Source organism: Candidatus Accumulibacter phosphatis (assembly GCF_000024165.1).
In the GTDB taxonomy this organism is placed as follows: Bacteria; Pseudomonadota; Gammaproteobacteria; order Burkholderiales; family Rhodocyclaceae; genus Accumulibacter; species Accumulibacter phosphatis.
In genome coordinates this window covers 1,433,698-1,487,935 of record NC_013194.1, presented here as the reverse complement: position 1 = coordinate 1,487,935, position 54,238 = coordinate 1,433,698, and the positions used below count along the sequence as shown (strand labels likewise).

Below are 54,238 nucleotides of genomic sequence, written 5' to 3'. Positions count from 1 at the left end.
GGTGAGCATGAGCGAAGCGCTCCCAGTGGTCCACGTCATTGACGACGACGCGTCGTTTCTCGTGGCGCTCGCCCGTTTGTTGAAGGCGTCAGGCTACACGGTCCAGACCCATGCATCGGCAGCCGATTTTCTCGCAGAGCTGGGTGATGGCGCGGGTTGCGTCGTCACCGATCTCCGGATGCCGGGAATGGATGGGCTTGACCTCCAGCAAGCGCTGAAGCGCGGCGCGAACGTGCTGCCGGTGGTCTTCCTCACCGGGGAGGGTGACATCCCTTCAACGGTACAGGCAATGCGCCAGGGAGCCGAGGATTTCCTCACCAAGCGAGCGCCGAAAGAGGACCTTCTCGCCGCCGTGGATCGGGCTATTGCCCGAAATGCCCGAAGCCGTGCAGAAAGCGCCCGTTTGCACGCGTTACGAGCCAGATTCGCTGCCCTCACGCGTCGCGAGCTAGGTGTCTTGCGGCACGTCGTCACGGGCAGGCTCAACAAGCAGATCGCGGCCGACCTGGGTATCAGCGAGCGGACGGTAAAGCTCCATCGCACGGCCATTACGACCAAACTCCAGGCGCACTCCGTGGCCGAACTCACACGACTCGCGCAGGCCTCAGGTTTGTTCGAAGGGACCCCGTCCGACCTGCCCTAAAGGGAAGTGTTCAACCAGCCACGATGGCGGTAAGCTGCCAAGACCCGTAGGGCATCGCGGCGAGGCTGCTGTTCGGTCTTGTGAGCAATGACATAGGCACTAGAGATCGTTTTGACGTTCGTGAATCAATCACAGGGGGATTCCATATGAAAATCTCAGGTCGTATCCTGCGAGCGCTGGGCTTGGCGCTTGTGGCAATGGTCATGGCATCGGGGGCCGCGCTGGCACAGGCGCCGGGCAAGAGGCCCAACATCCTGTTCATCATGGGCGACGACATAGGCTGGATGCAGCCGAGCATCTATCATCAAGGACTGATGGTTGGCGAGACGCCCAACATCGACCGCATCGGGCAAGAGGGTGCGAAGTTCATGACCTACTACGCCGAGCAAAGCTGCACCGCCGGGCGCACTGCCTTCTTCACCGGCATGACGCCGCTGCGCGCCGGCATGATCCCACCGCAATTGCCCGGCAGCCCGTCCTTCCTGCAGCCCGGCACGCCTTCGCTGGCCAAGTTCCTGCTCGATCTCGGCTACACCACCGGCGAGTTCGGCAAGAACCATCTCGGCGACCACTCGGCGGCGCTGCCCACGGCGCATGGCTTCCAGGAATTCTGGGGTTACCTCTATCACCTGGACGCGATGCAGGGCGTAAGCTTCCCCGACATCAACAGCTCGCCGACGGTGCAGGCCATTGTCCCGCCGTGCAAGAACACGCCGGTGCGCGGCCTCGCCGAGGTGCCGGGTGCGGTGGATCCGAAGACCACGCTGTGCATGACGCCGCCGCGGCCGGTGCTCGCCTGCACGTCATCCGACGGCACCGAGAAGAACCAGACCTGCAAGGACGAGGGGCCGCTGACGCTAAAGCGCTCCGAGACCGTGGATGAGGAAATCTCGGCCAAGGTGATCGACTTCCTCGACCGCAACGACCCGAAGAAGACCAACAAGCCGTTCTTCGTCTGGTACAACCCGGCGCGCATGCACATCACGACCATGCTGTCGGACAAGTACATGGCCATGGTCGGCACCAAGGGTGGCAAGGACTGGGGCACCAACGAAGCCGCCATGAAGCAGATGGACGACAACATCGGCTATGTGCTGAAGAAACTGGAGGACATGGGCCAGCTCGACAACACCATCGTCGTCTTCACCACCGACAATGGCGCCGAAGTGATCACCTACCCCGACGGCGGCAACACGCCGTTCAAGGGTGGCAAGCTCACCACCTGGGAAGGCGGCATGCGCGCTCCGGCGGTGATCCGCTGGCCAGGTCACATCAAGCCAGGCACCGTCCTCAACGACATCTTCGCGTCGTACGACTGGATGCCGACCTTCGTCGAGATCGCCGGCGGAGCTAAGGGCAACGACCTCAACAAGCAGATCATGGCGGGCAAGTATCCCGGCATCGTCAAGACCAAACTCAACGGTGTGAACCAGCTTGACTACCTGACCGGAAAATCGGCGACATCGGCACGCGATGCGTTCTTCTACTACGGTGGCCCGGTGCCGTCGGCAGTGCGCTACAAGAACTGGAAGATCTACTTCGCGATGGCGTCCGAGGCCAACACCGGTGGCCTGATGGGGGTACATACCTTCCATTGGCCTTTGGTCGCCAACATCCGGCGCGATCCGTTCGAGGGGTCCGTCGGTTTCGAACCGAAAACCCTCCTCGGCCAGGGTGGCGCACTTGGCGGACCCGTTACCGCCTACATCTACGACTGGAACATCATTCCCATCGGCCAGGCGCTTTGGCTGCAGGAACTTGAGTCCTACGGCCCGTACCCGGCGCTGCAGTCCCCGGCCTCCTACAGCCTGGCGCAGGTCCTCGTGGAGGTCAAGCAACAAATGGCGAGGGCTCGCGCCAAAGGAGACTAGGACGTAGGGATTCAGATAGCCTGGTAAGGCGTTTGTGATACTGCCAAGCGGGCGGCTCGAAAGGGCCGTCCGTTTCCATTCAATAACGGATAGTCAACCATTGACGAAGGAACTGGAATCATGAAGACCATGTACTCTGTTTCAACGCTTGCCCGCACCTTTGCGCTGAGCGTGCTGCTGACGCTGGGTCTGGCAGCGCAAGCGCAGACCGACCCGCTACCTTCCTGGAACGAGGGTGCGGCCAAGAAGGCCATCGTCGAGTTCGTCCAGGTGACGACCACGCCAGGCAGTACGAAGTTCGTGCCGCCCGCCGAGCGCATCGCCACCTTCGACCAGGACGGCACGCTGTGGGTCGAACACCCGATATATTCGCAGGTGATGTACATCCTTGAAAGCGTTCCGGCGCTGGTCAAGGCCAAGCCCGAACTGGCCAAGGTCGCCCCGTTCTCGACGGTGCTGGAGATCCTGAAGGGCGATCGTGCGGCGATGGCCAAGCTGACCCTGCCCGACCTCGAAAAGCTGGCTGCCGCAACGCTGACCGGCATGCCGGTCCAGACCTTCGAGGCGGAAGCGAGGAAGTGGCTCGCCGAAGCGAAGGATCCGCGCTGGAAGAAGCCTTATACCGAACTCACCTACCTGCCGATGCAGGAAGTGCTGAAGTACCTGCGCGCCAGCGGCTACAAGACCTATATCGTCACCGGCGGTGGCCAGGATTTCGTGCGTACGTACGCTGAAGCAGTTTATGGCATCCCGCCCGAGCAGGTGATCGGCACCGCCGGCGGCACCACTTACGGTTACGCCAAGGACGGCAAGCCCTTCCTGACCAAGGAACCGAAGCTGGTGCTCAACGATAACAACGCCGGCAAGCCCGAAGCGATCCACTTGATGATCGGTCGGCGCCCGGTGATGGCCGTCGGCAACTCGACGGGCGACCAGCAGATGCTCGAATACACCCACGCCGGCGACGGCGCACGGCTTTCGATGCTGGTGCTGCACGACGACGCCAAGCGCGAATACGCTTACGGCCCGGCGCAGGGCTTGCCCGCCACCAAGGTCGGCACCTTCACGCAGGCGCTCTACGACGAGGCAAAGAAACAGGGCTGGACGGTCATCAGCATGAAGAACGACTGGAAGAAGATCTTCGCCTTCGAGTGATGCAAGCGCACCGCCCGATTCAGTAACGGCACAACTCCTGGGAGCAAGGAAATGATCCTGCAACGATTCGTCCTCGTGATCACCGCCGCAATCGGGCTGGTGCTGGCTGCGGCCGTACCTGCCTTCGCGCAGGCGCCGGCAAGGAAACCCAACATCCTGGTCATCTGGGGCGACGACATTGGCATCTCGAACGTCAGCGCCTACAACCTGGGCGTAATGGGTTACCAGACGCCGAACATCGACCGCATCGCCCGGGAAGGCGCGATCTTCACCGACGCCTACGCGCAGCAGAGCTGCACCGCCGGGCGCGCGTCGTTCATTCTCGGCCAGCATCCGTTCCGTACCGGCCTGCTGACCATCGGCATGCCCGGCTCGCCGCAGGGCATCCCGACCTGGGCGCCGACCATCGCCGACCTGCTCAAACAGCAGGGATATGTCGCCGGCCAGTTCGGCAAGAACCATCTCGGCGATCAGGACTCTCATCTGCCCACGGTGCACGGCTTCGACGAATTCCTCGGCAACCTCTACCACCTGAACGCCGAGGAAGAACCCGAGACCTACTACTACCCGAAGGACCCTGCCTTCCGCAAGAAATTCGGCCCGCGCGGCGTGCTGCACACCTGGAGCGACGGCAAGGGCGGGCAGAAGATCGAGGACACCGGCGCGCTGACCAAACAGCGCATGGAAACTGTCGACGAAGAAATCTTCGCCGCCGAGCAGAAGTTCGTCGCCGACGCGGCGAGAAAGGGCAAGCCCTTCTTCGTGTGGTTCAACACCACGCGCATGCATGTGTGGACGCGCCTGAAGAAGTCCGCCGAGGGCCGCACCGGCATCGGCATCTACCCTGACGGCATGGTGGAGCACGACGACATGGTCGGCGCGGTATTGAAGCAGATCGACGACCTGGGGCTGACCGACAACACCATCGTCGTCTACGGCACCGACAACGGTGCCGAGACCGGCACCTGGCCCGATGGAGGCACGACGCCGTTCCACGGCGAGAAGGGCACCACCTGGGAGGGAGGCTTCCGTGTGCCGATGCTCGTGCGCTGGCCGGGAACGATCAAGCCGGGAACAATCGTCAACGACATCTTCTCGCAGGAAGACTGGCTGCCGACCTTCCTGGCGGCAGCGGGCGTACCGGACATCGTCGACAAGGTCAAGCAGGGATACACCGCCAACGGCAAGACCTGGAAGGCGCACCTCGACGGCTACAACTTCCTGCCCTACTTCCGGGGCGAGACCAGGAAGGGCCCGCGCGAGGAGATCTTCTATTTTGGCCAGGGCGGTGAGTTGAATGCCGTTCGCTGGAACGACTGGAAGGTGCACTTCGCGGTCACCAACGGCAACATCGCCACGGCGGTGCGCGACGTGCCTGGCTGGCCGGTGATCGTCAATCTGCGCGCCGACCCCTACGAGAAAGCGCCGCATGAATCGGGGCTGTACCTGCGCTGGTACGCGGACAACATCTGGCTGTTCGTGCCGGTGCAGCAGAAACTCGGCGCGTTCCTGAAGACCCTGCCCGAGTATCCGTTCCAGCAGGGCAGCAGCCTCAACGCCGCGGGAATCAACTACGACTCGCTGAAGGCGATGCAGGCGATGAAGCGCCTGAAGGAGCTTGAGACCCTGGCGCCGCCGCACAACTAGACGAGGATGAATACCGTGGAACTGAGCCTCTATCATTGGCTGATCATCGCCGCGTTCATCGGCGTCGTGATCTGGGCCTTCGGTCGCAAGCGCAAGGCGCGCTTCGAGGAAGACGCACGTATTCCTTTCGAAGACGGCAAGGATTGAGCCGGGAGCGAAGCGATGGAAGCGCTGCTCGGATTTGATCTCGATCTCTGGGATTACCTGACCTTCCTGACCCTGGCGATGTGTGTCGTCGCCTTGATCATGAGCTGGCTCTTCCTGGCGGGCCTGCCGGGACGCATCGCCATCGCACGCAAGCATCCGGAAGCCGAGGCGGTCAAGTACCTCGGCTATGCCGGCCTGCTGCCGACCGTCTACCCCTGGATGCAGGCCCTGATCTGGGCCTTCAAGCCGACCGACATCGTCGATATCCGGCGTTTCCCGCGTGAAGAGGCCATCGAAACGGACAGGGAGATTGCCCGTTTGCGCGGCCTGCCTTCAACGATGCACGCGGCTGTAGTGGAGTCCTCGGCAGCGTCCGAAGCGGACCAGCAGGCCATGCGAGCAGGGAGGACCGCGACCGATGTTGAAAAGGGCAAGCCATGATCGCCGGACTTGTCATGGTCTTTGGCTATGCCCTCATCGTCTGGGCGGTTTTTGTCAAGTTCAAGTGGCTCAAGTTCACTATTCCCTGGGGTGTCATTTCCGCCTTTGTCGGGGTGCACCTGCTGATCATCTTCCTGATCGGCCTGCGCTTCATGACCCCGCTGGCCACCGAAGCCAAGGTCATCCAGCACACCATCCAGCTCACCCCCCGCCTGCCGCAGCCGACGCTGCTGATGGCCGTGCTGGCCGAGCCCAATGTGCCGGTCAGGAAGGGTCAGCCGCTGTTTCAGTTCGACCGCCGGATGTTCGAGTACCAGGTCAGGCAGTTGGAAGCCCAACTCGCCAAGGCGAAGCAGAACGTGCTGGTGATGAAGGCCGATACCGGCATCGCGGCACAGAAGGTGATCAAGCTCAAGAGCCATCTGGAGTTCGCCAGGTACCAGCAGGCGCTGTCGGCGAAGCTGGCCAAGCAGGGTGCCGGACCGGAAGAAGACGCTCAGAAATGGGCCGCGCAGGTGGCGGCAGATGTCGCCGCGATCAAGGAGGCGCAGGCCGAAGAGCAACGCGCCATCCTGAATTACACCTCCGAGATCAACGGCGTCAACACCAGCGTGGCTGCCGTTCAGGCCGAACTCGACCAGGCGCGCTTTTACCTTGACAACACCTTGATGGTCGCCCCCGAAGACGGCTACCTCATCAACCTGCAGGCGCGCCCCGGCATGGTGGCTGGCGATGTGCGCATCGGCGCCGTCGCCTCCTTCGTCTGCGACGCCGACCGCTATCTGCTGGCGAACTTCTTCCAGGAAAACCTGAAATACGTGAAGCCTGGAAATGAAGTGGAAGCGGCGATCGACCTCTACCCGGGACAGATCTTCAAGGGCAAGGTGCTGGCGATCTGGCAGGGCAGTGGCGCCGGGCAAATGCTGCCGAGCGGCGTGCTGCCGAACTTCCAGGCCGTACCGACCGATCGCCCGCAGGGTCAGTTCGCGGTGGCGATCAGGCTCGATGACCCGGATCAGGCGAAGTTCCCGATCGGCACCCAGGGGCGGGCGGCCATCTATGCCAATCCCGATAGCTGGTTCGTCCCCTTGCGCAAGATCATGCTGCGCGCCTACTCGTGGTTCAACTGGATTTATCCGTTCTCGGGCTGATGCGCACCTCAATTCTCGCGGCTGCGGCTGCGGCATTGCTCAGCGGCTGCGCGCTGGCCCCCGCGCCCTCGCATGACGAGGTCGTCAGCCGCGCACTGCCCGTGGACACCCGCATCCCGCCGGCCTGGAAAGCAGCGCCGGAGAGCGGCCCGGTGATCAACGACTGGCTGAAGTCGCTGAATGACCCGCAGCTCAGCGCGATCGTGGCCGAGGCGATCGCCAACAACCCTGACCTGCGCGTCGTGGCAGAGAGCGTCCGGGTGGCGCAGGAAACGGTGCTGGTGGTCGGCGCGCAACTACTGCCGCAGGTCGGGGTCGGGCTCGGCGAACGCGTCCTCCATGACCAGGACCACAGCGGCCATACCGACTCCGCCAGGGCGCTGGCCAGCGTTTCCTGGGAACTCGACGTCTGGGGCAGGCTGCGCGCGCAGCGCGCCTCTGCCGAGGCCGCCTACGAGGCGACCGCGCTCGACTACGAATGGGCGCGTCAGTCCCTCGCGGCCACGGTGGCGAAGACCTGGTACCTGGCGACCGAGACACGGCAGTTGCTCGCGCTTGCCGAGCAGGCGGTCACCGTCTACAGCGAATTGCTCAGGCTGGTCAAGGCGCGGCGTGCCGCCGGCAAGGACACCGATCTCAACGTGGTCGACATGCAGGCCAATGTCGATTCCGCGCTCGCCTCGGTCGAGGCCGCGCGGCAGTCGTATGGTGACGTCCGGCGTAGCCTCGAAGTGCTGCTGGGGCGTTACCCGGCCACCGAGATCGAGGCCGCCATCAGCTACGCGCCCGACCCGCCGCCGATCACGACCGGCATCCCCGCTTCCTTGCTGCAGCGCCGACCTGACCTGATCGCGACGGAGCGGCTGGTGCTGGCCGCCTTTCGCAAGACCGAGGCGGCCGAGCTGGCGCTGCTGCCCGACTTCTCGATCGCGCTTGCGGGCGGGCGCCTGGCCGACCCCCTGCTGACCTTGCTGCGCTTGAATCCGTGGCTGGTGACGGCGGCCATCGGCGCGGCCATCCCGATCTACGAAGGCGGCGCCCTCGAGGCGCAGGTCCGGATTGCCACGGCCCAGCAGGCACAGGCCGTCGCCCGCTATGGCAGCGTGGTACTGACGGCATTCCGCGAGGTGGAGACCGCACTCGCCAACGAGCCCTTGCTGGCCAGACGCGCGGTGCTCGATGAAAGCTCGCTGAGCAACCGGACCGGCGCCGTGCGCATCGCCACCCAGCAGTACCTGGCTGGCGCCAAGGATCTGTTGTGGGTCGCGAACCTGCAGACGAACCAGATCCGATCCGAAGGGGATCTGATCAAGCTGCGCGCGCTCCGTCACATCAACCGCATCGCCCTGCTGCTGGCGCTGGGTGGCACCTACGACAGCGCGTCGGCGACGAATGTGGGAACGCTCGACTGAGATCCTGATTCTGAATCTGCCTGGCACGCGTGTTCGCAGAACGGACAGGACATCGGCTCACATGGTCTATAATTAAAGCTCATATGATCCTTCAAGGAGTGTGATCATGGCGAAGGCGACGCCTGGGCGCGGTCAAATCGGCAAGCCGGATATCCAGGCGGCGGCCGAATCGCCTGCCAGGTCCGCATCTCGGGTCGAGCAGGTGCGAACAGAATATGTCGTTTCGGCGGGTCGTCCGGCGGCTTCGCTCGCCGCCCAGGGCGCCGCGGGTGCATGGGTGCTTTATCGCAACCAGTTCCTGAGCAGTTCGGCTCAGACTCAGATCAGCGAGATTCGCAAGGGGGCGTCGGCCAGCAACCTGATCGGCATGGCAGAGGCGCTGCGTGTACCACGCGAACGGATTTATCAACTGATCGGCCTCTCGGCCTCGACAGCCAAGCGCAAGCTGGCCCGCAACGAAACGCTGGACCCGCCGATGACCGAACGCCTCAACCGCATTGGCGCCATCGAGAAACTGGCCGAGGATACTTTCGGCGACCCGGTCATGGCCAGTGCATGGTTGCAGACCAGCAATCTGGGACTGGGCAACGTGGCGCCACTGTCACTGCTCGATACCGAAATCGGTTGCCGCGAAGTGTCGCGGATTTTGAATGCCATCGCCTACGGCGGCGCGGCCTGATGCGCGTCTGGCGCATCGCCAAGGCGAGGCATGCCCTCGACCGTAGCGGTGCTGGCGGACTGGTCGATGGCGGACGTTGGCACGCGCAGGGCACGCCGGTGATCTACGCTGGCGTGAGCGTCGAAATCTGTGCAATGGAAAAGCTCGCTCATGCGGGCACTTTCCTGCCGGTCGATCTGTTGTTGGTCTCACTGACGTTGCCGGACGATGCCACGCTCTACGAAACGGCCGATATCGAGGCGCTGGCCGGCTGGGAGGCGACGCCGCCCGGTCCAGCGTCCGTCGATTTCGGTACGGATTTCTTGCGATCAGCGCGGGCGCTCGGGCTGATCGTCCCGTCGGTCATCGTGCCGGAGGCGCGCAACCTGATCCTGAACCCCTTGCATCCCCGGTTTGCCGAAGTTCAACTCGCGGTGGAGCGGCCTTTCTTTTTTTGACCAACGGCTACGGCCGCTCGCTTCTTGACTGCGGACCGGCAAACGCCTGTGATACGTCGTCCCAACCGCGGCGCCGGCTGTATAGCGCCTCCAATGGGCTCACCGGCTGTGAAGAGCGAGAATGAGAAGCTGGCCATGATGGCGTTGAGACGCGCGGCGACCGAACGCAGGTCGTCGCTGATCGCGGTGGTGACCTCGACCTTGTTGCTCGATTCGCCCAATGTCCGGAACAGCGTATCGAGCGTCTGCTGCAGGAGCCTTCGACGTCAGCGAAATCCTCATGCGTACCGCAGCCAGGACGACCCGAGATGCGACGGTCATGGCACTGAGCTGCCCTCACTCGCTGCACGACCCATCGCCTTCTTGCGGGCAGATGGCGCAGCGCCTTACCAGCGCGGCAAGCGTTCTGTCAGGAGCCGCTCGGATAGGTCCTCGTAATGCGAGATGTCGTTGAACAAGCGCAAGCGGGCGCGAACCTCGCTCATGAAGTCGAGAAGGCTCAGCGCTGCGGGACTTTGCTCGAGGCGATCGCGATAGCCCCGCATGTCGAAGCCCAGGAGGCTACTGACCAGCAGTCGGTTGGTTCCCTTGTGGGATACCAGCAGCACCGTGCCGTGGCGATGCCGCTCGACTATCGCGCGCAGCGCGGGCAATGCCCGGTTGAGCACATTGACACCCGATTCTCCACCCAGGGGAGCGATAGCGAATGGATCCTCCTGCCAGACGGCGTACTCGGCCGGGAACGTGCTCTCGACCTCCGATCGACGCAGCCCTTCCCAGTGGCCATAATCGATTTCGCGCAGCCCAGCCTCGGCTATCGGCTCCAGACCGTGGGGAAGCGCCAAGGTGCGCGCGGTTTCCATGGTGCGTCCCAACGGACTGGCGTAGACGGCGTCCAGCTTCTCTCGTTTCAGCCGCGCCGCCAAACATGCCACCTGTCTGCGGCCTTCGTCGGAGAGGGGCACATCAGAGGAACCGGCGAAGCGGTCTTCGGCGGTGAGGTCGGTGGCACCGTGGCGCACCAGATGGATTCGGGTCGGCATCGAGTTGCCCAGTGTTCGTCAGCCCGCGTTTACTTGCCGCCGAGTGCGCTACGCGCGGACCGTGTAACGCGCATGGGCCGCCACCACCGCCTGGGCGATGACTGAATCGACTTCGCCTTCCTCGTTGAAGGAAGCTTGCAGGTCTTGCAGACGACCATCTTCCAGACCATAGATCCAGGCATGCAACATCAGGGGTTGGTGACGCCTCCAGGCGTCGCCGACCAGCGTCGTGCGGGCAACATTGCGCACCTGATCGATCACATTCAGTTCGCACAGGGCGCGCCAGCGGGCCGTGTTGTCCGGCAGCGCCGCGAGGAAATCCATGTGCCGATCGCGCACATCCTGAATGTGGCGCAACCAGTTGTCGATCAATCCCAGGGAGGGCCCTTCCAGAGCCGCCCGCACACCGCCGCAGCCGTAGTGACCGCAAACGATGATGTGGCGGACTTTGAGCACATCGATGGCGTACTGCATTACCGACAGGCAGTTGAGGTCCGTATGCACCACGACGTTGGCGATATTTCGATGCACGAACACTTCGCCCGGCTTCAGGCCGGTGATCTGATTCGCCGGCACCCGGCTGTCCGAACACCCTATCCACAGGTAGTCCGGGTCCTGCAAGCCGGCCAGACCGGCAAAGAAATTGGGGTCAGCTGCTCGCATGTCCTCAGCCCAGCGGGTATTGGCGGCAAACAGTTCAGGCAGATATTTCATACTGGAGTCTTTCCATGAGTGGACGCATGCCGGACACCGAACGCCGAGCCACGATACGGCGAACGAAGAATAAGCGCACCGGCCTGTCGGCAATCCGACCGGCTGCTGAACGCCGGACGCTGGTCCGGGCAGCCGATCGGAGTCGGTCAGCCCAGCGCCCAGCCAATGCGACAGTACCTACAAGAACTGCCTGGTGATCTCGACCAGTTCCTTGACCGACTTGACCGAGTGATCAAACATCGCCTGCTCCTCGGCATCCAGCTCGATTTCAACGATCCTCTCGACGCCGCCCGCTCCCAGGATGACCGGGACGCCGACATAGATGCCCTTGACGCCGTATTCCCCGCTCAAGCAGGCGGCGCACGGCAACAAGCGCTTCTTGTCCTTCAGATACGCATCGGCCATGACGATGGCAGCGGCCGCCGGGGCATAGAACGCCGAACCGGTCTTCAACAGGGCGACGATTTCCCCACCGCCATTGCGGGTGCGCTTGACGATCGCATCCAGCCGTTCCTGGGTCGTCCAACCCATCTTGACCAAATCGGGTAACGGAATGCCGGCGACGGTCGAGTAGCGCACCAAGGGCACCATGGTGTCGCCGTGGCCGCCCAGCACCAAGGCGGTGACGTCCTCGACGGAGACCTTGAACTCGTCGGCCAGGAAATGGCGGAAGCGCGCACTGTCCAGCACGCCGGCCATGCCGACGACTCTTGCCGGTGGCAGGCCCGAGACCTGCTGCAGTACCCCGACCATGGCGTCCAGCGGATTGGTGATGACGATGACAAAGGCCTCGGGGCAGCGCTGCCTGATGTTTTCGCCGACTGAGACCATTACCTTGGTATTGACGCTGATCAAATCGTCGCGGCTCATGCCCGGCTTGCGCGGCACGCCGGCCGTGACGATAACCACGTCGGCACCGTCGATGGCAGCGTAATCGCTGCCGCCGGCCAGGGCGCTGTCGAAGCCCTCGACCGGCCCGGCCTGGGCGAGGTCGAGCGCCTTGCCCTGGGGGACGCCGTCGGCGATATCGAACAGAGAAATGTCGCCCAACTCCTTGATGCCGGCGAGCAGGGCGAGCGTACCGCCAATCTGACCGGCGCCGACAAGTGCAATCTTCTTGCGTGACATGCTGAACTTTTCCTCAATGAATGTGCTTCAGACTTGATCGATCGGGCAGCCCCCGCGGCAGCAGATTGCCCCGGGGGCGCGACCGGCAGAGTCAACGACGAGCGTTCAATGGGCCTCGTGCGCCAGTTCCCATTTCTCGGGCGAACGCCAGAGTCGCGAGCGCAGCAATTCGCGTTCGAAGATGAACTCCTTGGGCAGGCGGTCAAAGAACATGTCGAACTGCTCTTCGTGCGCATGCGCCTCGGCCGAGCCTGCTTTGCGGCCGACCGACATCAGGTCATAGAAGGTGTCGCTCGGATAGTCGAGGCCGTTCCATTCAAGGTCTTCGTGGCGCGGCATCCAGCCCATCGGGCTTTCGATGCCGAAGCCGCGGCCGTGCACCCGATCGACGATCCATTTCAATACGCGCATGTTTTCACCGAAGCCCGGCCAAAGGAATTTGCCGTCGTCGCCCTTGCGGAACCAGTTGACGCGGAAGATGCGCGGCGGATTGGGCACCTGGCGACCGACGTTCAGCCAGTGGCTGAAATAGTCCGCCATGTTGTAGCCGCAGAACGGCAGCATCGCCATGGGGTCTCGACGCATCGCCGCCTGGCCGATCGCCGCGGCTGTCGCTTCGGAACCCATGGTGGCGGCCAGATAGACGCCGTGACTCCAGTTGAAGGCCTGGAACACCAACGGCATGTCCTTGCTCATTCTGCCACCGAAGACGAAAGCGCTGATCGCTACGCCAGCCGGGTTCTCCCAATCCGCGTCAATACTCGGACACTGGCTGGCCGGCGCCGTGAAGCGCGCGTTGGGATGCGCCGCCACGCGGCCGCAGCCGGGCGTCCAGTCCTCGCCCTTCCAGTCGATGGTATGCGCCGGCGGCGGGCCGTCCATGCCTTCCCACCAGACATCACCGTCGTCGGTCAGAGCGGCGTTGGTGACGATACAGTTCTTCTGTATGGTCAACATGGCGTTGGGGTTGGAACTCATGTTGGTGCCGGGAGCAACGCCGAAGAAGCCGGCTTCGGGATTGATCGCGCGCAGCCTCCCGTCCGGCGCCTTCTTGATCCACGCGATGTCGTCACCCACCGTGGTGACCTTCCAGCCCTCGAAGCCCGTGGGCGGAACCAGCATGGCCAGATTGGTCTTGCCGCAGGCACTGGGGAAAGCGGCGCCGAGGTAGGTCTTTTCTCCCTGCGGCGATTCGAGGCCCATGATCAGCATGTGTTCGGCGAGCCAGCCCTCATCGCGGGCCATTACGGAGGCGATGCGCAGTGCCAGGCACTTCTTGCCGAGGAGCGCATTGCCGCCATAGCCCGAACCGTAGGACCAGATCTCGTAGGTCTCCGGGTAATGCACGATGTACTTGCGCTTGATGTCCGCCTCGCACGGCCACGGGACGTCCTGCTGCCCCGGCGCGAGCGGCGCGCCCACGGAGTGAACGCAGGGGATGAAGAAGCCGTCGCTGCCGAGTACGTCGAGCACGGCACGGCCCATCCGGGTCATGATTCCCATGTTCACCACGACATAGGGGCTGTCGGTGATTTCGATGCCGATCTTGGCGATCGGTGAGCCCAGCGGACCCATGCTGAACGGGATCACGTACATCGTTCGTCCGCGCATGCAGCCGTCGAACAGCCCGTTCAAAGTGGCACGCATTTCCGCCGGCGGGGCCCAATTGTTCGTTGGGCCTGCATCCTCCTTGTTGATGGAGCAAATAAAGGTTCGGTCCTCGACCCTTCCGACGTCGGAAGGGTGTGAGCGTGCGAGGTAGGAATCTGCCCGCTTTTCCGGATGGCGGATGAAGGTCCCGCCTTCGACCATCAGGTTGCACAAGCGGTCGTATTCGGCTTTCGAGCCATCACACCAGACGACCTGCTCCGGTTTGCACAGCGCCCGCACCTCCTCGACCCAGGCAATCAGTTTCGGGTTGTTGGTCGGAACACTGACGGAGTTCGTTGCGTTGCTCATGTTTCTCCTCTTTCCTCGGTAGTGGTAATCAGCCTGCAGCACCCGTCGCATGTAGCTCGCCAAGCTCGATCACGAGACGGAACCTAGCGACGGCCTAAAGACCTTGTTGACGAGAGGATATTACTATGCTCGCCTACCAACAGTCAACTTATAATAAGCATGCTTACTATTTTCTGGTATTGGCTGCGGTCAGGCAGGTGCGTTGTGCAAGCGGCATCCACAGACTCCCCCATGTTCTCGGCGGTTCCCCGCTCGCTCGTCGCATGCCGGGGAAACTGGGATAATCTGCGGCTAACGCCTGCGCTGCGCACAGCACCGTCGTGCCGGCAGCCAAGGGCCATTCCCTAGATCGTCACTGAGGCCGCATCCATGTTCATCGATGATTCCCAACGAGGCCCGGGCTTCCTCTTGACCGAGTCCGCGCGACTGCTGCGCAAACTGATCGATCGACGATTGCAGCCACTCGGCTTGACGCGTGCCCAATGGTCGATATTGGCGATCCTGTCGAATCAGGAGGGGCTTTCCCAGTCGCAGATATCGGCCAAGCTCGAGATCGAAAAATCCACGGCCGGCCGCCTGATCGATCAGGTCGAGAAGAGCGGCTGGATCGAACGGCGTCCAATTGCCGGCGATCGGCGCGTATGGGGAATCCATTTGACCGACCGAGCGCGACAATTGCTCGTGCAGGTCGAGACCGTCATTCTCCGTAGTCGTACGGAAATGCTGCAAGGCCTGTCAGCAGCACAACAAGACTACTTGTCCGAGATCCTGCAAACCGTAAAGGCGAGTCTCTCCGGGGCCCTTGAACTTGACCGGTCAGAACCTCACGCGCGGAGATCCGAAGACACTATCGGCTGAATTCTTGCTGCCGGCGCCGATAACCGGCCGCTGCAGGGGGAACGCGGCCTGAAGTGGCCGCGTTCCTCATGTCTGTCGACGTATCCCACCGGTGTTGGACTAAACTAACCGGACCTGACCCACCGGAGATATTCATGCAGACGTCCAAAATTCACGAACCCAAGACCCAGCTGTCGCGGTTGGTCGAACACGCCGCCAAAGGCGAGTCGTTCGTGATCGCCAAAGCCGGCCAGGTCACGGTCCCGGAAGCCGGCATATTCAATTCGCTGGGCCGCGACAAAATGGTGGCGGCGTACACCACAAGTCCGGTTCGTCTGGTCTGAAAGGCCGCGAATACTTCGGTCACGTCCGCCTTACCCGCCGCCCTTCCCGCATCAGCGGCAGTCTGTCCAGCAACCGGCTGGACCAAGGCGATTTCCCCGCAATGCAACTCCAACTGCAATTCTTCACACCACAAGGAACCGTATGAAATTGCTCAACTCCAGAATCCTGCTGGCCAGCGCTGCGTCGCTGCTGGTCCTCGGCGCCTGCAACTCCGACCAGAATGCCAAGCCCGCTGCCGTTGCCCCGGCAGCGAAAGAAGCCGCCGAGGCAACCGTAAACGGCGTTGTCATCAGCAAGAAACGTGTGGACATGATCGTCAAGCAAGCTGGCGGCAACGGCCAGGCGGACAGCCCGGAGGCCAGACAAGGCATCGTCGACAAGCTGATCATGCAGACGCTGGTTGCCGAGGAAGCCGTCAAGAAGGGCCTGGACAAGTCGCCTGAAGTGATCGAACAAATTGACCTGATGCGTCAATCCGTTCTGGCCAGCGCCTACGTTCAGGACTTGATCAAGAACGGTGCGGCCAGCGACGAAGTCCTGAAAGCCGAGTACGAGAGGATCAAGGCCACGATCACCGGCTCCGAATACAAGGCACGCCACATTCTCGTCGAGAAGGAAGCCGAAGCCACGGCCATCATCGCCAAGCTCAAGAAGGATCCCGGAGCGTTCGCGAAGCTGGCCATGGAGAAATCGAAAGATGCCGGCTCCAAGGCAAGTGGTGGCGAGTTGGGCTGGTTCGACCTGAGCAGAATGGTTCCGGAATTTGCCGCTGCTGTCAGCAAGCTTGAAAAAGGAGCCATCACACAGGAGCCCGTCAAGACCCCGTATGGCTATCATGTCATTCAGCTGGAGGATTCCAAGCCCATCGAGGCACCTCCTTTTGAGGAAGTCAAACCCCATCTGGCGCAGCAGGTTCAGCAGCAAAACCTGAAGAAACACCTTGACGATCTCAAGGCGAAGGCCAAGATCGAGTCAGCGACCACACCGGCAGCCGCGCCGGCACCGGCGCCAGCCGCCGCACCCACAGCACCCCGCCGCACCCACAGCTGCCAAGTAAGCCCGGCCAAACTGCTCATTCGTCGCGGCACGCCTGGCGCGGCGAATGAGCCGGGTGCCGGATGTCAGTTCCCAAGCGATGGAAATCACTCTTGACGTTCATGGGAGACATGAAATGAAAGCGCAAATGCACAGACGCAAGCAAGTCATCGGGGATCGCTTGTCGATCCTGGTGCTCGCCGCGACGAGCCTCCTGCCGCCAGCACCGGTTCTAGCGGCTACCGGCCTCAACGGCCAAGTGCTCGCCGCCGGGGGGCTACGTCGGAGGTTGGCTGCAGTTGCAGACCGAGATTGCCGTCGGCCCGGCGGGAGACGTCTGGGCCATCAACAACTGGCAGGACATCGACAGCTGCTACGCCGGTGCAGCCGAGGCGCTGTCGACGCGCTGCTGTGGACAGGGCGTGGTGATCTTTTTCGGCATGGCCAAGCCGGTGCGCGCGCCGCAGATCGGCCCGGCACGGCCGCTGTAATCGTCACTTCCCCGGCCTTACAGCGGCCGGGAATTCATTCAACGCTGGAGGAATGCATGATCAAGCCCACCACGATCCCCGGGTGCGCCGCCACTGCGCTTGCCACACTGCTGGCGGCCAGCCCCGCCCTCGCCGAACTGACCGCCGAGGAACTGGCCAAGCTGGCTCAGAACCCGGTCGGCAATCTGGTCAGCGTGCCGTTCCAGAACAACACCAACCTCAACTTCGGGCCGGAGAAGAAGACCCAGAACGTCCTCAACATCCAGCCGGTGATTCCGATCTCGGTGAGCGACGAGTGGAATATCATCACCCGCACCATCGTGCCGGTGATCTCGATGCCTTCGCTCTACCCCGGCGACGACCGAACCAACGGTGTCGGCGATACGGTGCTGACGGCCTTCCTCTCGCCGGCCAAGCCCGGACACTTCATCTGGGGAGCCGGGCCGGTGGTGCAGATTCCGACCAACAACCATTCCGAACTCGGCAACAAGAACTGGGGTCTCGGCCCGTCGGTGGTGGCGCTGCATCTCGAAAAGGGCGATCCCTGGTGTTACGTCCGCCCCTAAACGGGATTGAAGGGCTTTGAATATCGCGCGTACTTTGAGCAGGAAGATCGAAGGATCTCCTGAGCGAAGGCGGAATGAAGAAGGACGGAGAAGGGCTGGAACACCTCTGCTATCGTGGGAAGTTATCGAGACGACCGAGATAGAAAAGAGCCCAGCCCATGCAACGAATTGTAGCCGGCATCACCACGCTTGAGCAGCACGTTGAGACGACTCAAAAGGCCGCTGAAGTGTATCGACCGAAGTCGTGCCCGCACTGCGGGCTGGGAGTGGTCCATCAGCATGGTCACTATGAGCGAAAGGCCGACCGCCGAGCCGTGCCGCCACGGCTCAACCCGATCCCCATCCTTCGCTACCGTTGTGCCGGATGCCGACGCACGTGTTCGCGCCTGCCGGAATGTATCGCACCGCGACGCTGGTATGACTGGTCGGTGCAACAGCAAGTCCTGCAGCAGCGGCTGAACGGCGCGGCAGAGCACCCCGGCGGTCCACCTGACCGGCACACGGGCGCGCGCTGGTGGAACTGGTTGCAGGAGCGGGGAAAGGACTTTGTGTTTCACCTGCGCGTGCGCTTTGCCGAACTCGGCCGGGCCGTTGACACGCACGGCTTTTGGCACCAGGTGTTCAACAGCCTGGGTCTGCCGCGGGCCATGTTCTGGCTCGATCAAGAGATGAGCGTCCCATGATTTCCTGACACCGAGCGAGTGGCGGACGGTGGGGACCCCGCCCGGGCGGGGTCCCCACACAGTTTGCTCGTGGCATTATTTCGGCCCTTTTGTTTTGATGACGACTCCCATTCACCCCGAGGAGTCGTCATGAATCGAATCAATCCGATCGCCTTGTTTCGCCTGTCCGTCCTGGGTTCGCTGACCAGCCGGGAACGGCTGGATCACGGCGAATTGCAGCAGACCATCCGCGCCCTGGCCGAGCGCGAATACACCATTCCCGGCACGCGTCGGCGCCATGTTGCCGAGAAGACGATTCAGGGCTGGTATTACACTTACCTTGCCCAGGGCATCGATGGCCTGACACCCAAGACCCGTATCGACCGCGGGCAATCGAAGCTATCGCAAGCCATTCAGACCGCGATCCTTGCCGCGAAGCGCGACAACCCGCGCCGCTCGATCCGTCAGATTCGCCAGTTGCTCGAAGCCACCGGAACGGTGGCTCGCGGCAGCCTGTCGCGCTCGACGGTCCACCGGCTGCTGCAACAGCACGGCCTGTCGCGGATCAGCGGCTCGGCCAGCCTGCCCGAGGAGAAGCGCAGCTTCGTCGCCGCTTCCGCGGGCGCCATCTGGTATGGCGATGTGATGCACGGTCCCCGCGTGCCTCACGAGGGCAAGCTCGTCAAGGGGTATCTCGTCTCGCTGTTCGACGATGCCTCACGTCTGGTGGCTCACAGCGCTTTCTGCCCCGGCGAAACGGCGCTCGACATCGAAGGGGTGCTCAAGCAGGCGCTGCTGAAGCGAGGCATCCCGATCAAGCTCGTCGTCGATAACGGCGCGGCCTACCGCGCTGAGACCCTGCAGGGGATCTGCGCCCGCCTGGGCATTCACCTGATCTATTGCCGGCCCTATGCGCCCGAGGGCAAGGGCAAGTTGGAGCGCTGGCACCGGACCTGCCGCGACCAGTTCCTGTCGGAACTCGACGAGCGCCACATCAACAGTTTCGAGGACCTCAATGCGCGTCTCTGGGCCTGGCTGGAGCGGGTCTATCACCATACGCCGCATGCCGGCCTCGACGGGATGACGCCGCTCGCGCGCTACCAGCAGGATTTGTCGAAGATTCGTTCGCTGGGAGCGCTGGCCGCGCAGCTCGATGCCTTGTTCCGGTATCGCGTCAGCCGTCGAGTCAGGAAGGATGGCACGGTGTCGTATCAGGGGGCGCGCTTCGAAGTGCCTTTCGAACTCTCCGGCAAGACGGTGTGTCTGGTCGTCGATCCGCATAGCGGGGCGGTCATCGAGGTCGAGGACGAGCACGGCAAGGGGATCGGCGCCGCGACCCCGCTCGATGCCCTGGGCAATCTCGATCGCCAACGAAATAAATCCGACCCGACAGACGCCGCTCCCGCCTCGCCGTCTGGCCCGAATCTGATCGAACTCACCTATCGTCAGTATTACGACCGCAAAGGAGACTGAAGATGTATCTGCAACACTTTGGTCTGCGCCATCCGCCTCTGGGCAAGGACGCCGCCGAGCTGTGGGATGACGGTGCGCTGGCGCAACTCGCCGAGCGCTTCCAGTGGCTTCTGCAATCGCCGGGCCTCGGCCTGCTGACCGGCGAGGCCGGCGTGGGCAAGACGGCCGCCTTGCGCCTCGTGACCGCCAAGCTCAATCCGCATCGCTACCAAGTCATCTACCATGCCGAGACCGATTTCGGACGGGCAGACCTTTACCGGTGCCTGGCCCAATCCCTCGGCCTTCAGCCGAGTTATCGTCGCGCCCAACTGTGGCGCGACATCAAGGCGCATATCCATCATCTGGCCGACGCCAAGCAACTTCTGCCGGTCTGGATCCTCGACGAGGCGCAGAATCTGCCACCCGAATTCTTCCGCGATTTCCCCGCTTTTCTCAACTTCGCCTTCGATTCGCGCGATCTCATCACTGTCTGGCTGGTCGGTCACCCGATCCTCGCCCAAACCCTCGAACGGGCGTCTTACGCCGCACTCGCCGGCCGCATCCAGGCACGCGTGCATCTGCGACCGGTGCTCGAACGCGAGCGCTTTGCGCAACTCGTCGGCCATGCCCTCAAGAGCGCCGGGTGTGCGCATACCCTGCTCACCGATTCCGGCCTGGAACTCCTGCGCCAAGCCAGCAAGGGCCTGCCGCGCCACGCCGGGCGCATCCTGCGCACCGCCATGCGTCTGGCGGTGCCGCGCGCACTCAATCATTTGCCCGACGATCTGCTGCAAGCGGCTATCGAGGAGTTGCGATGAAACGCCGCCCTCACTCCCTCTTCCCCGACGGCCTCTCCGACGAAAGTGCGGCGGCGATCAGCGAGTTCCTTCACCAACTCGCCGCTGCTTGTGAGGCCCGCTACCTCGTCCAGCTTCGCCGCCACCGCAGCCGTCAGATGAACCTCTACGATCCCGAAGCCCCTTGGAGAATACCTCCAGGCGAGCCCTTCTAGCCCTCTCGTCCCACGCTGACGCCGGAACCTCTTCTTCCGGCGTCAGCGTGGGACTTTGCCATCATCTCAACCTCGAATGGCTCGGGTTGAAGAGTTCCAGATATCGCGGGACGTAACACCTGGGTCTACGGCGTGCTGGTCAACAACATCTGGTCGCTCTCCAGCAACAAGCAGGGCGGGTCGTACAACAACGGCCTGATCCAGCCCTTCGTCAATTACAACTTCGACGGCGGTTTCTACCTGACCAGCGCGCCGATCATCACCGCCGACTGGAAGGCCGAGAGCAGCCAGCGCTGGACGGTTCCGGTCGGCGGCGGGGTTGGGAAAATCTTCCACCTCGGCAGACTGCCGGTGAACACACAACTGTCGGCGTACTACAACGTGGTGACGCCGGATAACGGCGCCAACTGGCAGATTCGCGCCCAGGTGCAGTTCATGTTCCCGAAGTAAGCCTTCCTCGAAGGCCGGCATGTAGCTCCTCGACTACCTGCGGAAGGCGGTCGCCGTTCTGCCAACCTTGGCCAGCTTCGCGGTATGCATGATGCTGATTGTCAGCATTCCACGCCTCTCGCGCCGCGTCCATTTTCCGGAGGCGGTGGGCTTGCTGGTCGCTGGCATGCTGTTCGGGCCGCATGTGCTCGACATCTTTTCCCACGAGCATCCGGTTCTGAAATTCTTCGCTGAAGTGGGCGCGCTGCTGTTGATGTTCTTCGCCGGTTTGGAACTCGACCTGACGTTGTTCCGGCAAAAGATCTTGCGCGCGCTCAGCTTTGGAGTGATCACGACTTCGCTTCCGCTGCTGCTGGGAACGCTGGCCACCCTGTGGCTTGGCTACGAGTGTCTGCCGGCAATCGTCGTCGGGTCGCTGATCGCCTCGCACACGATGCTCGGATCGACCATCATCGCCAGGCTGGGGGCGAGGAATCGCGAACCCATGGTGGTGACGTTCGGCGCGACGATGGTTTCCGACACCCTCTCCCTGCTCGTTTTCGCTGCCTGCCTCCCCTTGTACACCAGCGGCCAGTCCGCTGGTCGACAACCGCATGCTCAACGCGGTTCTCATCGTGGTGCTCGTGACGGCCATCCTCGGGCCGATCCTCACACAACACTACGCGCCGCGCCTGCTCGACGAACTGCCGCCGCCACGCGGCGGCGGCTAGCGGGCGCCTACACGAAGCATTCGCGATACGCTTGAGAAGGCCTCGCCAATCCACACGGCGCTACTGTCCGTCGCGCAGTCGGTCGGCGAAGTGCCGATCGCGCGTGTCGATGTGACCGCGGACGAAACCAAGAATCTCTGCCGCCTGTGCTGCCAGCAGCGGAGAATTGCCCGCCGCATGATCGGCGGCGATCTGCCGCAGCCGATCGAGCATCTGGCCGTGATCGTCGACGTGATCCGCGTAGTCGTCATGGCTGTTCAACCGCATCAGCAGTTCCTCGGACATGAAGTGCGCCTCGCTGTAGGCGATCAACTGATCCAGGATCTCGCTGACCGAAGCGGCATCGCGATTGTCGGCGACGGCGCGGCACAGCGCCTGCAACAGGCCAAGCTGAACGTCGTGCTCGCGATCGGTAGCGGCACCTGACGCGCTGTTGAAGTCGGAGATGTTCGGCACGGGTAATCCTTTCCAGTAGTCAGTGGCGGCCTAGATCGAGCCGGCGCTGCCTGGCCGGCAAGAGGCGAGATCACCGGGCTTCGAGTTCCGCCACCAGTCGCTTCAGATTGGCGTTGTCCGGCAGGATTCCGGCGAGCTGTTTCGCATAGCCAAGCGCCGCCTGCCGGTCACCCGCCTCCCGACTCATCGACAGCAGCGCCGCAAGGATGTCGAGATCGTTGGGATGACGCTTGTCGGCGGCGCGCAGCAGCGTCAATGCTTCCTTGAGCTTGCCGGCAGAATGCACGGCTATCGCGTGAACGTAAACATAGCGCGCGTTGTCTGGCGCCAGTCTGGCCGCCTCGACGAACGCCTTCAGCGCCGCGACTTTCTCGCCCTGGCGTGTCAGCGAGAGACCCAGCGCATGCTGCAGGTGCGCATCGCGCGGCATGACGGCCAAGCCCCGGCGCAGTACGTTTCCCGCTTCGGACTCCCGCCCCTGCTGACGCCAGGCATCCGCGAGATTGATATAGGCGCCATCGAAAGCCGGGTCAAGCGCGATGGCGCGCTCAAAAGCAGCCACCGCCTCGTCCATGCGCCCCTGGCGCAGGCGCAGGTTGCCAAGGTTGACGTTGCCCGAAGGCCAGTCTGCCTCCAGTTGCAGTGAGGCCACATACTCCTGCAAGGCGGCCACGCGAGCCGCCCGCCTGCCCTCCGGGATCTGCGCGTCGGGCACGTCAGCGAGGACCCGCGCGGCCTCGACGCGCACGCCACGAACCGGGTCGGAGAGTAGCGGTGCAGCGCTAAGCACGCGGTTCAGTGGGTCGATCGGCGCGATCATGCCGAGACCGGCAATGCGTACCGACGGGTCGGCATCCTGCAGCAAGGCGCGCGCTGCCGGCAGTGTGCCGGGATGGACATGCGGCTCGGCAAGTGTCGCCGCAGTCGCCCGGATGATCGCCGGTGCGGCAGGGTTGCCGGCCAGGTCGAGCAGGCCGGGCAAGGCCGCCGCTCCCTGCGTCTGGCCGGCGTGCAGGGTCGTGCCGTACTGCGGTCGCTCGCGCCAGGTCTTGCCATACCACCTGTCCATGGCACTGGCCGCCCATTGAGCCTTCTTGTCCGTGTGGCACTGAGTACAAGCGTTCGGGCTGCCAAGCGCAATCGACACGTCTGGGCGGGGTACACGCATGCTGTGATCCTGCCGGGCATGGATCACCATGTAGTTCTGGGTCGGCATGTGGCAGGTGACACACTGCGCGCCCTTGCCGTTGGCCTGATGCTGGTGGTGCTGCGGGGCGTCGAACTGGGCGGCGCTGTGGCAGCGCGTGCATAGCGCGTTGCCCTCGGCGCGCAACTTCTGGGTGTGCGGGTCGTGGCAGTCCATGCAGGTCACGCCGCGTTGATACATCTTGCTCTGCAGGAAGGATCCCCAGACATAGACCTCTTCGCGCTGCTGACCATCGGCATGATAGTTCGGGGCGGTGAGCATCGCCAGGCGATGCGTGTCCTCGAGCGGCGCGCCGGCCTTGCCGCCTTCGCTCAAGGTCGAGCGGCGAGCGTGGCAGGCAGCGCAGGTGTTCATCCCGGCAGGGTCGGCAAGGTGGTTGCGGACGGCAAACCTGGCGCCCGCCGACGGGAACTTCCACGCTTCGTTCCAGTGGCTCTTCAGCGATGGCAAGCCCTTGTCTTCCCGGCCGTCGTACGGCGCCCTGGCGTTCCGGGCCCAGTCCACATGGGTAGACGCCGGACCGTGGCAGGATTCGCAGGCGACGTTGATTTCGCTGAAAGTGGTCTTGTAGGTATCGCTGGCCGCGTCATAGCCCTTGCGCAGATTGGTCGAGTGGCACTCGGCGCACTGCAGCGCCCAGTTCTGGTACAGGCGCGTCCAGTGCAGGGGGTCCCGGTGATCGACCTTCTGGTTGGGGTAGAGGTGGAACCAGCGCTGGCCGCCCTCGCCCCGGGATCGCGAATCCCAGGCAATCGGCAGCGTCTGGTAGCGCCCACCGGGGAAGGGAATCAGATACTGCTGCAACGGGTAGAGGCCGAAGGTGTAGGCGATCTCGTAGTCCGCAAGCTCGCCATCGGGGCCGTCGGTGCGGACCATGAACTTGTCGCCACGCTTGAAGAAGGTGGACTCGACGCCGTGTTGCCGGAACTTGACGTTGGCGAAGTCACCGAGCACGCTCGCGGCGTTGGCCTCCTGCATCGCCAGCTGGTGATGGGAACCCGACCAGGCCTTGAATTCCGGCGCGTGGCAGGTCTTGCACGTCTCGGCGCCGACATAGGTAGCGGGCGTGCCGGCAGGCGCCGCCTCGGCCGCGGCAACGGGCACCGGCGACGCCGGCGCTACTGGAGGTGGTGGCGTCGACCGGGTGGCAAGGAACACCACGCCGGCGACCACCAGTGCCAGGAGCAACCCGGCGACAAACCGCCAGTGGCGGCTTGGCCGTCGATCGACAACACTTGCCGACACAGCAGTTGTCTGCGGGGGGGGCTCGCTTCTCGATCGTCTGGTCATGTCGCGTGGCGCATTTCCGGCGGTGTGCAGCCTACGTCGGCGAAGGTCGTCAGGGTGACGCCAAGCAAGCTCCGCGTCACCCTGCCTGGAAACCCTGGGCGGCGTGCCTCACCCCAGGCTACCGCAAGTGCCTAAGGCTGGGCGCCGCGCAGTAGAGCGATACGCTTGGCCACCAGCTGAGACCACTTGTCGAAGGCGTCCTTGGCGTAGGTCCAGGCCTGGAAGGAACTCAGATAGCCATTGGCCCAGGTCTGCGCCGCGCCGACGGCGCTGGTATTGACGTCGACCGCGTACTTGCGGCCAATCTCGGTGTCTCGGCATTCTGCGAGAACCTTGCCCGACCCACCATCGCGAAACTGCATCTCCATGCCGGTTTCGCCCATGTACGGCGTCGAGCCTGCGGGCCTGCCGGTGGCCACGCCCGACCCCGCCTCGGCGACGAAGGCGTAGGGAATCAGCGTCCCGGCCAGGCTGTCGGTGACCGTCGTCGGCACGAGGTCGGTCAGAGCCACCCGCATCACCACCACGCCGGGTCCGGCCTTATCGACGACCCGCATCTGCGGCTGCAGCGCCTTCACCAGGTCGTGGTGGAAATAGTCGGTGAGTGTGTTGAGATCCTTCGGATCGATGGTCTGCGGCGCCTTGCTGGCCTTGAGCGAAACCAGGATGCGCGAGACGAGAATCTTGTCATAACGTGCGGCATCGAGATTGGGGTCACGCCAGCACTCGACGCCTTCGCCCCAGGCGGTCGGTTTCAGGCGCGCGTAGTCGGACAGGAAGCCGCTCTGTGTCAGGTGCGACGTGTCGGAGACGACGGTGGTGGTGCCGCTGCCCAGGATGGCGCTTTCGGTGGCACAACCGGCGAGGACGCTGCAGCCGGCCAGGACGACCATCCGAATGGTCGTCCTGGCGCCCGCGCGTGCAAGGATTGAGATTTTTCTCATCAGGGTTTCCGCAAAAGGTTAAGCATCATTCGTTGCGCCGGTTCGCTCACGCCGGCGGCGGCTGGGTTACTGCTACGGGACGACAGGCCGGTCGCGACTCGCCAACGCCATGGTGTTGATCGGTCGCGCCCGACCGTTCCAGGCTGCCGAAGATTCTAGCACGGCGGCAGGGCATCCCTTCCAGCCACGCTCAGTCTGCCGACGGGGTCGGCCTGGCGCCCCGCGTCGCCTCGCGCTTCCTGCGGCGCGCGTCCCACGCCAGGCGGCGCAGGTGGTTGCACTGCTCGACGATGCTGACCAGGACGCTGGCCGTCCAGGCGAAGGTGAACATCCCGGAAATGGCGATGATCGGCGCCAGCATATGCCATTTCTCCGGCACCTGGTGGTCGCTGCCGATCGTCGTATAAGAGCGCGCGGCGAAGCGTGCAGCCTGCACCCAGTCGGGGATGACGCCCCCGTAAACCACTGCCGCCGACCAGAGGAGAACCGACCCCAGGTGCAGGCCGAGCAACATGAAGACGGCGCCGCCGAACATCAGGTCGACGCGCCACAGTGCCGGACGTTTGGCAATGGTTGGCGCGCGCTTGTCGACGTGGCCCGTCAGCAGACGCAGGCCGATCGCCTGAACGATCACCACCGCGACCAGGACGCCACCTCCATAGACGATGTCCACCAACGGCATCGCCTTCGCGATGGGCAGATTCGCCTCAAGGTAGGCCTCCACCGGGGCAAGTTCCCCGGGCAGGGTCCTGATGACCGACTCGGGCACCCTGGCCAGGTCGGCGGAGGCTTTGTCCGCTGCTCGCGGCAGCGCCTGCCCGTCTTTCGACAGCCGCTCGATCGTCTGAGGAACCGGCTGCGGGTCCGCCAGCGCCGTGCCGGAAGCTGGCGCCACTCCGGCCGCGCCAGCGGGCGGCTGAGCGGCGACGGGCGGAGCCGTGACCGTCATCTCCCAGACGCCCCTCCGTGTCGTATCGGCCATCCCGCTGCGCGTTGTTAGCTTGCTACGTCCGGCGGCGTCTGCGTGGGCCCCACGCCAGCGGCCTTGGCAGCGTCCAGAGCGGCCTGCAGCTTCTCCGTGTCCTCGTGTGACAGCGACGTCTGAATGATCGTCCCGCCCATCCCCTGCAGTTCCTGCAGCGTCTTGTCTTCCGTCCAACTCTTGAAAAGGATGAATAACTGGGAACCGCCGGGCTTGAGGTTCGCGGCAATGTTCTTCATGAAATCGTCGTTGATGCCGAGGTCTGAGAGAGCCCCACCGATGGCGCCAGTGGCCGCGCCGATGGCCACCCCGACGATAGGCATCATGAAGATCATGCCGATCAGCAAGCCCCAGAAGCTGCCGCTCGCCGCACCCGCGGCCGTCAGATTGATCGGCTGAATCAGCTTGACCTTGCCGTTCGGCTTCTTTATCGCGATGACCGCATCTTCCAACTCGATCAGATACTCTTTCTGCAACTGGCCAAGCTTGAGCTTGGTCTCCTCGGCCTGGGTTTCCGTCTCGTAACCAATTACAACGAGTGTTGCCATGGCTCCCTCCGTGTAGGTCAAATTGAGGCCGGTGACGCGCCGTTGGTGCTGCTTGTCGTGGTCACCTGCGCAGCCGAAACATGCTCCCAGGCATCCACGACCGCATGCAGGGAGCCGTAGAATGCCTGCGCACCCACGGCCTCGGTCAGTCCGTAGCGGTCGAACTGCTCGCGTACCGCAGATGAAACATGCGCAAACACCAAAAGGATCCCCTGCTCCTTCAACAGCTTGCAGGTGTCGCGCAGCATGGCGGCGGCGGAGAAGTCCACGTCGGCAATCGCTGATGCCTGAATGCACAAGCAGCCCAGCGGCGCCTGTCCCTTCGCCTTTGCCAACCGCAGAACCTCCTCGGCGAATTGCCCGGCGTTGGCGTAGTACAGACTATTCGTGAACCAGTAAACGAGCAAGCCGGGCGCGATCTGATGCGGCTCGCTCAGCGCCACCGTTTGCCAGCCCTTGCGTCGCTTGTCCGCCGCGATGATCGAATTGCGGCCACGGTAACCCCGCCGCACATGATCGAGCAGCGACAGCACCATGGCCAGGAGAATGCCCTGCTCGACACCGATCACCACCACGGTGGCTGCCGTCAGCAAAGCCACCCAGAACTCGGCACGCGCCTCGACGAAGATTCGCCGCATACCCTGCACATCGATCATTCTTACTGCCACCAGGAAGACGATGGCAGCCAGAACGGCGGTTGGCAGGTAGGCCAACGGTCCGGTGAGAAACAACAGCACCAGCAGAACGAGGACGCAGGTGGTGAGCTGTGCAATCTGGCTGCGGCCACCACCACCGTCCACCATCGCCGTGTTGGTCGGGCTGCCGTTGACGAGGAAGGTTCCCGACAAGCCGGCACCGAGGTTGGCCATGCCGAGCCCGACCATGTCGACGTTTTCGTCGAAGCGATCGCTGTACTTCGCGGCATAGGCACGCGAGGTGGCGGCGCTCTGCGCGAGGATCACCACAAAGCAGGCAAAGGCGATCGGCAACAGCTTCTGGATCAAGGGCCAACTCCACGCCACATGCGGAAGGCCCAGCGTCGGCAGGCCGCTGGGTACGGCGCCGAGCGTCTCCAGATGAGCCCCCAGATTCAGCGCCCAACTGACGCCGATGGCGGCGACGACGGCGATCAGCCCGCCGGGGATCCTCTCCGAAATCCTTTTCCCGCCGAGGATCACCACCAGCACGGCGAGCGAGACGCACACCGCATAGGGATTGGTGTCCCCGATCTGCCTCAGATCGTGCACGATCTCCACAAGCGGATCGTTGCTGGTACGCTGCAGGCCCAGCAGGCCGGAAACCTCCAGCAGCGCCACCTGCACACCGACGCCGGTGAGAAAACCAGTAAGGACCGTGCGCGAAAGAAAATCGGCGAGGAAACCGAGCCGCAGCACGCGGGCGGCAAACATCAGCACCGCCGCCATCAGCGCCAGCAGGCTGCACAGAGCCAACCACTCGTTCGAGCCGCGTACCGCCATGCCGGCAAGACCGGCGGCAACCACTGCCGCCGTCGCCGAATCGGCCCCGACCGACAGATGCCGCGACGACCCGAAAATGGCAAACAGGCTCATCGGGATGAGAATGGTATATAGCCCCGTAATCACCGGCGTGCCGATGATCTTGGTGTAACCCATGGTTCCCGGAATGGCGAGTGCCGCGAGGGTGAAGCCGGCAAGGATGTCCCGCCCCAGCCCTGACCGGTCGACCGGCAGGAGGCCCTGGAAAACCGGCAACCGAAAACCCTGTTCTTGGCTGTCTTGCGTCATCGTCCCCTCGCGGCAATCCCTACCCACGCGGCCAGAAAAGGCTGGCCGAACCTCAGATCCCGTCGTCCGCAGGATGCATCGAGTCCCTTCCCTCAGCACGTCCTGCCACCGGCAACGCCAACTACGCCTTGCCGCCGCGCTTTTCCGTTCTGTCCGCAGGCTTTGGCGTCTTGGCCACCCGCTGTTCCTGCGCGGCTTCGGCGGCATGATACTTCGCGGCGATTTCCTTGAGGTCGACCCGCGTCGGCGGCAGCTTCAGCCCCATTTCTTGCATGCTGTCCGCGATGATCTGCGAGATGGCGAGGTTGCGGAACCACTTGTGGTTGGCCGGAATGACATACCACGGCGCCTCCTTGCTGCTGGTCTTGCTCAGAGCCTCTTCGTAGGCACTGACGTAGGCGGACCAGAACTCGCGTTCGGAGTAGTCGCCTTCGCTGATTTTCCAGTTGCGCGCCGGGTCGTCGAGCCGCAGCTTGAAGCGGCTGAGTTGCTCCTCGGGGCTGATGTGCAGGAAGAACTTGAGAATGCGCGTGCCGTTCTGGACGAGCAACTTCTCGAAATCGCTGATCAAGGCGTAACGTTTCGACCAGACTGCCTTCGGCACCAGATTGTGCACCCGCACGACGAGGACGTCTTCGTAATGCGAGCGATTGAAGACGGCCACCTCGCCCTTCGCCGGCGTCCGTTGGTGTGCGCGCCAGAGAAAATCGTGCGCCGCCTCTTCGGCGCTCGGTTGCTTGAAGCCGAACACCGAGGTGCCCTGCGGGTTCATGCCGGTAAACAGATGGCGGATGACGCCGTCCTTGCCAGCGGCATCGAGCGCCTGCAGCACCACCAGCAGCGACTGATTGCCGTCGGCATAGAGCAGGGCCTGCAGTTCGGCCATGCGGGCGACGTGTTTCTGAATCTCCGGCAGAGCCTCTTCAGCCGAGGCCTGCCCACCGGTGTGCGCAGGATCGATCCCGGCCAAGCTGAGTTTTTCGCCCGGGCTGACGAAGAATTGTTTGCGGTAGTCCATTCGCTACTCCTCTGGTGACGATGAGGGTTTGGCCGACACCCCTGCGGATCGGTGGCGGGACCAAGGATCGGCTCGCTCAAACTCAACAGGTTCTTGGCCAGGACACCGGTTTTGTCGGAGTTGAGTATATCGCTGCCGGCCAGCGCACGGAGCCCCATGGTGATCGAGAAAGCCGCTGCCATCGCCAGAACCGCCGGACGTCTCCTGCGTTCGACAATCGGCGGCTTCGCTCAGCATGGCAGGGAGGCCACTACGGGGCCCGCACCGGCCCGATCATCGGCACCTTCACCGGCTTGGCCATGCCGTGGAAGACGACCACGCCCTGGCCTGCACCGAGCGTCTGCAGTGCTTCGTCGACCTTGCCAAAGGTTGCCGGGTAGCGGGCGATGGCCTCGGCCGCAGCGAGCGTGTCGGTCGGCACGCTTCCGGCCAGCCCCCTGGCCGCCGCGAAGACACTCCGGCAGGCGTCGGCCTTGAGGCGCGCGACACAGCCCGCGAGTACGTTGGCCAGCGTCGCGAAATTGGCCAGCGTCGGCGTTTGCGCGCTGTTCAGCGCGTCGCCGATGACCTGCCCATAGCCGCCGGTGGCCAGATCGACAAAGCTGGGTACGTGGCTGGCCGCGATGCGCAGCGCGAGCGGCGGACCCTCGATTGCCGTTCCGTCGATGAACTGGTTGTGCGTCCAGGCCGAGGCGATGGTGGTCAACTCGCTGATCGTCACCCTGGCGGGTGGGTGGCTGCCGATGACCGCCATCAGCACGATGGCCGGGTTGTCAGCGGCCGACTTATCGACACCGGAATGCCCCCTTTGGCGACGAGATACAGGCTCGCGTCCTTGTCTGTGGGCCCGGACGCGTTCACCACGAAATGCCCGTCGGCACCGCTGCGCACCTGTGCGAGCTGTTTTGGTGCGCCGCTGTTTGCGGCCCACAGGCTCACGGTCGAACCGGCGATGGGCGAGCCGGCACCAAGCACCTGGCCGTTAATGCTGAGCGCCGCGACGGGCGCCGCCACCAGCAGGCTGCTCGTGGCGATCACCAGGATCGGCCATCTCTTCACGGCCGCGAACGTGGGGGTGAGCATTGCGCGTTTCACTGGGCTCCCCTTGAAAACGGATTGGCGAATCCCGCGAGCAGAGAACCCATCACCAAAAAAAACGACTCTCGCGCCGGGGAGATTGCCCGGAGAGTCGCAACCTCGTCGATCTCGCCACGGGCAACTACGATACGAAGGTACCGAATCTGCCCAACAGAACGCAGACACTGGCGACCTCGGGCAGGCTCGGGAGACTGCTGGGCACGTGCATCGCCGGCCTCACGAGGACGGCATGCAGCAGCCCGCTCATGGCCGCGCTGGCGCTTCGCCGGCGACATCGACCGGCCTGGATGCCGCTGTCAAGCCGGGCACCAGGGTGCCCGCTGACGGCAGGCTGCCGCGTCTCGGCGGCAGCGCGAGACGCACGCGGCCATCCCGGATCTGCGCCAGCTTCTTCACGCCGCCGCCGAAGTATTCGTAGAACTGCATCACCAGCTTCACGTAGGCCTGGGTTTCCGGGTACGGCGGCACCGTGTTGCTGTAGCGCTGAACGGCCCCCTCGCCGGCGTTGTATCCCGCCAGAGCAAGGATCAGATTGCCATCGAACATGTCGAGCAGGTAGCGGAGGTAGCGCGTGCCGCCGCGCACGTTTTCCTGCGGATCGTCGATCTGGCGCACCCCGTAACGCGCCGCGGTATCGGGAATCAACTGCATCAGGCCGGTTGCCCCCTTGGGCGACACCGCCGCAGGATCGTACGCCGATTCGACGGCGATCACCGCCTTGACCAGGGCAGGCTCCAGCTTCTGCCGCTCGGCTTCCCGGAAGACCAGCGCGTCGAATTTCTGGACGTTGGGTATGGCCTGCAGGCGCCTGGTGATGACGTGATCTTCGATGCGCGCCTTCTCCGGCAGGTACTTGAGTTCCGACGACAACCTGAACTCGGTCCTGGCTTCGCCCCTGGCGAACAGCTCGTAGCGTTCGTCGACCTTCTCCCTGGCGAGATGGACCGCTCCCTTCTCGTCGACAAAGCCGTACATGTCGGCGTGGGCGGCTGCCGGCAAGAGGCACAGGACAAGCAAGGGAACGAAGCGGTGAAAGCGCATCCCGTTATTCTACCTGACGCCGGCCACCGCGCGTCAGGCGAAAATCCTCCATCGATCCCGGTCTCCGCGTGCTTCCCGGTCTTCCCCCGGGTCGGTGCGCCTGCCGGATCGGCCAGAGCAAGCCACCACCGCGCATGATGGACGGCCCTGCGCGTCGATGGCCACCAGCGACCGACTATGATCGCCTGAAGCGAGGCCGGCCCTGACCGTCGCCGTGGTCTTCAGCGGAGAATCCCCAGCGCCTGCCAGGCGGCAAAGCCGAGCAGGAACAGCCCGGCGCTGCGATTGATGGCCTGCAATGCGCGTGACCCGACGCGGTGACGGATGGCGGCAACGCCAAACGCCAGCGCCAGCCACCAGAGTGCCGAACCCGTCAGGACGCCGAGGACCATGACGACAGCCGCCGGCCGCGTGCCGGCCATATCGCCGGCAAGCGTGGCGAAGACGGCGATGAACGAGACGATGGTCATCGGGTTGGCAATCGTCAGCACAAACACAGAGGCGAAGGCCCGCCAGCTGCCTGCAGCATCGGGCAGACTCGTCGGCGCGCCGGCTGGGGCGGCGCGCATCAGGCGAACGCCCATCCAGCCGAGAAAAACAGCGCCACAGATCGCCAGAGGCGTGGCGAGGGTGACGAAGAATCGGGTGATTGCCGTCAGGCCGAAGGCGCCGATGGCGCCATAGACGCCGTCGGCCAGGGCCGCCCCGAGGCCGCTGGCGAAACCGACGCGGGCGCCGTGCGCCAGGGTGCGCTGAATACACAGCAGGCCGATCGGCCCGACCGGCGCGGCAATCGACAGCCCGATCAGAGCCGCCTTGAGAAACAGGAAAGCATCCACTTAGCCACTCCCGGCCAGCACGTGTGATCTGACGAATTGTGGCAGCGAGGCGCGCACTCTTGAATGGCAAAATTCAGGGAAAGCGGGTAGATTCCCTTCATTATTCTTGCCGGCGCGCTTGTTCGCGGAACAGTCATGGACCTTGACGCCAAAGCCTGGAAAATTCTCGCCGCCGTTCAGCACGACGGACGGGCCTCGTTGAAAGCCCTGGCCGAAGAGGCCAGCCTGTCGTTGCCCGCCGTCTCCGAACGTCTCAAGCGACTCGAGGAAGCGGGTATCGTGAAGGGCTACCGCGCCGAGGTGAATCCCGCGGCGGTCGGCTACGGCGTCATGGCGATGGTCGGCATGACGACCCCCCAGGCGGACAAGGCGCGGCTCGTCGCCCTGCTGAAAACCCTGCCGGAAGTCCTGGAGTGCCTGCACGTGACCGGGCAGGATTCGTTTCTCCTGCGCGTCGTGACGCGGGACATCAGCCACCTCGAACGCTTCGTCGGTGTCATCAACCATTACGGCGAAACGCGGACCTCGATCGTCATGTCAGCGCCAATCCCGATGCGCTCCGTCGCACAGCCGGCGGCCGACTAGCAGCCGGCGTGTCATTTCCCAGCCGGGTCGCAGGCGGGCAAAGACGATGTCGCGCGAGCTGCCGGCGAACTTGTCGCTGCAATCTGGCAGCGAGGCGTCAGGCCGCGCCAGCGCCGGCTAAGCGGGTCGCCGGGAACAGTACTCGGAGAAGATCCCGGCTTCGACGTGGCGACGCGCGTCTTCGAGACCTGCGTGCGCGAGCGTCGCCATCACCTGGGCGGGAGGGACGCAGGTCTCGATGGTGTCCCAGTAGTAGCGCATGAGTTTCGGTGTGTCGCCATGGCGCGCGATCAACCAGGACAGCGCCGGTATCACGCCGCGCATGTAGGCCTTGAGAAGCAGGGCGTGTGAGCGGTTCTCCGGGTAGGTGATTTCCAGCACACAGGCTATGCCCCCGGGTCTGAGCACACGCCTGAATTCGCTGAACGCCGCCGAGAGATCGCCGACGTGGCGCAGCGCATAGCCCATGCTGACGAAATCGGCGCAAGCGTCCGGCAGTGGCAGCGCCTCGGCCCGCCCTTCGCACAGCGTCACTCCCGCCGGCACGCGGGCGCTACTCAGCATGCCGGGGCTCGGGTCCACGCCGATCACCAGCGACCCCGCGCCGACGACGCGCACGGCCTCACAGGCGACCAGTCCGGTGCCGACCCCGACATCGACGACGCGCATGCCCGGCGCCAGACCAGCACGCAACAGCGCCTGCCGCCGATACCAGGAGCCGCTGCCGAGAGCCATCAGACGCTCGATGCGATCGTAATCGACTGCGGATCGGTCGAAGATGGCGCGCACCCAGTCGCGGCGACCGTGTTCGTCCGCGTAATACTGCGTGAGCGGAGGATGCGGCACGCGCACTACCGCAGAATCTTCCGGTGGCAGGCGCTCGGCGTCAGACATCGCGAGCACCTCCTGAAACCACGGGCCATTGGCAGCGTCGATCCAGGGCGTCGAGCGCGCGCGCCGGCATGCCGCTGGGCGACTCGTTGCCGGCGTGTCGAGAGAGCCCGGCGGCCGGCAGGATTTCGTCCGGCAACGCCGCTTTCCTGATGCCGGTCGGCAAGGCGCCCGCAACGACGGACGTGTCGCCGCGAATGGCATGCCGGCTCATGCGGCAGCGACGCGCGGCGTTACGAGGGTAGCCGACGCTCACTCCTTGCCTTCTTCAAAAGGGATTCGAGCGTCCTTCTCGAAGCGTGCCTGGCGTTTGCGGCCGAACGCCCAGATCACGACGCCGATGAAAGCGGCGATGATCAGCCAATGATAGATGGTCAGTTCCATGGTGATGCCCCTCTTTCGTCGACCTTGGTCAGGGACGCCGGCTCACAGCCCCGCACCCCAGCGGTACTGCCAGGCGATCCCGATCAGGTCGTAATTGTTGTCGGTGCGTGCCGACACGCCTTTGCTGGCGTAGAGCTTGACCGAGTTGTTGATGTCCACGGGAAACGCCAGCGTGCCGCCGACGCGCCAGTTCTGCTGGAGATCGTCGCCCTCAACGCCGTTTAGCGTCGTCCGACCACCGGTGAAGTAGGTAACGTCGAGCGAACCCCAGACGCCATTCCGTGAGCCGTAGATCACGTGCCCCTGCAGCGAGTAGATGGGAGCCTGCGAACGCGTGTTGCCGCCGAAGAAGTCCCTGTTGTCGGTGAAGAAGGTTGCCGCAGCCTGCGACTCCAGCGTCCACGGACCGATGGCCTGGGAAATGCCCACCTCGGGCTTGAACGACCAGCGGTTGGTGCCGATGTTGACGACCCGGTTGTTATCGTACTGGCCCGAAGGCACGGACACCTGCAGGCTCGCGCCGACGATCAGATCCTGCTCGTAGTTCCTGAACTCATTGAGCGTCAGCGCCGGCGCGCCATACAGGTTCACCGACAGACGGAACCGCGCATCGGCGAGACCGTCGACAATCCGCTCGACCGTCTCGCCGCGCAACTCGGCGGTCCCGGAAAGCCACGTATAGGGCACGATGGCGTCGAACTTGCCTGACATGCCCCACAGGTCAAGGACCCGCGCATAGGCAAGGACCGCGTTGGACGTCTTGAGCTGAGCGTTCTTGACAGGCAGTGACGCGTCGAATGGTACGGCGCCCTCCGTGTAGGCATAGCCCGCGATCAGGAAGTTCACGCCGACCGGCGCGTTCGAATACGCGCGTGGCTCGATGTCCTGCGCCTGCGCGCCGGCAAGCATGCCCAAAGCAAGCGCTGTAGCGGCAAGGATCGAACGTATCGCGCGCCGGCACAGACAACCGCGTCCTGGTCGTGATCCGGAAGACATACCGGCGCACATCGAGAACGCAAGGCTGAGAAACGCATAGGGAACAGCAAACATGCAGGCTTCCTCGGCTTACTTGCCTTTCGGTTCGAGGACGGGGCAGATCAGCGATCCGAGCCTCCGGGACGACAACGATACCATTGAATGCCCAGGGCCGTCAGGCGAAGCCAGCGGGAAACGGATGTTGCGCCAACCCGTTAACCCGGTGCCGGCTGACCGCTATGGCGGCCTCTGCAAGGTGCCCGCCCTGGCCCGGACGGGCTGGCGACCACGAGCGTCCGACGAAAGGCGACTCCGGTCACTTTGCAGGGGTTCGTGGGTCCGATGCTCGATTGACGCCGCCCGTTGGGGGATCCTATACGCGCAGCGGTGCCGCTGGATTTCCCATCCCTGGATTTGGCCCGCGTCATGGCGACACCTGTACCCGGCAGACCGGGTCCGCTGCCCGGTCCTCGGCCCGCGGCGGCGCCAGAAGGACATTCCCGCCATCGCCGCATGAACATCCCCGTCGTCATACTTCCTCGCCGCCTCGCGATCGCCCGTATCGTGGCGGTATTCCTGGTGGTCCTGTGGGTACACTGGATCGACTGGTTCGGCCCCCTGGCGACCGCAGCTTTCTTTGCCCTTCTCGCCGCGGCGGGCATGCTGCTGGCCCTCGCCTACTTTCCACGGATTCCCCAGCCGCCGGCTCTGCGCACGCTGACGAGCGATGACCAACTGGCGATCTGGATCATGCTCGCCGTCCTGGCCATCATCGGCTACCTGCACAACGCCAACGCATGGCTCCCCGACGGCGCCTTCAACCGTCCAACCGACATGGGGCTGTGGAAAACCGAACTGGTACTCTGCATCTCGCTGACCGTGCCGCTGGTGCGCTGGCTCGCGACGGCCCTGATACCCGGCTGGGGCGAAACGCGGGGAGGCTACTTCGCCCGCGAATTCGCGCTCTACGTAAACTTCTCCGGCGTCGCGATCATTCTGTGGACCGGCGAAGCGGCGTTGAGCCGAACGGCACTGGCTGCCCTGCTGGCGCTGATCGTGCTCGCCGAACTGACGCTGCACGCCGACCGCTGAATCGACGACTTGCAGGTTCGGCCTGTGGGATACCCTGGTTCCCTGGTTTCGGCGCGTGACACGGGGCGGGTATTACGCTAGTGTCCTCGTTTTTCTGGCCCTTCAAGGAGACTCACATGAGCAAGGAAAGAGCAACGATTGGCAGCGATGGCGTGGCGCTGCCGGTTCTGCCGCCGGAGCGTGATGCACGCGTCTGCGCGCGACTGGTGCGCGTCATGTTCTACACACCCGGTTTTCTGGCGCTGCTTCTCCTCAAGGCGGGGGAACCGACGAGCTTCGGCATTTCGGTGGAACTGCTGATGCTGTCCAGCGTCGCGGCGATCGTCGCCGGGCTTTTCATCAGCGCGCAATCGACGATTGCCGGCTCCGACCATTCGTCGCGAGTCGGCACCTGGAGCGGGATGCTTATCCTCGAACTGCTGTCGGTCGTCTCGATCCTCTGTGCCATTCCCTCGGTCTTCCATGAGCTGGCGAACAGCCGACTGTTGCATGCCCTGGCGCCGGGTGCCGTCGATGTCGCGCTGGGGGCGTCGGAACTGCTTCCTGCCGTTGCGGTCATTCCGTTCATACTCTATCAGCTCGCCGGCTTTGGAATCCTGCACTACATCCTGCCGAAGCCAATGAACTGGGCGATCAACCTCGCCATTCTGGGCCTGATCGTGGTCGCGACCGCGGCCAATCGCCGGGCCGACTACGGCATGGAGAAGGCAACCGTGTCGGTCCTGGTGATCGCCATGCTGATCACCGTCTTTTTTGGCGTGCTCAAGCTGCGGCAGATGCAGACGACTTACGACACGAACTGCCCGGCCAAGGAACCCAAGGAGAAGGATGCGGAGTGAACGCGCGACCGGCCGGCAATCCCCGAGGCTGCGCAGCACGCCGTTGGCATCGGGTGGCGGCAAGCGGGAAGTGGAGAAGCCTCCTGATCTCCCCGCGGCAATTCCTGAAGCCATCGCGCGGTGATGAATGAGTTCGAGTACGGCCGGCAGATTCTTGCCGCCCTCATCCCGATCGCCCTGACGGTCGTCGTGCATGGTCTGGGCATGGACCTGGTGCGGCGAAGCTTTGAACGCTTCGGGAAGCCTCTGCTGCGCAAGTCACACAATGCCGGCGCCAGGACGGCCTTCATGATCAGCGTGGTCAGCATCATGGTGCTCACGCACTTTACGGGCATCATCGTCTGGGCGCTCGCCTTGCTGGTGCTGGAGATCGTCCCGGGCGTCGAGCAGGCGGTGTTCTACTCGATGCAGTACTACACGACCCTCGGCGCGAACGTCCACAAGCTGCCGGAAAGCTGGGCGGGGTTCGGTGGCTTCGAAGCGATGACCGGGATGCTGATGTTCGGCTGGTCGACGGCCATTCTCGCGCTCGTCGGCCAGAAGATGCACTCGATCGACGATTAGGAAGGGGCGCTCCCGATCCACGTTCGTGGGACAGGCGAGCCGCTTGCGCGGCATGGCGCACGTCGACCATCGAGCCGCTGGACAGGAACACCACCCAGCGGGCGCTAGAGCCCGTACTTGATGACCTCCGCGCTATCAACACACTGATAGTTGGTCGCGCATTTGGTCAGCGAGCAGGCGCTTTGCGTCTTGATGGCCACCTGTTTTCGCTGCTCGCACAGCCCTTCGGCCCTGGTGCGCACGTCCGCGATGGCCTTCTCGGAATTCGCGTGATTGAAGGTCAGGTAGTTCGTGTCTTCGCCGAAGCCCACGAGCAGGTTATCGGCGCAGCTTGCGAGCAGGAAAGGCAGCAAGAGTGCGCGTACGATCACCTGGATTCACCTGGCACGCATGAAATAGACGTCGAACTTCTGCTGCGCCACCGCCTGGAAATACACGCCCTTGAGCACATCGGCCGCCGGGTCGTAGGTCAGGGAGTAGGTCGATCCGTTGTAGCCGCCGGCACGCAACTCGAAGAAAAGCTTGACGACTTTGCCTTCGAGCGTCGCCTCGGCTTTGGCAAACGGCAACGGATGCGGATTGGCATAGGCGGCGTCGAGCTTCCCGCCTGCATCTATGCGCCTGATGTTGATGACATACCCGCCATCGGGCCGAATCCAGCGCCCCAGGAGGGTATCCAAAGCGGATTCGGAGCGGGCTGCCGGCTTGGCGTCCGGGCCAGTCTGGGCAACCGACGACGGTGGGAGCATGCCGATTCCCAGCGCCAGGAGGCAAAGGTGGAACGTCGTGGTACTTCTCGTCATGTTTCGCCGTCAACTTGAAATGGGCGCGGCTGGCGCCACCCGGGGTGCCAGCCGCTTCGCTTGCTCTCTACTCACCTGATGCGCACTGCCGCGCTCCGCCAGCCTTAGTGCGGCCCGGGCTGCACGTGCGTCAGCGGCTTGCCGTCGAGCGCCTCGGCTTGCGCACCCTCGAGCTTGTGGAGGTCGGCGGGCGACAACTGCGGCCGCTCCACCTTGATCGTCAGCTTGTTCAGCTTCGCAGTCAGCGGGAACGGCGGCTTGTAGTCGGCGTCGTTCACGCCGGTCAGCGTATCCGAGCCGATGTCGAAGCTCTCGTCCCACTGCAGGATCATCGGTAGCGTTTTGTCCATCGTGATCGTCTGCACGGCCTTGCCGTCCACCTTGAGTGTGCCGGTGCCGGGCCGGCCGAGGCCGCTCATGTTGTTGAAGGCCAGCGTGCCGACGCCGAGGCCGTCGTACTTGAAGTCGAACTCCAGCATGTGCCGGCCGGGAGCAAGGACTTCGGGGCCTTCCCACTTCACCCGCTTCAGGTCGATCAGGTTCCACAGGAATACCGGCTTGCCCTTGAGCAGGTAGAAGCCGTAGCCGGCAAAGCGCCCGCCGGAGGTCAGGATCATGCCTTCGGCGCCGGCCTGCGGCACCTCAATATCGGCGGTGATCGTGTAGGAGGAGTTCAGCAGGAAGGGCGAGTCGCCTTGCGGCAGCCCGGTCATCGGCCGCGTGTAGACAAATTCCGTCCGGCCGGCGGTGATGTTCGGGCGCGGTGCGACGATGCGTGCCGCCACCGAAGCGTCCAGCGGGAAGACCTGGTACTTCTTCGCCTCGGCGATGAACTTCTCCTTCATCTCCTTGACCTTTTGCGGGTTCTGCGCGGCAATGTCGTCGGTCTGGTTGAAGTCCTTGCCGAGGTTGTAGAGCTGGAGCTCCTGATTGTTCAGCGGATCGGCGTTGGCCGCGCCGAAGGCCTGCCACGGCGCACGGTTCACCTTGGTGCTGAGCAGCCAGCCGTCGTCATAGAGTGCCCACTGGCCCATCATCTCGAAGTACTGCGTCTTGTGCCGCGACGCGGCCTTGGCATTAGCCGGGTCGAAGGTGTAGGCGAAGCTGGTGCCTTCGATCGGCGCCTGCCTGATGCCGTCGACCATCTCCGGCGCCTTGATGCCCGCGGCTTCGAGGATGGTCGGCACGACGTCGATGACGTGCACGAACTGCTCGCGCAAGGCCCCTTTGTCCTTGATCCGCGCCGGCCACGAGACGACCATGTTCTGGTTGATGCCGCCGAGGCGCGAGGCGTTCTGCTTGAACCAGTCGAACGGTGTGTCGAAAGCCCACGACCAGCCGGCCGACATGTGGTTGTACGTCTGCTCGGTGCCCCAGACGTCGTACCACTTCATCTGCACCTCCGCGGGCATCTCGGCGATGCCGTTGAAGAAGGCAACCTCGTTGGGGGTCCCCATCGGCCCGCCCTCGGCACTGGTGCCGTTGTCGCCGTTGATGTAGATGACCAGCGTGTTGTCGAGCTTGCCGAGGCCCTGGAAGGCCTGTATCACGCGCCCGATCTCGCTGTCGCTGTAGGCGGCGTAGGCGGCGAAGACCTCGACCTGGCGGATGAACAGCTTCTTCTCGTCAGCGGTGAGCTGATCCCAGGGCTTCAGAACCGAATTGGGCCAGGGCGTCAGCTTGGCATCCTTGGGAACCAGACCAAGCTTTTTCTGGTTGGCCAAGATGGTCTCGCGCAGCTTCTCGTAGCCGCCGTCAAAGAGATGCATGGCACTGATCTTGTCCACCCATTCCTTGGTCGGATGGTGCGGCGCGTGCGTGGCGCCAGGCGCGTACTTGATGAAGATCGGCTTTTCCGGGTCGATCTGATGGATGCGCGTCATGTAGTCGATCGCCTCGTCGGCCATCGCCGTGATGAGATTCCAGGTCCCCGGCGGCTTGCCCAGGAACGGATAGATCTGCGTCGTGTTGCGGAACAGGTTCGGCTCCCACTGGTTGGCGTCGCCGCCGATGAAACCGTAGAAGTACTCGAAGCCCATGCCAGTCGGCCACTGGTCGAAGGGCCCGGCCTGGCTGGCGGCGAAGGCCGGCACATTGTGGTCCTTGCCGAACCACGCCGTGGAATAGCCGTTGTCGAGCAGCATGCGGCCGATCGTCGCCTTGTCCCTGCCGATGATGCTGTTGTAGCCGGGGAAACCGGTCGACTGCTCGGAAATGACGCCGAAGCCGGCCGAGTGGTGGTTGCGCCCGGTGATCAGCGCGGCGCGCGTCGGCGAGCACAGTGCGGTGGAGAAGACCCGGTTGTAGCGCAGACCTTCGCTGGCGATGCGGTCCATGGTCGGAGTCGGGATGACGCCGCCGAAGGTGCTCGGCACGCCGAAGCCGGCGTCGTCGGTGATGATCAACAGCACGTTGGGCGCGCCCTTGGGCGGCACCACGCGCGGCGCCCACCACGGCTTCGACTGCAGCGCGTCGTTCTTGATGACGCCGCCGAAAGCAGGGTCGGGGGCCGGGAGTTGCTTGTTGGGGATCGTCGTCGTGGCGCTGGGCGAGCCAAGCACACCAGTGACCTGTTGCGCGAGCGCTGAAGCGCTGATGCTCAACGACGTCGCCAGGAACCCGGCAAGAAGAAGAAACCGCCTGCGTGGTTGCATATCAACCTCTTCTGATAGTAAGGGCGTGATCAACACCTTGGAGGCTAGAAGTGGACGGTGGCGCCGAGCGAAAACCCGGTAAAGCGCGGTTCGATGCTGTCACCACCGTTGCTGAAGTCGTAAGACAGGTTGCGCAGCGCCAGCGTCACATCGCCCCAGCCGTAGCGATAGCCCAGCGCCACCGCCGCCTGCCAGGTCGTGTTGCTCGACCCGGAGCCGATGTCCAGGTAGTAAGGCATGAAGAGGCGGCCATCGTCGCTGAGGCCGATCTCACCTTTGATACCGCCGATCGCGTCCCATTTGTTCACGCTCGTCGAGATCGCCCGCTGGCGTCCAGGCAGCAGGCCGGCGACGCCGCTGACGCTCCAGTCGAGCGATGTGTTCATATAGAGGTAGCGGGTACCAGCGAACACGTCAAGATACGAGGCGCCGCGGCGCCAGGCGGTGTAGCTGCCGGCGAGTGTCCAGACGTTGGACTTGAGATCCATCGTGCTGCCCTGATCGACCGCCGTGGAGACCCTGCCTGCCGGCCCCCTGACAGTCCGTACGCTGGTGTCCTGGGCCTTGAACTTCATGTAGATGTAGTCGGTGAACAGCGACCAGTCGCCCTTGCGCGCCTCACCGGCAATGAAGAAGGCGAAGGAGAGGTCCTTCAGATAGTCGCTGGGCGTGCTGTGCATGGCCGTGTCCACCCCGCCGGAAATCCCGAATGGTCCGGTAAGGGACGCGTTCGTGTAGATGGTCGGCAACCACGCGTAGGGCGTAACACTGAAATGCCACTGCCCATCGAAACGATTCGCTGCCGGCAGATTCTCGGCAGCCGCGGCGGGCGTCATCGCCACGAGGCCGAGCACGCCGAGCATGGCGCCGGCGACATGCTTCCGGAAACCTTGTCTTCTCTTCATTCTGAATCCCCTCCCGCGGTCAATCAGTCATGCTGCGCTCGTTTTCATCATCCGGGCGACGGCGAATTATAGGCCGCACACCCATCGTTCTGTCCACACACCCGAGGACAAAGCCAAGCCGCAGGGTGCAAGCAAACGTTCCGGGCGTGACTACCGAGGAGCAGCGACATTGGCCACGAAGCGATACGACTCGAGGAATTCGACAGCGCCATTGAAAATCAGGCCCATGCCCATCGCCGCGACAAAGAAACCGACGATTCGCGTTGCGGCGTCGATACCCTGCGTACCGATCTTGCGCAGGATCGGCTTGGCATAGATCAACGAGATGTAGGTCGTTCCCAGGCAAGCGATGATCGCCAGACTGGCAGCCAGGAAATAGATGAGTTCCTCGGCCGACTGCTTGATCGTCGACGCCATGCTGATCAGCGTTGCGATCGCCCCGGGGCCGAACATGATCGGCATCGCCAGCGGCACGAAGGCCACATCCGTGTCATTGCCGCCGGAGCGGGGAATCAAACCACCCGAGGGTGGCGGTGCGAACAATTCGAAACCGACGCGCGTCAGGATCACGCCGCCGACGACACGCACCATGCTCAGCGGCACTTCGAAAACCCTCAGCAGGAGGGTGCCGAAGATGAGAAAGAAAAAAGATAACAGCGTCGCGTAGAAGCAGGCCCGGCGCGCCACCTGCCGCTGTTCACTCTCCGGCCGGTTCTCCATCAGGCCGAGATAAACGGGGATCGCTTCGAGTGGATTGATGATCGCCAGCAGCGTGGTAAACAGACTGATGAAAAGCGTCAGCGTAGGGTCCATGAATACCGCACTCCTGGGCAAGAAACTCGATGGGGTGCCGCCGCCGATCCGCGCAGTTCTCAAGGGATCGACCGTCAAGTGTCGCGAGGCTATCACAATCGGCCCGCGCGGCGCATCTCCGCCGCTGCCGGCCAGCGCAGGGCGTTGGCGAGAACTCGTGCCGACGACCGCCTCTCGGCCCGAAGCATGCGCGTATCGGCCGGGCTCGTCGTTGACCGGCCTGGGGGGGCAGTCTCATACTCCTGCGCATGGATTTCAGTTTTCTCACCGTCCTGCATGTCTTCGTCCTGCTGGCGGTCTCCTTGCGAATCTTCTCGCGGCGCAGTTCGCACGGCACGGCGCTCGCCTGGTTGCTGCTCATCGTCCTGATACCAGCCGTCGGCGTCCTGGTGTATCTGCTGATCGGCGAGCGCCGTCTCGGCAAGACCTGGATGCAACGAGCGATTGCGCTGCAACCGCAGGTGCTGAGCTGGGCCAGACGCATTCCCGCAGAGCACGTCGTACCGCCGGGCACCTTGACCACAGGGGCGGAGAGCATCAGCCGGCTCGCCACCGGGTCGGTCGGCCTGCCGCTGATGGGCGGCCATCGACTGCAACTGCTGGCCGACAGCGAAGCGAGCATGCGCGCGTTGATTGTGGACATCGACGCGGCCCGCACCTCGGTACATCTCGAGTTCTACATCTGGAGCGCCGGCGGCTTCGTTGACGACCTCATCGCGGCGCTGGTGCGTGCTGCACAGCGAGGGATCCCCTGCTCTGCCCTGATGGATTCTCTCGGCAGCCGGCCTTTCTTCAGAAGCGAAGCCTTCGCCAGGCTGCGCAACGCAGGGGTCAGCATCGTCGAAGTCCTGCCGGTCAATCCGCTGCGCGCGCTGTTCGTGCGTCTGGACCTGCGCGATCATCGCAAGATCGCGGTTATCGACCGGCGCATCGCCTATACCGGGAGCATGAATATCGCCGACCCGCATTTCTTCAAGCAGGATGCCGGGGTTGGCGAGTGGGTGGACGCGATGGTCCGCATCGAAGGGCCGGCGGCCTGGGTGCTCGAGGCCGTTTCGCTCTCGCTGACGGCGCTGCAAACGGGAGCCAATTTTGCCCCTCCGCCACCACCCAGGCTAGCGACCACTGGTGACAGCCACGTCCAGATTTTTCCGTCGGGGCCGCAGGCGACGACACGTCACATCGAACAGCTGCTGCTCGCTGCGATCTACGCCGCCAAGCGCGAGATCGTGCTGACGACCCCCTATTTCGTTCCCGGTGAAACGCTGTTAACGGCGCTGCGCTCGGCTGCCCTGCGCGGTGTGCGTGTCATTCTGATCGTTCCGGAGAAAGTGGATTCGGTGCTCGTCCGCTACGCGAGCAACGCCTACAACGACGACCTGCTGGCCGTCGGGATCACGATCCTGCATTTCCACGGCGGCCTCCTGCACACCAAGAGCATGGTCGTCGATGAGGAAATCACGATCTTTGGCACGGTCAACCTCGACCTGCGCAGCTTCGAGCTCAATTTCGAAGTTTCGTTGATCGCCTACGACGCAGCGTTTTCGGCAGCGACGCGGGCGCTGCAGCGCCAGTACGAATCCCGGTCACAACCGCTGCAACTGGTGCACTGGCGTGCCCGGCCCAAGTGGCGCCGTTGGCTCGAAAACGCCGTGCAGGTGATGAGCCCGCTGCTCTGACGCCGGTGGCCCAGCACGCTACGCCTGGCCCAGATGATCGGCGGCGGGCTCGCGGCGACTGACTATTTCAGGCCCATGTCCATCAGGACGATGTCGATGCGACGGTTCTGGCTGCGGCCGGCCGGCGTATCGTTGGCCGCCACGGGCTGATATTCGCCAAAGCCTGCCGCTTCCAGCCGAACGGGGTCTATGCCCGCCGCCTGCAGGTAGCGCACCACATCACAGGCGCGCGCCGTCGACAGTTCCCAGTTGGTCGGGTAACGGGACCGCAAACCCGGGCCGATCGGCGTGTTGTCGGTATAGCCTTCGACGACGATGCGCTTGCCGGCCGCGTTCTGCAAGGTGCCGACGATCTTGTCGATCGTCGCACGTCCCTTCATGTTCATTTCTGCGCTACCCGACGAGAAGACGATTTCGTCGACCAGCGTCACGGTCAGACGCCCCTCGAGCTGCTTGATTTTCACCTGGTCTGCCTGAATCTCTGTCTGCAACTGCTGGGTAAGCTGCGCATAGGCCTTGTTCTGGACCGACAGGGTATCGACTTGCTGGACTTCCTGCTTGTAAGTACTTTGGGACACACAGGCGCTCAGCGAGGCAACCAGCAACAAGGGAAAAACGATTCTCGCATTCATGAAATTCTCCTGGAAAGTGGGGCATTTGACGCGGCTCGTACTGCCGATGGCGAGTGACCAAGCGCTGATAGTCTAGCAAAGTTGGCCGGCCGTCCGCCGGCAAACTTCTTCACTGCGAGCTCGACACGGACCGCGCCTTCGCCTTGCACAAGCGGCACGCAGGTCTCCGGCCGATCGGCATGGAGCACGCCCACCGCCACCCACGTAGTAAACTTTGGACTTTGGACTTTGGACTTCGCCTTTCTCCCCCACGTCATTTCCCCGCAAGAAAAGGATACTCAAGACGATGAACGTGCCCGAACCTCGCCTCCTCGCCTGCCTGCTCAGCCTCGCGGCTGTAGGCCCGATTGGCTGTACCACTTCGCCATCCGGATCATTCCCAGACTCTCCGGCCCTCAACCCTTCCACGCAGCAGTTTGACGTCAACCCCAGCCTCGATAGCCCACCCACAACGGATAGAGCCTCCAACGCGCCAGCATCTACGGTGCCAGAGGCTCTCCGCGATCCGTGGCCGCGCCCAGTCACGCTGGCCGGCGCCACGGCACTCGTCTATCTGCCCCAGATCAACAGCTGGCAGGGTAACCAGCTCAGCTTCCGTGCAGCCGTGTCGATCAAGGAGACGGGCTCGAGTGGCGAAACCTTCGGTGTGATCTGGGGCAGCGCGCGCACCGGCGTCGATCGCCTGACGCGAACCGTCTCGCTGGAGGATCTCACCCTGACGGAGGGCAAGTTCCCGACCGTCGCCGACACTGGGCTCGCCTACGTGCAGCAGTTGCGCACCCAGTTGCCGGCCGTGCTGGCGACGATGTCGCTCGACCTGCTGCAGGGCGCACTCGCCGCCTCGCAGACGGTGAAACCACGCCCGGTACAGGTCAATAACGATCCACCGCGCGTGATCGTCAGCGACACCCCGGCGATCCTCGTGCCGATCGATGGCACACCCAGTATCCAGGCTGTCCCGAACACGCGCTTCGAGCGGGTGATCAATACCCAGGCGCTGATCATCCGGAGCAAACGGGACAGCACCTGGTACCTGCACGTTTTCGACGGCTGGCTGTCGGCCGGCTCGCTGGAAGGCCCGTGGACGGGCCCGTCCAGTGCTCCGTTCGGGCTGAACGACCTAGCCCGGCAACTGGCCGGCCAGGGGAGCGTGGACCTGCTCGATGGCGGCCCGCAAGCAAACCCGAAGCCATCCTTGAAAACCGGCGTGCCAACGATCTACGTCAGCCAGGTTCCGGCGGAACTGATCGTCTTCAAAGGTCAGCCGAACTTCATCCCGATCACCGGCACTGGCCTGCTGTGGGCGGAGAACACGACCGCCGACGTGCTCGTCAATACGGCCAACAACGACTACTACACGCTCCTGTCGGGGCGCTGGTACCGCGCCGCCGCGCTGAGCGGGCCGTGGGCCCACGTTCCATCGACTGCCCTGCCCGCCGACTTCAGCCGCATTCCCAAGAGCGCGCCCGCCGGCGTCGTCCTGCCCTCGGTAGCCGGGACGCCGCAGGCGCAGGAAGCCCTGATCGCCAACTCGATCCCGCAGACTGCCACCGTGCCGCTGAGCAACGGCCCCCGGTTCACGCCGGTATTCGATGGCGCGCCGCAGTTCGCGGCCATCGCCGGAACGTCGCTGCAGTACGTGCGCAACGCCGACGTGCCGATCATCCTGGTGGCACCGAACAGCTACTATGCGGTCCAGGCGGGCGTCTGGTTCACTGCCGCCGGTCTCACCGGCCCGTGGCGAGTCGCCACCAGCGTACCGAGCGTCATCTATGACATCCCGGCCAGTTCACCGCTGCATTACGTGACCTACGTCCAGGTCTATGGCGCCAGCAGCGAGGTCGTCTACGTCGGCTATACACCGGGTTATCTCGGCACCGTCGTGGCACCTGATGGCGTCGTCGTCTATGGCACCGGCTACAACTACGTGCCGTGGGTGGGCTCGGTGTGGTACGCCGCACCTTACACCTGGGGTCTGGCCGCGGCGCCGATCTACAACCCCTACGTCGGCTTCGGCTTCGGCTTCGGCCTCGGTCTGGCGACCGCCGCCTGGGCGGCACCGTACTGGGGCGGCGCCTACTACCACCCCGGCTATTGGGGCTATCCGTGCTGCGGCTCAACCAGTGCCAGCGTCTATGGGCACTGGGGCAACACCGTCTATTCCGGCAGCCGGAGCTGGTACGCGTCTGCCGATGGCCGGGTCGGCACGACGGCCACCGGGAGCTACGCGAACCAGCGCACGGGAACCACCGGCTCGTATGCGGCGGGCCGCAGCTACAACCCGTATACCGGGGAAGCGCAACGGGGCTACGATCGGACGTTCGACACGCCCGGCGGCACGACCGGTAACGTCGCGCGCGGCGGAGCCTACAATAGCGAAACCGGACAGCGCGGCTACGCCTCGAGCGTGTCGGCCACCGGCCCCGGCGGCAGTTCGGTGTCCAAGACGACCGCGGCGACCGCCGGCCCCGAGGGCGTCGGTGCCCAGCACACCACGACCGCCTACGATGCGAGGACCGGACAAACCAAGAGCTACACGTCCAGCGGGCTGTTCGGCAACCACTATGCCGGCGCCGACGGCAATGCCTACCGCAGCACCGATGGCGGCTGGCAGCAACACAGCTCGGCGGGTTGGCAGTCAGCCGCCGGCGACACCTCCTGGGCCGATCGCGAGCAACAAGCGCGCAGTAACGCGGACAGCCGTGCGAGTGGCTGGGGAAGTGGCGGCGACCGCTTTGGTGGTGACGGCTTTGGCGGTGCCGACCGATTTGGCGGCGGCGGTTTCGGCGGCGCGGATCGGTTTGGCGGCGGCGGTTTCGGCGGTGGAGACCGCTTTGGCGGTGGCGGCTTCGGCGGCCGCTTCGGCGGCGGCGGTTTTGGTGGCCGCTTCGGCGGCGGCGGTTTTGGTGGCCGCTTCGGCGGCAGGCGCTAGCGGCTCCTTTGCACCGGCGCCGTCAGTCGCCGGATCCCGCGCAATGGCGAGAAGTCCGGTACAGGCTGCCGAGGCCTGTACCGGCAAGACGGCGCGCCGGGGACTCAGGGCGTCGGCACGACGCGGTAGTAGACGCCGTTGGCGCCATAGGCTGGCAGGAACCAGGTATTCCCGAGGAGGTAGTAGGTCGTGCCGTTGCGGGAAATGGCGGCAGCCCCCGGGGGCAACGCGGCGTAGTTCACACCGACGGCGTAAGCCGCCGCGGTGTTGACGCTGCCGGCAGCGTAACCCGAAGAGTACGCATTGGCACTGGCCGCAGCGGTGTTTGCCGAGGCGACAGCCGCACCGGCGGCCATGCCCACCACAGCGCCGGCAGCGGCTGCGCCAGCGCAGTTGTAGCAACCGGACGAGTAGTACGGTACGGCGACGGGCGGATGGTACGGCGCGTAAACGGGCGCTGCCGGGTAGGCGGGCGGGCGATAGGCAGCGGCCCCGTAGGATGTCGTGTGCACGGCGCCTGCCCCGTAAGCCCCGTAGGTGCTGCCACCGTACGCATTGGTATGCTCGGTGCCGCCGCCCCAGGCGTGCGCCGAACTGCCCCCATACATGTTGGTGTGTTCCGTTCCTTCACCGTAGGCATGTGCCGAGCTGCCGCCAAAAGCGTTGGAGTGCTCGGTGGCACCCGGAACGTGCTCGGTACTGCCGCCAAAACGATTGGCGCTCGCCCAGGCCGCAGCCGGGCCGCTAGGCAGCGCGACGCCAAGCGCCACGGCCATGCCGATGATCGTCGATTTCATGGTTCGATCTCCTCAAGGGGTCTTCGTGGGCTGCGGCTTGGCCGCTGGCTTGCCGGCAGGCTTGGCCTTCGCCGGCGGCCGAAAGCCGCTCGCCGCCGAGCCACCCGGGTGAGCAAAAGCGATCGGGACCGCGCCGGCGAACTTGGTCGAGGTGAACGTGTCCGCAGCCACCACTGGATCAAGCTTCCAGTTGGACAGTTCCATCTGGTGGCGCAGGCGCAGCGGATCCCTGCGAAAGACGGCGCGCAGCATGCGCGGCAGCTTGTCCTCGGCGCCAATCCAGATCTGCACGAACACATTGTCGTTGACCAGGGCCACCATGTCGGTCGTCGTTCCGCCGATGACCTTGGACTGGCCGACGTAGAAGGCGACGGTCAGGCCCTCGGCGAGTGCCCTGTAGGGATCGGCAAGCACCACATCGCTGAACGGAAAGTAGATTGCCGCGCTGTCGAAAGCCGCTTTGAGTGTGGCATCGATCGTCGGCGGCGCCGCCGTGACAGCGACCAGATTCTCGGCCGGGGCGAACGCCGTCATCGTCTTGCCATCGTAATAGAACTCCGACGCCGGTCCGTCGCCGAGCGTGATCACGCGCAGCTTGTCGGGCCGCTGCATGACCACCTCGGACATCGTCGTATAGGCCAGCGCGGGGCCAATGCGACTCGGGCTTTCGTAGGTCACCACCGCCGTGAACGACAGCGAACGTGCCGCTGCCAGACGCTCGCTCGTCGCTTTCAGCAAGTCAATCGCCTTGGCTTCGAGTTCCGGCTTGGGCGCGGGCGCCACCGCTTTGCTCGACGCCTTGGTAGTGGCCGCTTTCGCTGCCTTGCCGGCTGTCGGCGCGCTCGCTGACGGCTGCGCGTTGGCGCCGCCGGCAAAAAGAATGGCCACGGCGAGCAGCACGGCGCGGCCAAAGTATTGGTACGGGATCATCAAGTTTCTCCTCCTTCAATCGAACCGACAAGCGGGCGACCCTAAGTTACGGGATCATCCCGCATTCGAACATCTTGTTGGCGATCGGACCCGCCACCCGGTTGATGAACTCCGTGCGCATCGCCGGATCGGCGCGCAGCCTCGCAACGGCTTCCTGCACCTGCGGCGACTTCGGTTCACCCTTCTTGATCCATAACTGCTCGCAACTCGATTGCTGGTACTTCTCGACGACCTTGCCGGCGATCATGTCGAGGATCGGAAACTGCGCAAAACTGACGCCGGCAAAAAAGACGGCCGGCACGGCGGCCAACAGCCAATAGCGTTTGGTCATGATCTACTCCTCATCTCTGGAATTGATGGACACGCGCGCTGACGAGCCTGCGCGCCGCCACACTATATGCATTTCGTGTGCGCGGCGCCATTTTTTTCGACCAGTTCTGCGTGGCCGCTGTCGATACCCCAGCGAGGCCCAGGCTCGGGAGCGCTGCCGCCAGGTCTCCGGTGAATATCTTCCCAGTGCGCGAGCGCGCGGTTGAACACACGGCGCCAGAACAACCGAAAAGAGCGGCAAACACCTCGACGCTGGTGGCCGTCTCCCGGCGAAGCAGAGGTCGATGTATTCGATGCGTACTTGGTGTGGAAAAACTGAAACGGTCAAAGGGGAGAGCGCTCCGTGAGTTCAATGGCCATAGCGCTGATCGCGTTGATCGCGTTGATCGCCTTCATCGGCATTCCGGGCGGCCGGTGCATTACTCGGCTTGTTCCTGAGCGTGGCCTTCCCGCAGCATCACCTGAGCAGTGACTCAACGGAGACCGTGAGGCTGGGTGCGGGCCTCGTTGCCACCATAGCCGCCGTCGTTCGCGGCTTGTTCGTCGGCTCGGCCAAGAACTCGTTCGACGCCATGAACACCGGCATCACCGAGATGGGCGTCAGGACCATCCTAATCGCCCGCGTCCTCGCCCACTACGGCCTGCAGGCGAACGAGGTGCGCAACGTGGCTGTAGGACTACAATGTTGACTGCCGCGCTCGGCCTGCATCCCGTCGAAGCCCGACGGGCCCCCTTTTTGTGACCTGATCCGTGGTCGCCTCTCGGGCGAGCGGATACCACCGGAGAAACACGATGAAGACTATTGTCATGTCCCTCAGTGCCGCCTTGGTGATGATGGCCGCCGTCACCAAAGCCGACGCGGTTACCTGCGCCAACGGCGTCTATCGGGCCGGCTGTGCAGGACCCAACGGTGCGGTCGTCGCCCGCAAGCCGGTTGCGGTTGCGCCGGCACCGAAGGCCGTGGTCGTCGCGCCGGCGCCGAGAGCGGTAGTGGTCGCCCCGGCTGCCGGTTGCCGCTATGTCAACGGTGTCCGTGTCTGTCGGTGATCGCGACGGCCAGCCCGGCAAGCCACAGTTCATCGAGTCCAGTTCACTCAGGCGCGAGCGATTGACGGCAACGGCGCGAGCCGCGATACTCATGGCCGCTCTGGTTTGCGCGCCAGCCGCGTGCTTAGCCAACTCACCCGGGTGCAGACCACGGCGATATCCTTGGCCTGGCGGCATTCACCAGCGGTCGACCACGTCTCGGCGGCGACCACAGTGGGAATGCGCCCGGCCAGTTCCCAACACGCTCGCCATGTCGCTGGACCCGACGGCTTCCGACACGCGCCGTTTGTCGGGCCGGTAACCGACGAAGCCAGCGACACGCGCTATACCAACCCCAACCAAACCCCTTCAAGGAGACCTCGATGTTCCGAAAGACTGCCTCTTACCTCTCGGCCCTGGTGCTGGCCGTCGTCCTTGCCGCTTGCGCGGCCCCCGGACAGCAAGCCGGTGAAGTCCAGATCCGCACCGGCGTCATCGAACAGATCACGATGGTTCAACTGCCCAGCAATCATCATTCGGGGGTCGGCGCGGTGGTCGGTGGCCTGGCCGGGGTCGGCATCGGCAGTCTGATCGGTGCCGGTACCGGGCGCGACGTTGCGATGGTGGCTGGAGCCATTGGCGGCGCTTTCGCGGGCAACGAGATCCAGAAGAAGTACGACCAGCCGGTCCCGGGTCAGCAGATCATCGTCCGCGCCAGCAACGGTGTCCTGGTATCGATCACGCAACCCGTCAATCCAAATCTCTTCCAGGGCCAGCGCGTATATATCGAAGGCTACGGCGACGGCGCACGGGTCGTTTCGCGCTAGGCCGCGAGGCGGTCGCCGGGCAGCGCGCCACCCGCCGGCACGCTGCCCCCCGGATCGCCACGAGGCGACATTACATTGACACTTGCGGCTCCCCTACGATCATGACCCATCACGACTACCCGTCATCCCGCGTTCGACCACCCGGAGGGGCGCTGCTCGCCACCCTGCTTGCTGTCGTTGTCAGCGCCTGTGCTGCCGATGCGTGGCGGCCAGACCCACGCTACGAAGCATTCCTGGACCAGGTGCAGAACACATGCGGTACGGAGCGCATCGGCAGCAGAAGCATCGGCTCCGACCTGATTCAGGACGCCTATTTCCTGGACGTGACATCGCGTTTCTACAACGGAGAAGTAACCCGGAACGACTACGCCAATTCCCTGGCTGGGTCGTTCGGCGGCGCTGCCGACGCGGCTGGCATCCTGTGCATTCTCGCTCAGGTTCCGAATCAGGCTTCCAGTCCGCCGCCGCGAATGCCGGGCTACAGATAGTCGGACCCGCGCCAGATGGCCGTCACCAAGGCCGAATCTGTCGGCGAGCGTTGCACCCGCCCAGTATCGGCCAGGACGCGAGGTGCGCAGGACGCCAACCCGATCGCCCGCGAGCAACCCCGGCTGTCGCTCCTGCCCGGCGGCGGGCGGTTTGAGCAAACGCCGGATGCCTGCCCGGAGAACCACAGAGGTGTCAAGGCGAGCAAATCCATGGTGGCTCGAGCGATGACGGCGGCCTGGCTGCTCGCCCTGCCGTGCGTCGCGACGGCCTGCAGCCCGCATGTCGAGGCGCAACCCGATGGCGACTCGGCGTCATTGCGTCAGCACACTGACGCCTTCACGCGCTGCGAAATGACCGAGTCGAGTTACCGGGAGGTGGTCGGCAAGTGGTTGCGGCAGCGACCGACGAGCGCCCCTCCCTTGCGGGGCCTGTCGCTCGGGCGGGCATTCGATTACCCCTGGATCTCGCACCACCTCGCCGAGGTCGCACTGCGCCATCCGCAATGGGCGGCGAGCCGCGGGAAAGCGCGTAGCGGCGGGCCAAACCAGTGGGTTGCCTCGGTGCTCTCGGAACCGGCCTTTCTGGCCCGCCTCGCGGTTCCCTTCACGGACACGCCATACGCGCCGGTCGCCGTGTCGGTGGAGAAAGTCCTCGTCGGCAGTGCGCAGGACGTCGCGCCGGAGTTGAATGCCGGCAAGCTGCTCGTACCGTTCGACGCGCAAGTCTGGCTCCATGTCGAGACCAGGCGATGAGCCCCGAGGCCAACTCGTGTCGGCTGTGCCGACAGCGCAATCGGCCAGCAGCGTTTGCCGTGGCAGGAACGCCGTGAACTGGAATCCTGCTCGTCTGCTCAACGCCATGAACGTGGCCATCTGGGGATGCCCGGCCGATCCCGTGCCGGCGTGGCAGCAGCAT

General features: G+C 64.1%; 62 protein-coding genes (1 of these 62 cut by a window edge). 33 read left to right on the top strand and 29 right to left on the bottom strand.

All coding sequences use genetic code 11. From position 1 onward, the window contains the following. The 11 genes from CAP2UW1_RS06545 to CAP2UW1_RS06495 form a co-directional block, all read left to right on the top strand. Nucleotides 1-5, top strand: partial view of a sensor histidine kinase gene (locus CAP2UW1_RS06545; protein WP_015765869.1) — the end only. The gene continues 1,834 nt to the left of window position 1, outside the view; the window shows 5 of its 1,839 coding nt (coding positions 1,835-1,839); its start codon lies off the left edge, out of view; the stop codon is at nt 3-5. A gap of 2 nt (nt 6-7) precedes the next feature. After that, a complete protein-coding gene (locus tag CAP2UW1_RS06540; protein ID WP_015765868.1) occupies nt 8-643 on the top strand; it encodes a response regulator transcription factor in 636 nt (211 codons plus the stop codon). Nucleotides 644-789: 146 nt separating this feature from the next. Next, entirely contained in the window at nt 790-2,514 is a 1,725-nt protein-coding gene (locus CAP2UW1_RS06535; protein WP_015765867.1) for an arylsulfatase, read from the top strand. A 120-nt stretch (nt 2,515-2,634) separates the two neighbouring features. Next, nucleotides 2,635-3,669 (top strand): HAD family hydrolase, encoded by a 1,035-nt coding sequence (locus CAP2UW1_RS06530; RefSeq protein ID WP_015765866.1) that lies wholly within the window; start codon nt 2,635-2,637, stop codon nt 3,667-3,669. 51 nt (nt 3,670-3,720) lie between these two features. Continuing rightward, a complete protein-coding gene (locus CAP2UW1_RS06525; protein ID WP_015765865.1) occupies nt 3,721-5,316 on the top strand; it encodes an arylsulfatase in 1,596 nt (531 codons plus the stop codon). Nucleotides 5,317-5,331: 15 nt separating this feature from the next. After that, entirely contained in the window at nt 5,332-5,463 is a 132-nt protein-coding gene (locus CAP2UW1_RS06520; RefSeq protein WP_015765864.1) for a CcoQ/FixQ family Cbb3-type cytochrome c oxidase assembly chaperone, read from the top strand. Between the two features lie 15 nt (nt 5,464-5,478). Continuing rightward, complete coding sequence (locus CAP2UW1_RS06515; protein ID WP_015765863.1) at nt 5,479-5,904, top strand: DUF3302 domain-containing protein; 426 nt, start codon at nt 5,479-5,481, stop codon at nt 5,902-5,904. After that, nucleotides 5,901-7,055 carry an HlyD family secretion protein gene (locus tag CAP2UW1_RS06510; RefSeq protein WP_015765862.1) on the top strand — a complete coding sequence of 385 codons (1,155 nt, stop codon included), beginning with the start codon at nt 5,901-5,903 and terminating at the stop codon, nt 7,053-7,055. Before CAP2UW1_RS06515 ends, CAP2UW1_RS06510 begins: the two co-directional genes overlap by 4 nt. After that, nucleotides 7,055-8,467, top strand: a complete 1,413-nt coding sequence (locus CAP2UW1_RS06505; protein WP_015765861.1) for an efflux transporter outer membrane subunit — start codon at nt 7,055-7,057, stop codon at nt 8,465-8,467. Before CAP2UW1_RS06510 ends, CAP2UW1_RS06505 begins: the two co-directional genes overlap by 1 nt. A 106-nt stretch (nt 8,468-8,573) precedes the next feature. Continuing rightward, nucleotides 8,574-9,146, top strand: a complete 573-nt coding sequence (locus CAP2UW1_RS23585) for an antitoxin Xre/MbcA/ParS toxin-binding domain-containing protein (protein ID WP_015765860.1) — start codon at nt 8,574-8,576, stop codon at nt 9,144-9,146. Further along, nucleotides 9,146-9,583 carry an RES family NAD+ phosphorylase gene (locus tag CAP2UW1_RS06495; protein WP_015765859.1) on the top strand — a complete coding sequence of 146 codons (438 nt, stop codon included), beginning with the start codon at nt 9,146-9,148 and terminating at the stop codon, nt 9,581-9,583. Before CAP2UW1_RS23585 ends, CAP2UW1_RS06495 begins: the two co-directional genes overlap by 1 nt. A gap of 386 nt (nt 9,584-9,969) precedes the next feature. Here the strand turns inward: CAP2UW1_RS06495 and CAP2UW1_RS06490 are convergent, their stop codons facing one another. The 4 genes from CAP2UW1_RS06490 to CAP2UW1_RS06475 all read right to left on the bottom strand — a co-directional run bounded on the left by CAP2UW1_RS06490 (nt 9,970) and on the right by CAP2UW1_RS06475 (nt 14,427). Beyond that, a complete protein-coding gene (locus tag CAP2UW1_RS06490; RefSeq protein ID WP_015765858.1) occupies nt 9,970-10,626 on the bottom strand; it encodes a histidine phosphatase family protein in 657 nt (218 codons plus the stop codon). 48 nt (nt 10,627-10,674) lie between these two features. After that, on the bottom strand, nt 10,675-11,340 hold the full coding sequence (gene can, locus CAP2UW1_RS06485) for a carbonate dehydratase (protein ID WP_015765857.1): 666 nt from the start codon (nt 11,338-11,340) through the stop codon (nt 10,675-10,677). Nucleotides 11,341-11,517: 177 nt separating this feature from the next. Further along, nucleotides 11,518-12,468 (bottom strand): malate dehydrogenase, encoded by a 951-nt coding sequence (mdh, locus tag CAP2UW1_RS06480; protein WP_015765856.1) that lies wholly within the window; start codon nt 12,466-12,468, stop codon nt 11,518-11,520. Nucleotides 12,469-12,573: 105 nt separating this feature from the next. After that, a complete protein-coding gene (locus CAP2UW1_RS06475; RefSeq protein ID WP_015765855.1) occupies nt 12,574-14,427 on the bottom strand; it encodes a phosphoenolpyruvate carboxykinase (GTP) in 1,854 nt (617 codons plus the stop codon). A 468-nt stretch (nt 14,428-14,895) separates the two neighbouring features. Here CAP2UW1_RS06475 and CAP2UW1_RS06470 point away from each other — a divergent pair, with 468 nt between their 5' ends. Together CAP2UW1_RS06470 and CAP2UW1_RS24380 are read left to right on the top strand one after the other, a co-directional pair. Next, nucleotides 14,896-15,285: a MarR family transcriptional regulator gene (locus CAP2UW1_RS06470; RefSeq protein WP_291913111.1), complete on the top strand. Its 390-nt coding sequence runs from the start codon at nt 14,896-14,898 to the stop codon at nt 15,283-15,285. Between the two features lie 134 nt (nt 15,286-15,419). Continuing rightward, the gene (locus CAP2UW1_RS24380) at nt 15,420-15,608 is read left to right on the top strand and encodes a type II toxin-antitoxin system Phd/YefM family antitoxin (protein WP_015765852.1); all 189 of its coding nucleotides are present in this window, start codon (nt 15,420-15,422) and stop codon (nt 15,606-15,608) included. 123 nt (nt 15,609-15,731) lie between these two features. Here CAP2UW1_RS24380 and CAP2UW1_RS25990 read toward each other — a convergent pair whose 3' ends face one another. Then, nucleotides 15,732-15,920, bottom strand: a complete 189-nt coding sequence (locus CAP2UW1_RS25990) for a hypothetical protein (protein WP_412566857.1) — start codon at nt 15,918-15,920, stop codon at nt 15,732-15,734. Here CAP2UW1_RS25990 and CAP2UW1_RS06460 point away from each other — a divergent pair. From CAP2UW1_RS06460 to CAP2UW1_RS06420, 9 genes are all read left to right on the top strand, one after another. Further along, entirely contained in the window at nt 15,919-16,761 is an 843-nt protein-coding gene (locus CAP2UW1_RS06460; RefSeq protein WP_412566856.1) for a peptidylprolyl isomerase, read from the top strand. The genes CAP2UW1_RS25990 and CAP2UW1_RS06460 overlap by 2 nt on opposite strands. Before the next feature lie 182 nt (nt 16,762-16,943). Then, on the top strand, nt 16,944-17,135 hold the full coding sequence (locus tag CAP2UW1_RS06455) for a hypothetical protein (protein WP_015765850.1): 192 nt from the start codon (nt 16,944-16,946) through the stop codon (nt 17,133-17,135). 56 nt (nt 17,136-17,191) lie between these two features. Further along, entirely contained in the window at nt 17,192-17,701 is a 510-nt protein-coding gene (locus CAP2UW1_RS06450) for a transporter family protein (RefSeq protein ID WP_049778528.1), read from the top strand. A gap of 158 nt (nt 17,702-17,859) precedes the next feature. Then, complete coding sequence (locus CAP2UW1_RS06445; protein ID WP_012806124.1) at nt 17,860-18,384, top strand: DUF6431 domain-containing protein; 525 nt, start codon at nt 17,860-17,862, stop codon at nt 18,382-18,384. Between the two features lie 129 nt (nt 18,385-18,513). Further along, nucleotides 18,514-19,836 carry a DDE-type integrase/transposase/recombinase gene (locus CAP2UW1_RS06440; RefSeq protein ID WP_012806985.1) on the top strand — a complete coding sequence of 441 codons (1,323 nt, stop codon included), beginning with the start codon at nt 18,514-18,516 and terminating at the stop codon, nt 19,834-19,836. A 2-nt stretch (nt 19,837-19,838) separates the two neighbouring features. Then, entirely contained in the window at nt 19,839-20,633 is a 795-nt protein-coding gene (locus CAP2UW1_RS06435; protein ID WP_012806122.1) for an ExeA family protein, read from the top strand. Continuing rightward, nucleotides 20,630-20,827, top strand: a complete 198-nt coding sequence (locus CAP2UW1_RS06430; RefSeq protein WP_012806121.1) for a hypothetical protein — start codon at nt 20,630-20,632, stop codon at nt 20,825-20,827. The genes CAP2UW1_RS06435 and CAP2UW1_RS06430 overlap by 4 nt, the downstream gene beginning before the upstream one ends. Before the next feature lie 132 nt (nt 20,828-20,959). Next, the gene (locus CAP2UW1_RS06425) at nt 20,960-21,277 is read left to right on the top strand and encodes a hypothetical protein (protein ID WP_049778527.1); all 318 of its coding nucleotides are present in this window, start codon (nt 20,960-20,962) and stop codon (nt 21,275-21,277) included. An 88-nt stretch (nt 21,278-21,365) separates the two neighbouring features. Beyond that, nucleotides 21,366-22,022 carry a cation:proton antiporter gene (locus tag CAP2UW1_RS06420; protein WP_199931588.1) on the top strand — a complete coding sequence of 219 codons (657 nt, stop codon included), beginning with the start codon at nt 21,366-21,368 and terminating at the stop codon, nt 22,020-22,022. Between the two features lie 25 nt (nt 22,023-22,047). Here the strand turns inward: CAP2UW1_RS06420 and CAP2UW1_RS06415 are convergent, their stop codons facing one another. The 11 genes from CAP2UW1_RS06415 to CAP2UW1_RS06365 all read right to left on the bottom strand — a co-directional run bounded on the left by CAP2UW1_RS06415 (nt 22,048) and on the right by CAP2UW1_RS06365 (nt 33,176). Next, complete coding sequence (locus CAP2UW1_RS06415) at nt 22,048-22,443, bottom strand: bacteriohemerythrin (protein WP_015765849.1); 396 nt, start codon at nt 22,441-22,443, stop codon at nt 22,048-22,050. A gap of 70 nt (nt 22,444-22,513) precedes the next feature. Then, nucleotides 22,514-24,895, bottom strand: coding sequence for a tetratricopeptide repeat protein (locus tag CAP2UW1_RS06410; RefSeq protein WP_199931587.1), 2,382 nt, complete (start codon nt 24,893-24,895; stop codon nt 22,514-22,516). Between the two features lie 176 nt (nt 24,896-25,071). Next, entirely contained in the window at nt 25,072-25,884 is an 813-nt protein-coding gene (locus CAP2UW1_RS06405; RefSeq protein ID WP_291912669.1) for a DUF3313 domain-containing protein, read from the bottom strand. A gap of 190 nt (nt 25,885-26,074) precedes the next feature. Continuing rightward, nucleotides 26,075-26,833: a hypothetical protein gene (locus tag CAP2UW1_RS23580; protein WP_015765846.1), complete on the bottom strand. Its 759-nt coding sequence runs from the start codon at nt 26,831-26,833 to the stop codon at nt 26,075-26,077. A 47-nt stretch (nt 26,834-26,880) separates the two neighbouring features. Next, nucleotides 26,881-27,414, bottom strand: a complete 534-nt coding sequence (locus CAP2UW1_RS06395; RefSeq protein ID WP_015765845.1) for a DUF1269 domain-containing protein — start codon at nt 27,412-27,414, stop codon at nt 26,881-26,883. 17 nt (nt 27,415-27,431) lie between these two features. Then, the gene (locus CAP2UW1_RS06390; protein ID WP_015765844.1) at nt 27,432-29,180 is read right to left on the bottom strand and encodes a SulP family inorganic anion transporter; all 1,749 of its coding nucleotides are present in this window, start codon (nt 29,178-29,180) and stop codon (nt 27,432-27,434) included. A gap of 121 nt (nt 29,181-29,301) precedes the next feature. After that, entirely contained in the window at nt 29,302-30,198 is an 897-nt protein-coding gene (locus tag CAP2UW1_RS06385; protein WP_015765843.1) for a polyphosphate kinase 2 family protein, read from the bottom strand. 250 nt (nt 30,199-30,448) lie between these two features. Further along, on the bottom strand, nt 30,449-30,952 hold the full coding sequence (locus CAP2UW1_RS06380) for a hypothetical protein (RefSeq protein ID WP_041567734.1): 504 nt from the start codon (nt 30,950-30,952) through the stop codon (nt 30,449-30,451). Next, a complete protein-coding gene (locus CAP2UW1_RS06375) occupies nt 30,952-31,281 on the bottom strand; it encodes a hypothetical protein (protein WP_041567733.1) in 330 nt (109 codons plus the stop codon). The genes CAP2UW1_RS06380 and CAP2UW1_RS06375 overlap by 1 nt, the downstream gene beginning before the upstream one ends. 258 nt (nt 31,282-31,539) lie before the next feature. Beyond that, nucleotides 31,540-32,337, bottom strand: coding sequence for a lytic transglycosylase domain-containing protein (locus CAP2UW1_RS06370; protein WP_015765841.1), 798 nt, complete (start codon nt 32,335-32,337; stop codon nt 31,540-31,542). A gap of 221 nt (nt 32,338-32,558) precedes the next feature. Continuing rightward, complete coding sequence (locus tag CAP2UW1_RS06365; protein ID WP_015765840.1) at nt 32,559-33,176, bottom strand: LysE family translocator; 618 nt, start codon at nt 33,174-33,176, stop codon at nt 32,559-32,561. A gap of 135 nt (nt 33,177-33,311) precedes the next feature. Between CAP2UW1_RS06365 and CAP2UW1_RS06360 the strand changes: the two genes are divergently transcribed. Continuing rightward, nucleotides 33,312-33,761, top strand: coding sequence for an Lrp/AsnC family transcriptional regulator (locus tag CAP2UW1_RS06360; protein WP_015765839.1), 450 nt, complete (start codon nt 33,312-33,314; stop codon nt 33,759-33,761). A gap of 117 nt (nt 33,762-33,878) precedes the next feature. On the opposite strand, the gene CAP2UW1_RS06355 is transcribed toward CAP2UW1_RS06360, so the two are convergent. From CAP2UW1_RS06355 to CAP2UW1_RS06340, 4 genes are read right to left on the bottom strand one after another with little or no spacing between them, the layout of a single operon-like run. After that, nucleotides 33,879-34,655, bottom strand: coding sequence for a class I SAM-dependent methyltransferase (locus CAP2UW1_RS06355; RefSeq protein ID WP_015765838.1), 777 nt, complete (start codon nt 34,653-34,655; stop codon nt 33,879-33,881). Further along, nucleotides 34,648-34,908, bottom strand: a complete 261-nt coding sequence (locus CAP2UW1_RS06350; RefSeq protein ID WP_041567732.1) for a hypothetical protein — start codon at nt 34,906-34,908, stop codon at nt 34,648-34,650. Before CAP2UW1_RS06350 ends, CAP2UW1_RS06355 begins: the two co-directional genes overlap by 8 nt. After that, nucleotides 34,905-35,036 (bottom strand): cbb3-type cytochrome oxidase subunit 3, encoded by a 132-nt coding sequence (locus tag CAP2UW1_RS06345; RefSeq protein ID WP_015765837.1) that lies wholly within the window; start codon nt 35,034-35,036, stop codon nt 34,905-34,907. Before CAP2UW1_RS06345 ends, CAP2UW1_RS06350 begins: the two co-directional genes overlap by 4 nt. 42 nt (nt 35,037-35,078) lie before the next feature. Continuing rightward, nucleotides 35,079-36,086 (bottom strand): transporter, encoded by a 1,008-nt coding sequence (locus CAP2UW1_RS06340; protein ID WP_015765836.1) that lies wholly within the window; start codon nt 36,084-36,086, stop codon nt 35,079-35,081. Nucleotides 36,087-36,524: 438 nt separating this feature from the next. On the opposite strand from CAP2UW1_RS06340, the gene CAP2UW1_RS06335 reads away from it, so the two are divergent. The 3 genes from CAP2UW1_RS06335 to CAP2UW1_RS06325 all read left to right on the top strand — a co-directional run bounded on the left by CAP2UW1_RS06335 (nt 36,525) and on the right by CAP2UW1_RS06325 (nt 38,506). After that, nucleotides 36,525-37,103: a hypothetical protein gene (locus CAP2UW1_RS06335; RefSeq protein WP_015765835.1), complete on the top strand. Its 579-nt coding sequence runs from the start codon at nt 36,525-36,527 to the stop codon at nt 37,101-37,103. Nucleotides 37,104-37,219: 116 nt separating this feature from the next. Continuing rightward, complete coding sequence (locus tag CAP2UW1_RS06330; RefSeq protein WP_015765834.1) at nt 37,220-37,942, top strand: hypothetical protein; 723 nt, start codon at nt 37,220-37,222, stop codon at nt 37,940-37,942. A gap of 123 nt (nt 37,943-38,065) precedes the next feature. Beyond that, complete coding sequence (locus CAP2UW1_RS06325; RefSeq protein ID WP_015765833.1) at nt 38,066-38,506, top strand: hypothetical protein; 441 nt, start codon at nt 38,066-38,068, stop codon at nt 38,504-38,506. Nucleotides 38,507-38,610: 104 nt separating this feature from the next. Here the strand turns inward: CAP2UW1_RS06325 and CAP2UW1_RS06320 are convergent, their stop codons facing one another. From CAP2UW1_RS06320 to CAP2UW1_RS06300, 5 genes are all read right to left on the bottom strand, one after another. Then, nucleotides 38,611-38,859, bottom strand: coding sequence for a hypothetical protein (locus tag CAP2UW1_RS06320; RefSeq protein ID WP_199931585.1), 249 nt, complete (start codon nt 38,857-38,859; stop codon nt 38,611-38,613). A 24-nt stretch (nt 38,860-38,883) separates the two neighbouring features. Beyond that, on the bottom strand, nt 38,884-39,309 hold the full coding sequence (locus CAP2UW1_RS06315; protein WP_291912677.1) for a hypothetical protein: 426 nt from the start codon (nt 39,307-39,309) through the stop codon (nt 38,884-38,886). Nucleotides 39,310-39,413: 104 nt separating this feature from the next. Next, nucleotides 39,414-41,963: an arylsulfatase gene (locus CAP2UW1_RS06310; RefSeq protein ID WP_015765830.1), complete on the bottom strand. Its 2,550-nt coding sequence runs from the start codon at nt 41,961-41,963 to the stop codon at nt 39,414-39,416. 44 nt (nt 41,964-42,007) lie between these two features. Next, on the bottom strand, nt 42,008-42,868 hold the full coding sequence (locus CAP2UW1_RS06305; protein ID WP_015765829.1) for a hypothetical protein: 861 nt from the start codon (nt 42,866-42,868) through the stop codon (nt 42,008-42,010). Nucleotides 42,869-43,018: 150 nt separating this feature from the next. Beyond that, a complete protein-coding gene (locus tag CAP2UW1_RS06300) occupies nt 43,019-43,681 on the bottom strand; it encodes a MarC family protein (protein ID WP_015765828.1) in 663 nt (220 codons plus the stop codon). Nucleotides 43,682-43,929: 248 nt separating this feature from the next. Here CAP2UW1_RS06300 and cls point away from each other — a divergent pair, with 248 nt between their 5' ends. Continuing rightward, nucleotides 43,930-45,360 carry a cardiolipin synthase gene (gene cls / locus CAP2UW1_RS06295; RefSeq protein WP_015765827.1) on the top strand — a complete coding sequence of 477 codons (1,431 nt, stop codon included), beginning with the start codon at nt 43,930-43,932 and terminating at the stop codon, nt 45,358-45,360. A gap of 62 nt (nt 45,361-45,422) precedes the next feature. Here the strand turns inward: cls and CAP2UW1_RS06290 are convergent, their stop codons facing one another. Further along, nucleotides 45,423-45,992 carry an OmpA/MotB family protein gene (locus tag CAP2UW1_RS06290; protein WP_015765826.1) on the bottom strand — a complete coding sequence of 190 codons (570 nt, stop codon included), beginning with the start codon at nt 45,990-45,992 and terminating at the stop codon, nt 45,423-45,425. Nucleotides 45,993-46,476: 484 nt separating this feature from the next. On the opposite strand from CAP2UW1_RS06290, the gene CAP2UW1_RS25350 reads away from it, so the two are divergent. Beyond that, on the top strand, nt 46,477-48,924 hold the full coding sequence (locus CAP2UW1_RS25350; protein WP_049778525.1) for a hypothetical protein: 2,448 nt from the start codon (nt 46,477-46,479) through the stop codon (nt 48,922-48,924). Nucleotides 48,925-49,028: 104 nt separating this feature from the next. Here CAP2UW1_RS25350 and CAP2UW1_RS06280 read toward each other — a convergent pair whose 3' ends face one another. The 3 genes from CAP2UW1_RS06280 to CAP2UW1_RS06270 are packed head-to-tail and all read right to left on the bottom strand — an operon-like array spanning nt 49,029 to nt 50,982. Continuing rightward, nucleotides 49,029-49,721 (bottom strand): hypothetical protein, encoded by a 693-nt coding sequence (locus tag CAP2UW1_RS06280; protein WP_015765824.1) that lies wholly within the window; start codon nt 49,719-49,721, stop codon nt 49,029-49,031. Between the two features lie 12 nt (nt 49,722-49,733). Next, on the bottom strand, nt 49,734-50,651 hold the full coding sequence (locus CAP2UW1_RS06275; protein ID WP_015765823.1) for a DUF2092 domain-containing protein: 918 nt from the start codon (nt 50,649-50,651) through the stop codon (nt 49,734-49,736). A 46-nt stretch (nt 50,652-50,697) separates the two neighbouring features. Then, nucleotides 50,698-50,982, bottom strand: coding sequence for a hypothetical protein (locus tag CAP2UW1_RS06270; RefSeq protein WP_015765822.1), 285 nt, complete (start codon nt 50,980-50,982; stop codon nt 50,698-50,700). Between the two features lie 484 nt (nt 50,983-51,466). Here CAP2UW1_RS06270 and CAP2UW1_RS06265 point away from each other — a divergent pair, with 484 nt between their 5' ends. The 5 genes from CAP2UW1_RS06265 to CAP2UW1_RS23575 all read left to right on the top strand — a co-directional run bounded on the left by CAP2UW1_RS06265 (nt 51,467) and on the right by CAP2UW1_RS23575 (nt 54,075). Then, nucleotides 51,467-51,670 carry a hypothetical protein gene (locus tag CAP2UW1_RS06265; RefSeq protein WP_199931584.1) on the top strand — a complete coding sequence of 68 codons (204 nt, stop codon included), beginning with the start codon at nt 51,467-51,469 and terminating at the stop codon, nt 51,668-51,670. Between the two features lie 103 nt (nt 51,671-51,773). Further along, on the top strand, nt 51,774-52,028 hold the full coding sequence (locus tag CAP2UW1_RS06260) for a hypothetical protein (protein WP_015765819.1): 255 nt from the start codon (nt 51,774-51,776) through the stop codon (nt 52,026-52,028). Nucleotides 52,029-52,390: 362 nt separating this feature from the next. Further along, nucleotides 52,391-52,834 (top strand): outer membrane lipoprotein, encoded by a 444-nt coding sequence (locus CAP2UW1_RS06255; protein WP_015765818.1) that lies wholly within the window; start codon nt 52,391-52,393, stop codon nt 52,832-52,834. A 101-nt stretch (nt 52,835-52,935) separates the two neighbouring features. Continuing rightward, nucleotides 52,936-53,322, top strand: coding sequence for a hypothetical protein (locus CAP2UW1_RS06250; RefSeq protein ID WP_015765817.1), 387 nt, complete (start codon nt 52,936-52,938; stop codon nt 53,320-53,322). Between the two features lie 15 nt (nt 53,323-53,337). Next, the gene (locus CAP2UW1_RS23575; RefSeq protein ID WP_015765816.1) at nt 53,338-54,075 is read left to right on the top strand and encodes a hypothetical protein; all 738 of its coding nucleotides are present in this window, start codon (nt 53,338-53,340) and stop codon (nt 54,073-54,075) included. Nucleotides 54,076-54,238: the final 163 nt, after the last annotated feature.

Coding starts and splice junctions, on each gene's coding strand:
- CAP2UW1_RS06540 (WP_015765868.1), top strand. CDS start 8: ATGAGCGAAGCGCTCCCAGTGGTCCACGTCATTGACGACGACGCGTCG.
- CAP2UW1_RS06535 (WP_015765867.1), top strand. CDS start 790: ATGAAAATCTCAGGTCGTATCCTGCGAGCGCTGGGCTTGGCGCTTGTG.
- CAP2UW1_RS06530 (WP_015765866.1), top strand. CDS start 2,635: ATGAAGACCATGTACTCTGTTTCAACGCTTGCCCGCACCTTTGCGCTG.
- CAP2UW1_RS06525 (WP_015765865.1), top strand. CDS start 3,721: ATGATCCTGCAACGATTCGTCCTCGTGATCACCGCCGCAATCGGGCTG.
- CAP2UW1_RS06515 (WP_015765863.1), top strand. CDS start 5,479: ATGGAAGCGCTGCTCGGATTTGATCTCGATCTCTGGGATTACCTGACC.
- CAP2UW1_RS06510 (WP_015765862.1), top strand. CDS start 5,901: ATGATCGCCGGACTTGTCATGGTCTTTGGCTATGCCCTCATCGTCTGG.
- CAP2UW1_RS06505 (WP_015765861.1), top strand. CDS start 7,055: ATGCGCACCTCAATTCTCGCGGCTGCGGCTGCGGCATTGCTCAGCGGC.
- CAP2UW1_RS23585 (WP_015765860.1), top strand. CDS start 8,574: ATGGCGAAGGCGACGCCTGGGCGCGGTCAAATCGGCAAGCCGGATATC.
- CAP2UW1_RS06495 (WP_015765859.1), top strand. CDS start 9,146: ATGCGCGTCTGGCGCATCGCCAAGGCGAGGCATGCCCTCGACCGTAGC.
- CAP2UW1_RS06490 (WP_015765858.1), bottom strand. CDS start 10,626: ATGCCGACCCGAATCCATCTGGTGCGCCACGGTGCCACCGACCTCACC.
- can (WP_015765857.1), bottom strand. CDS start 11,340: ATGAAATATCTGCCTGAACTGTTTGCCGCCAATACCCGCTGGGCTGAG.
- mdh (WP_015765856.1), bottom strand. CDS start 12,468: ATGTCACGCAAGAAGATTGCACTTGTCGGCGCCGGTCAGATTGGCGGT.
- CAP2UW1_RS06475 (WP_015765855.1), bottom strand. CDS start 14,427: ATGAGCAACGCAACGAACTCCGTCAGTGTTCCGACCAACAACCCGAAA.
- CAP2UW1_RS24380 (WP_015765852.1), top strand. CDS start 15,420: ATGCAGACGTCCAAAATTCACGAACCCAAGACCCAGCTGTCGCGGTTG.
- CAP2UW1_RS06460 (WP_412566856.1), top strand. CDS start 15,919: ATGATCGTCAAGCAAGCTGGCGGCAACGGCCAGGCGGACAGCCCGGAG.
- CAP2UW1_RS25990 (WP_412566857.1), bottom strand. CDS start 15,920: ATGTCCACACGTTTCTTGCTGATGACAACGCCGTTTACGGTTGCCTCG.
- CAP2UW1_RS06450 (WP_049778528.1), top strand. CDS start 17,192: ATGATCAAGCCCACCACGATCCCCGGGTGCGCCGCCACTGCGCTTGCC.
- CAP2UW1_RS06445 (WP_012806124.1), top strand. CDS start 17,860: ATGCAACGAATTGTAGCCGGCATCACCACGCTTGAGCAGCACGTTGAG.
- CAP2UW1_RS06440 (WP_012806985.1), top strand. CDS start 18,514: ATGAATCGAATCAATCCGATCGCCTTGTTTCGCCTGTCCGTCCTGGGT.
- CAP2UW1_RS06435 (WP_012806122.1), top strand. CDS start 19,839: ATGTATCTGCAACACTTTGGTCTGCGCCATCCGCCTCTGGGCAAGGAC.
- CAP2UW1_RS06430 (WP_012806121.1), top strand. CDS start 20,630: ATGAAACGCCGCCCTCACTCCCTCTTCCCCGACGGCCTCTCCGACGAA.
- CAP2UW1_RS06420 (WP_199931588.1), top strand. CDS start 21,366: ATGATGCTGATTGTCAGCATTCCACGCCTCTCGCGCCGCGTCCATTTT.
- CAP2UW1_RS06405 (WP_291912669.1), bottom strand. CDS start 25,884: ATGAGAAAAATCTCAATCCTTGCACGCGCGGGCGCCAGGACGACCATT.
- CAP2UW1_RS23580 (WP_015765846.1), bottom strand. CDS start 26,833: ATGACGGTCACGGCTCCGCCCGTCGCCGCTCAGCCGCCCGCTGGCGCG.
- CAP2UW1_RS06395 (WP_015765845.1), bottom strand. CDS start 27,414: ATGGCAACACTCGTTGTAATTGGTTACGAGACGGAAACCCAGGCCGAG.
- CAP2UW1_RS06390 (WP_015765844.1), bottom strand. CDS start 29,180: ATGACGCAAGACAGCCAAGAACAGGGTTTTCGGTTGCCGGTTTTCCAG.
- CAP2UW1_RS06385 (WP_015765843.1), bottom strand. CDS start 30,198: ATGGACTACCGCAAACAATTCTTCGTCAGCCCGGGCGAAAAACTCAGC.
- CAP2UW1_RS06380 (WP_041567734.1), bottom strand. CDS start 30,952: ATGGCGGTCATCGGCAGCCACCCACCCGCCAGGGTGACGATCAGCGAG.
- CAP2UW1_RS06375 (WP_041567733.1), bottom strand. CDS start 31,281: ATGCTCACCCCCACGTTCGCGGCCGTGAAGAGATGGCCGATCCTGGTG.
- CAP2UW1_RS06370 (WP_015765841.1), bottom strand. CDS start 32,337: ATGCGCTTTCACCGCTTCGTTCCCTTGCTTGTCCTGTGCCTCTTGCCG.
- CAP2UW1_RS06360 (WP_015765839.1), top strand. CDS start 33,312: ATGGACCTTGACGCCAAAGCCTGGAAAATTCTCGCCGCCGTTCAGCAC.
- CAP2UW1_RS06355 (WP_015765838.1), bottom strand. CDS start 34,655: ATGTCTGACGCCGAGCGCCTGCCACCGGAAGATTCTGCGGTAGTGCGC.
- CAP2UW1_RS06345 (WP_015765837.1), bottom strand. CDS start 35,036: ATGGAACTGACCATCTATCATTGGCTGATCATCGCCGCTTTCATCGGC.
- CAP2UW1_RS06340 (WP_015765836.1), bottom strand. CDS start 36,086: ATGTTTGCTGTTCCCTATGCGTTTCTCAGCCTTGCGTTCTCGATGTGC.
- CAP2UW1_RS06335 (WP_015765835.1), top strand. CDS start 36,525: ATGAACATCCCCGTCGTCATACTTCCTCGCCGCCTCGCGATCGCCCGT.
- CAP2UW1_RS06330 (WP_015765834.1), top strand. CDS start 37,220: ATGAGCAAGGAAAGAGCAACGATTGGCAGCGATGGCGTGGCGCTGCCG.
- CAP2UW1_RS06325 (WP_015765833.1), top strand. CDS start 38,066: ATGAATGAGTTCGAGTACGGCCGGCAGATTCTTGCCGCCCTCATCCCG.
- CAP2UW1_RS06315 (WP_291912677.1), bottom strand. CDS start 39,309: ATGACGAGAAGTACCACGACGTTCCACCTTTGCCTCCTGGCGCTGGGA.
- CAP2UW1_RS06310 (WP_015765830.1), bottom strand. CDS start 41,963: ATGCAACCACGCAGGCGGTTTCTTCTTCTTGCCGGGTTCCTGGCGACG.
- CAP2UW1_RS06305 (WP_015765829.1), bottom strand. CDS start 42,868: ATGAAGAGAAGACAAGGTTTCCGGAAGCATGTCGCCGGCGCCATGCTC.
- CAP2UW1_RS06300 (WP_015765828.1), bottom strand. CDS start 43,681: ATGGACCCTACGCTGACGCTTTTCATCAGTCTGTTTACCACGCTGCTG.
- cls (WP_015765827.1), top strand. CDS start 43,930: ATGGATTTCAGTTTTCTCACCGTCCTGCATGTCTTCGTCCTGCTGGCG.
- CAP2UW1_RS06290 (WP_015765826.1), bottom strand. CDS start 45,992: ATGAATGCGAGAATCGTTTTTCCCTTGTTGCTGGTTGCCTCGCTGAGC.
- CAP2UW1_RS06280 (WP_015765824.1), bottom strand. CDS start 49,721: ATGAAATCGACGATCATCGGCATGGCCGTGGCGCTTGGCGTCGCGCTG.
- CAP2UW1_RS06275 (WP_015765823.1), bottom strand. CDS start 50,651: ATGATCCCGTACCAATACTTTGGCCGCGCCGTGCTGCTCGCCGTGGCC.
- CAP2UW1_RS06270 (WP_015765822.1), bottom strand. CDS start 50,982: ATGACCAAACGCTATTGGCTGTTGGCCGCCGTGCCGGCCGTCTTTTTT.
- CAP2UW1_RS06260 (WP_015765819.1), top strand. CDS start 51,774: ATGAAGACTATTGTCATGTCCCTCAGTGCCGCCTTGGTGATGATGGCC.
- CAP2UW1_RS06255 (WP_015765818.1), top strand. CDS start 52,391: ATGTTCCGAAAGACTGCCTCTTACCTCTCGGCCCTGGTGCTGGCCGTC.
- CAP2UW1_RS06250 (WP_015765817.1), top strand. CDS start 52,936: ATGACCCATCACGACTACCCGTCATCCCGCGTTCGACCACCCGGAGGG.
- CAP2UW1_RS23575 (WP_015765816.1), top strand. CDS start 53,338: ATGGCCGTCACCAAGGCCGAATCTGTCGGCGAGCGTTGCACCCGCCCA.